This is a genomic window from Pseudomonas sp. W15Feb9B, assembly GCF_000828175.1.
Taxonomy (GTDB): domain Bacteria; phylum Pseudomonadota; class Gammaproteobacteria; order Pseudomonadales; family Pseudomonadaceae; genus Aquipseudomonas; species Aquipseudomonas parakoreensis.
This window is the reverse complement of the sequence record NZ_JTKF01000052.1, coordinates 1-54999: the sequence shown is the minus strand read 5'-3', so window position 1 is coordinate 54999 and position 54999 is coordinate 1. Positions and strand designations below refer to the sequence as shown.

The following is a 54999-nucleotide window of genomic DNA, read 5'->3' as shown; positions in this document are numbered from 1 at the left end:
CGAGAGGAGGTGCAGCGAAGCAAACCGGAGGCGATGCCCCCGGATGAACCCCGCAACGAAGGAACCCGAGCCTAAGCGAGGGCCGTACGCCGGGGCCCAGCGTTTTGGTTACTTTTGGGCGTCTGCAAAAGTGACTCGCCGTAAGGGCGAAACCGCCAGCCGCAACACCCGAACCAACGGATAAACACCCAAAACCCCAGGAGCATGGTCGGCCCAGAGGCCGCCAAGACAAGCCAAACCCCACAAAGAAATGTTAGCGTGCTTGGTAATAAAGACAGCCGAGCCCAAGCCCAATGAAAAAAACAGTCCTGGCCTTCAGCCGCATCACCCCGCCCATGATCGAACGCCTCCAGCAAGAGTTCGACGTCATCGTCCCCAACCCGAAGAACGGTGACATCAACGCCCAATTCAACGAAGCCCTGCCCCACGCCCACGGCCTGATCGGCGTCGGCCGCAAACTCGGCAAAGCCCAACTCGAAACCGCCACAAAACTCGAAGTGGTCTCCAGCGTCTCCGTCGGCTACGACAACTACGACCTCGATTACTTCAACCAACGCGGAATCATGCTCACCAATACCCCGGACGTGCTCACCGAAAGCACCGCCGACCTCGCCTTCGCCCTGATCATGAGCAGCGCCCGCCGCGTCGCCGAACTCGATGCCTGGACCAAGGCCGGGCAGTGGCAAGCCAGCGTCGGCGCACCATTGTTCGGCTGCGACGTCCACGGCAAGACCCTGGGCATCGTCGGCATGGGCAACATCGGCGCCGCCGTCGCCCGCCGTGGCCACTTCGGCTTCAACATGCCGATTATCTACAGCGGCAACAGCCGCAAGCCCGAACTGGAACAACAACTCGGCGCACACTTTCGCAGCCTCGACCAGTTGCTCGCCGAAGCCGATTTCGTCTGCCTGGTGGTGCCGCTCAGCGACAAGACCCGCCACCTGATCAGCCATCGCGAACTGGGCCTGATGAAGCCGGGCGCGATCCTGGTCAACATCTCCCGTGGCCCGGTGGTCGACGAGCCGGCGCTGATCGAAGCGCTGCAGAACAATCGCATCCGTGGCGCCGGTCTGGACGTCTACGAAAAAGAACCGCTGGCCGAGTCCCCGCTGTTCCAGTTGAAAAATGCTGTGACATTGCCGCACATCGGCTCGGCCACCGGAGAAACCCGCGAAGCCATGGCCAATCGCGCGCTGGCCAACCTGCGCAGCGCCTTGATGGGCGAGCGTCCACAGGATCTGGTAAACCCGCAGGTCTGGCGCGGTTAAACAAAATCGGGCAAGTGCCAAAAGACACTTGCCCGACACCTTATGCACGCACACATACTTTGCAATTCAACCCGACACCAAAACAATAGACCCCGCTATAAACTCTCCCGACATATCGAACCCTCGACAAATGTTATGGAGAACACACTTGAACGCTCTGACCATGGATAAAATTATCCGCTACAGCAAAGTCATACTGATGAGTTACTTCAGTTTTTTTGGCTTGCTGATGATGTTCAGCAATTTCACCGACTACGGTTCAAACTACGAATATGTCGCGCACGTCCTGAGCATGGACACGACCGAACACAACGCCAACCTGCGCTACCGCGCCATCACCTCGCCAATGCTGCACCACCGTATCTATTGGCTGATCATTACCCTGGAAGTCACTTTCAGCGCATTTTGCATGTTGGGTGTCTATCAATTACTCAAGAACATCAACAGCTCCAGCGAGGAATTCCATGAAGCCAAGAAGTTTTCGATCATTGGTCTTTTAATCGCTGTTTTCATCTACTACGTATGTTTTCAAGTTGTCGGTGTCGAATGGTTCGACATGGACACTTCAAACATCTGGAACGCCAAGGATTGGGCCCGACATATTGTCGACTTTATCTTGCCGCTGCTGATTTACATCGTGATAAAAGTCGAGCGCTGAACATCAGCGCCCGCACAGTGACAGGCTCAAGCCAACTTGCTCTGACGGGGCAATGCCACGGCACGGGGTTTGCGAAACACCAAGACGTTGCCAAGCATGACCAACACCAGGCCGACCAGCGCCGGAGCAGTCCACTGGTAGCCTTCGGCAAACGCCGAAACGTTCAGCGCCACCACCGGGAACAGCACCGTGCAATAGGCCGCGCGCTCCGGGCCCATGCGCCCGACCAGCGTCAGGTAGGCAGTGAAGCCAATCACTGAACCCGGGATCACCAGATACAACAGCGCGCCGACGTAGCGTGGCGACCAGTCCATGTCGAACGCAATACCTTTGACCAGGCACCACACCGACAACATCGCCGCCCCGTAGGCCATGCCCCAGGCATTGGTGGTCAACGGTTTCAGACCGGCCTTCTGCTGCAGACTCGACAGCATGTTGCCCGCCGAGAAACACAGCGTGCCGCACAGGGCCAACGCCAGACCGAGCAAGGTCTGCGGACTGGCTTGATGGCCGGACAGTTCCGGCCAGAACAACATCCCCAGACCGAACAAACCGAGCGCGCCCCCCATCAGCACATTGCGCGCAATGCGCTGGCCGAAGAACACCCGCGCATTGAGCGCGTTCCACAAGGTGGCGGTGGAAAACACCACCGCCACCAGACCGCTGGGAATCCACTGGCTGGCCGTCAGAAAGCACATGAAGTTGACGCAGAACAGACACAAGCCCTGCGCCACGCAGATCAAATGACCGCGGCGACTCATCGGTTGCAGACGCCGACTGAGCAGCAACAGCACGAACAGCACCAGCGCGGCGAGGCCGAAGCGATAGACGATCGACACCGGAATCGCCACCACCCCCAATTGCCATTTCAGGGCAATCCAGGTGGTGCCCCAGATCAGCACAGTCAGCAGATACAGCGAAAGGTTCATGACGAGACTCCTGAGGACACCGGACACTCTGTGGCGAGCGAGCTTTCTCGCGCTTGAGTGCATAGCACTCACTGATGGGGCCGCTGTGCAGCCCGGCGGGAGCAAGCTCCCTCGCCACAGGGTTGTGTTGTATGGAGATTCAGGATGCGGCAGCAACGATCGGGGCGCTTGCAGATTCTTGCGCTTTTGTCGCCCGACAGGCTGGCAGCGCGAAGGCTACGGAGTAGGATGCAAGGCGTTGGAGAGAACCGCACATGGCCGCTATTGATACCCTGCAAGTCTTTCAAGCCCTCAACCGCTCGCCGAACGCACGCCTTGTGCACAGCGCCGAGCTCGGTGACGGCTTGTCTGCGGCTTTGTGGACCAACCATCATGATGCCCAGGAATACGAAGCGCCGAGCCACCACACGCTGTCCTGCTACATCGCCGGTGGCACCGGCACCTTTCGGCGCGGGCAGCCGGGGCACAAGGGCGGGCCGGACAAGTTGTGCATCCTGCCCGCCGATCACCAATCCGGCTGGGTGATCAACGGTGACATTCGCCTCGCTCACCTGTATTTCAGTGCTGAGCAATTTGCGTTGGGCTGCGTCACCTTGCTCGATCGCGAGCCGCGAGAAATGCAGTTGCGCGAGCAGACTTTTCTCGAAGATCCGCTACAGGCACAGCGCTTTCGGCAATTGCTCACGCTGAACTGGGACGAGCCGGCCGAACGTTTGCTGACCAGCAGCCTCGCTCACGAATTGATCAGCCACACCCTGCTCAGCCAGGTCGGCGCGCGCCAGGGTTTGCGCCTCAAGGGCGGACTGGCGCCCCACCAGCGCCGGCAGTTGGTGGAGTTCATCGACAGTCAATTGGCCGAACCGATCAGCCTAGGGCAACTCGCCGGTCTGTGTGCGTTGTCGGAATACCACTTTGCGCGGATGTTTCGCGTGAGCTTCGGCTTGCCGCCGCATCAGTACGTGCTGGCGCGACGCATGAGCCGGGCGCGGGAGTTGTTACGCTGCACCGCGTTGCCGCTGGGAGAGATTGCGCTGGCATGCGGGTTTGCCAGCGCCAGTCATTTCACCAACCGTTTTCGCCAAGTGTTGGGTGGGACGCCTGGGGATTATCGGCAGGCGTTTTTGCGTTAGAGGCGAATGTTTCCGCTATCTGTCAGGGCCTTATCGCTGGCAAGCCAGCTCCCACAATGTCTCCGCCCGTTCAAGACATTTGTGCCCGACCGAGAACCTGTGGGAGCTGGCTTGCCAGCGATGAACGATGACGCGGTCCTGGATCAGAACTCCAGCGTGCTGGAGAGCGAAATCTGCCGCGAATCGCCCATCGATACAAAGAACCGGCTCGCCGCCGAGGTGTAGTAGGTGCGGTCGAACAGGTTCTTCACGTTGAGCTGGAACTTGACCTTCTGCCCTTCGAGTCGGGTGTCGTAAGTGGCGAACGCATCGGCCACGGTGTAGCTCGGCAGGTCGAAATCATTCACCGCGTTGCCCGCGCGCTCACCAACATACCGCGCCCCGGCACCGACCCGCAGCTGATCGCCACCGATCACGCTGCCGAAGTCATACACCGCTGACAATGAGCCGCTGTTTTTCGCCACGTTCTGCAGGCGATTGCCTTTGTAGTCCGGGTCTTCGGTGACCTCGGCATCGGTGTAGGCATAGGCGCCGATCAGGCTCCAGCGATCGGTCAACTGCCCGGTCAGGTCCAGTTCCAGACCTCGGGAACGCACTTCGCCAGCCGCGCTGTAAATGGTGGTCGGGCCTTCAGAATTGGAGACCAGCACGTTGCGTTTCTTGATGTCGAACAGTGCGATGTTGCCGGTGATTCGTCCTGGTATATCCAGCCGCGCCCCCAGCTCCCACGACTTGGCTTCTTCCGGCGCAATACTGCCGTCGAGCACGGTGCTGCTGCCGCTGAGCGGGGCGATGGTCGAGTTGGGTTTGAACGATTCGGTGTAGCTGCCGTAGAACGACAACTCGTCGGTGTAACGATACACCAGACCGGCGCGCGGCACGAACTTCTGCCCGTTGCTGTCGGTGTTGGCCTTGAACGGCACCCCCTTGCCGGCGTACTGGTCGTACTCCTGAAAGCGTCCACCGGCGACTAGAATCCATTGGTCATTGAGGTGAATGGAGTCCTGCAGAAACACCGAATCGCTGCGCAGCAGATCGGTCTGCGCGCTGTCCGCCGGGCTGACCGTGGTGCCTTCGACTTCACGGCCATACACCGGATTGACGTAGCTGAAGGTGCTCAGGCTTTTCTGGCGGATCAGGTCGGCGCGGTAAATCTTGCGGTACTCGTCGTCGACGCCGAACACCAGATCATGTTGCATGCCCAGCAGGTTGACCTTGCCCTCAAGGCTGGCGGTGGTGAAGCGGTCGGTGCTGATCGCGCCTCGCGTGCCATCCATGCTGCGGGTCAGCGTGCCTTTTTTGGTGTCGATGGCGGTCACGCGGACCTGGCTGGCGTCGTAGGTTTCGCGGTTCCAGCTGTAACCGAAGTGGGCTTTCCAGTCGTCGTTGAGTTCGTGGTCGGCCTCGAAATGGTAGAGGTCCGAGCGGCCTTCCATGTCGTTGAACGGCTCGTCCAGACGCTCGTTTCGCGAGATGTCCAGCGGGTGGTTGGTGCGCGGATCGATCACCGTACCCCGGTCGAACGGCGTGAGGAACTCGCGATGCTCGTAGCCGAACGACAGCTGGGTGCGCTCGCCAAACCAGGCCAGCGAAGGCGCGATCAGCGTCTCGCGATGGGTGCCGTAGTTGCGCCAGTAATCCTCGTCTTCATGGTCCAGCACCAGCCGGTAGGCCAGCCCGGATTCACCCAGTGCCCCGGTGCTGTCGAAGGTGCCACCGCTGCCGTTCTTGCCGTCGCCGTAGCTCGAACCGCGCAGGGTCAGGGCGTTGTACTGGGTCAGTTCGGGTTTCTTGCTGACCAGGTTGACCACCCCGCCCGGGTCCTGAATGCCGTAGAGCAACGAGGCCGGGCCCTTGAGCACTTCGACCCGATCGACCGTCGCGTTCATGCCACGGCCCTGCACGATCGGCATGCCGTCGCGCATGATCGAGCCATTGCGGTTGTCGCCGAAGCCGCGGGTCATCACCGAGTCCTGAGTGCTGCCCAAGGTGTTGCCCTGGGTGATGCCGCTGACGTTGGCCAACGCATCGTCGAGATTGCGCGGTGTCTGATCGCGAATGACCTGGGCCGGAATTACGTTGACGGTCTGCGGAATCTCCTGCAGCGAAGCCGAGGAGCGCATCACCGAACTGGTCTGCGGCGGCTGGTAGCTCATCGACTCGTCGCGGGTCGAGGTGATGGTGGTGGCGCCGAGGTTAAGCGCACCAGCGGTGGGCTGCGGTTCCAGCGCCAGGGTGTGGCTGTCGGTGCGGCGGAAGGTCATGCCCGAACCACTGAGCAGGCGTTGCAGCGCTTGTTCGGCGCTCATCTGGCCGCTGACGGCCGGGGCGTTGATGCCGTACGGCGCCTCATCGGTGTAGACCACGCTCTGCCCGGTGACGCGGCTGAAGTCGCTCAGAGCCTGGGGCAGTGGTTTGGCGCTCAGGGAGAAACTGAACTGTTTCTGTGTCGGGCTGCTGACGGTTTCAGCGGCCAGCGCCACACTCAGCGGCAACAGCGCCAATGCGGAAAAACTCAATGCCGAAACGCCCAACCACTGTTTGACCGAACCCGATTTTGCCCTGGACTTCATTGCTCAATGACCTGTGTAGAACCGCAACGGATGCGAATGACTCGCAGTTTCAGTCACTACACGGATGGGGCTGTGGTTTACCTCACCACAAATTTGAAAATATTTTTCGGGACGTGCGTTTTCGGTGCCGACGCCTTCGCGAGCAGGCTCGTTCCCACAGGGAATGCATTCCAAAGGTGGGAGCGAGCCTGCTCGCGAAAGGGCCGCCCCCCTCAGCGCAAAAGAATCAGATGCCCCAACACCTGACGCTGCTCAAACCCCATCACCCCTTGCAGCGAACTCAATACAGCCAGCGGATCCTTGCTTGGAAAACTGCCGCTGACCTTGCGCGCAGCCAACTCATCGTTGAGCACAACAATCCGCCCTGGGTAATAGCGCCGCAAATCCTGCACCACATCGGCCAGCGACGCCTTGTAGTACGTCAGCCAGCCCTGCCGCCAGCCCAGTTGTGCTTCGCTGTCCACGGCGTGCAGTTTTTCTGCGCGGCCTTGTCCGTAAGCCACTTGCTGGCCAGCCGTCAGAATCTGCTGTTGCGCATTGCGATCCGCCGTCACGCCAACGCGCCCGGACAACACCGTGACCTGCGCGCCCTGCGGTTGCAGACGCACTTCGAACTGCGTACCGAGGACCCGCGCGTGGCCTTTCTCGGCCTCGACCACAAAGGGATCACCGGTGTGCGTCACATTGAAAAAACCCGCGCCACGCCGCAACTGCACATGCCGCTCACCTCGACTGAAATCCACGGCAATAGCGCTGTCAGCGTCCAGCGTGACTTGCGAATTATCGGCCAGGGTCACCGTGCGGATTTCCCCCGGTGCCGAAACGTAATCGGCACCCAGATCATCGATCCAGCGCTGCGGCTGCCAGCCCGTGCCGAGGCTGAGCATCAGCAACAGACACGCGGCCATTGCCAGCGCGCCTGACCAGCGCAACAGCGGCGAGCGACGTGGACGCTCCATTGCATTGAGGTAGCCCTGCAACGCAAACGCGTCCTCATCGGCCAGGGTGCGCGCCGGACTTTCGCTCAACTCCCACACGACTTGCGCCTGGGCGTAGGCCTCGGCGTGGGCCGGGTCGGCGCGCAGCCACTGGCTGAAGGTCAGTTGATCGCCGGTGCTCGGGCGGTCGTGCAGCAGACTCAGCCAAGCGAGTGCGGCCTGTTCCTGAGCGGGCGTGGGGATGACGCGGTCGGTGGCTTTCACGGTGCTTTCCCTGGCAGGCGTGGCGCGGGTTCGCGCAGGCTGGCCTTGCAGGCCTCGAGGGCGCGCATCATATGTTTTTCCACGGCACTTTGAGACAGGCCCATCGCCTTGGCGATGTCTGCGTACTTGCGACCGTGAATGCGATTGAGCAAAAAAATCTGCCGGGTGCGCTCGGGCAAGGCGCGCAACGCTGCCTCGACATGGCGCAGATCATTGCCCGCTTCGAGCGCGGCCTGCGGTTCGCTGCCGTGGCTGTCCGGCGCATCCGGTTGCCAGCCCTCGTTGATCCGCACCCGTGTGCCTTCGCTGCGCAAATGATCGATGGCGATGTTGCCGGCGCAACGCAACAGGTAGGTGCTGAGTTCTTCGACCTGCACCAGCGGCCTGCGCCAGAACCGCAGGAACAGATCCTGCACCAGATCCGCCGCCGTGGCCCGGCAACCAACGCGTCGGTTGACCAGCGCTTCCATTTGCGAGCGCTGCGATAGGAACACCTGGAGAAAATGCGCACGCGCGCCGTGCGGCTCGTCGTCGCGGGATTCCGGAGGATGACCGATCAGCATCTCAGCACCGCGCCCAAGCAGCGACCGGACTGGCCAGCAGGCTCAACCCGGCCAGTGCGAGTGCCAGACGTGGGCGATACGGCAGCAACAACACCAACGCCAAGGCGCTGAGCATGAGGACCGCAAACCAGTCGACCAGACCGAAACTCCAGCCGTTCGCCCCGACAGCTGCCCAAAGCGACAGCCCGAGCAACAGCCACCCGGCGAGTTTCAGAACCCGTGCACGTCGGGCCGAGGGTTTGTTGCCGAGCAGCTCATCGTGGTGCCGTGGCACCGACAGACACAACGCGCTGAACCCGGCATAGCACAGCAACAACGCCAGCAACATCAGCTCACCTCCTGCTCAAGCGTGATCGGCCGCGGCTTTTCGCGGGGAGTTTTTTTCACGCTGACGGCGCTGCCGGCACGCTGCATTTTCCAGGCGGCCCAACCGAGGAACAGGCCTGCGCCCAGGCACGTCAGATCGAAACCCGCCAGCGTCCAGTCGCCTTGCGCCAGCGTTACGCCGAGACTCCATGGCGTGGCCAGATTGATCAGTGGCACCGCGATAAACAGCACGCCAGCCAGCCCCAGCTGTTCGACCCAGGCCGTTCGCCCCTTGCGCAGCAGCGCATGCACCACGCTCAAGGCCCAGGCGATAAAAAACCCATTCACTTCTTGATCGGCGCGCCCGGCCAGGTCCGCCGGCAACAGGCGATTGGCCAAAAAGAACACCGCCACCGCCGCTGTCAGCCCGGCCATGCTGGCGATGTTCAGCACCTCCACCACGCGCAATTCGAACGGCATCACGCCGCTTTTGGCATGTTTGAGCTGGCGCTTGCCGAGCCAGATCACCAGCCCGGTGCCGATCATCGCGGTACTCGCCAGACCGCAGATGAAGTACAGCCAACGCAGGATCGGACCGGCGAAATGACCGATGTGCAAACCGTAGAAACCACTGGCGATCGTCATCGGCAGCGGCTTGTCGGGCGTGGCGCCGAGCATCTGCCCGGTGACGCCGTTGAAGGTCAGGTTGCTGGCGTACTCATAGGCGATCCGGTCGGAACTCGCGCGCGACAGCTGCACCGTGGCATTGGCGTCGCCGGGGTTGATGACGTTGACCCGCGCCGTATGCCCCCCCGCCCACTGCTCGCTTGCCCGTACCAAAAAGGGTGCCAGCGGTGGCAGCAAACTCGCTTGAGCGGCACGTTGCGGGGTTGGCGTTTCGGGAAACAACTCTTGGTAAAACGCCTCGCGATCAGTGCCGTAGGACGCCAGAATGCTGGCCGGCATGACCATCGCCATGAAAATCACCAGGCTGCTGTAAGTGATCATCAGATGAAACGGCAGTACCAGCACGCCGACCGCGTTATGCCCGTCGAGCCATGAACGCTGGCCTTTGCGCGGGCGAAAGGTGAAGAAGTCCTTGAAGATTTTCTTGTGGGTGATGATGCCGGTGATCAGCGCAATGAACATTACCATCGCGGCCGTCGTCGCCAGCCAGCGGCCCCACGGATAAGGCATTTGCAGCTGGAAATGGAAGCGGTAGAAGAACTCGCCGCCCCGGCTGTCCCGGGCGTGTATTTCTGCACCGGTCTGCGCATCGAGTGTTTTTTGCGTGAAGCTTCCACGCTTGCCGGCTTCGGCCGGTGTGTCTTGCCAACGCACAGTCAACGCAGGATCACGGGCATTCGGCAAATCAATCAACCAACGCGAAGCAGCCGGCGCGTGCTGCTGCAGATAGCCTTGCGCCAGGCTCAAGCTGTTCGCTGAATCGATGGCGTGCACGGGAATTTCCGGCTGCATCCAGTGGCTGATTTCAGCCTTGAAATAGGCCAGCGTTCCGGTCAGGAAAATCGCAAACAGCAGCCAGCCAAACACCAGCCCCGTCCAGGTGTGCAGCCAGGCCATCGACTGACGAAAGCCCTCCTTCATGCGTAGCCCAAGCCCCGCGCGGCGCCGGACACTGTCGCCAGAATCACGCTGGGCACCAGCAGACCGACCCACGCCGACCACGCCGTGCGACAGGCGAAACACCAGAGCACCGCGACCAGATAAACCAGAAAGGAAATGGTCATGCCGGTCACCACCGCTTCGGCACGACTTAACGGTAGCCACAGCGTCAGGGCGACACTGGCCAGCGCCGCAACCAGATAGCCGCCGAACACCGCCGCCAGCACCCGCGAGGTGATGGCCAGACGATAGGACATGGGAAGTGAGGCGAGTTTGCCTTTCATGTTTCGACCCTGAAACGAAAAAACGTCCAGCCGATAAAGCCGAACCAACAGGCAAGCAATATTAATGATAAATATTCTCATACGCAAAAGCATCTGATTGCCGGGCAGCGCTGCACACCCCTACAATGCGAACAGTTCTTGTTCTCTAACGCATCGATCATGCGCCCGGAGTAATACCCTTGTCGTCCGCCCATCCCGTCGAATCGCTCTACCACGACCACCACAGCTGGCTCACCGGCTGGTTGCGGCGCAGACTCGGCTGCCCGGACAGCGCCGCGGATCTGGCCCAGGACACCTTCATTCGCGTGCTCAGCGCCCGCGAACCTGCAGCGATCATCGAACCGCGCGCCTTTCTCACTACCCTCGCCAAACGCGTGCTGTTCAATCATTACCGTCGCCAGGACCTGGAACGCGCCTATCTCGACACCCTGGCGCAGATGCCGGAAATGGTTGCGCCATCGGAAGAAGACAAAGCGATCATCCTGCAAACCCTGATCGAGCTGGACCAGTTGCTCGATGGCTTGCCGCGCTTGGTCAAACGCGCCTTTTTGCTGGCGCAGGTCGATGAACTGACTTATCCGCAAATCGCCGCCGAGCTGGGCATCTCCGTAGCTACGGTCAAGCGTCATTTGCAAAAAGCCGCCCTGCGCTGCTATTTCGCCCTATGAACCGCGCTCCGGATTTCTCTGCGCAAGTGGCCGAACAGGCCGTGCACTGGCTGATGGAAATGCAGCAAGGGTCGCTCTCCCCGCGCCAGCAACAAGCCTGGCAGCAATGGCTCGACGCTCACAGCGAACACCGTCGCGCGTGGGAGCACATGCAGCGGGTCAACCAACGATTGCGCGGCGTGGCTTCGCCATTGGCCCATGCCGCGTTGGCCGGGCCGAAGTCTTCCAGCCGTCGTCAGGCGCTCAAATTGCTGCTGCTTCTCGGTGCCGGTTCCGCCGTCACCTGGGGCATGCGCGAGCACAATCCGCTGCCGACGCTGCTCGCCGATTACCGCAGCCCGTTGGGTCAGCGTCGCAAGGTGGCGCTGGGCACGGGCAGCCAGTTGCAGCTCAATACCGCCAGTGCAGCGGACGTGGACAGCACGCAACGACTGATTCGTCTGCTGGAGGGCGAGATCCTCCTGAGCACCACGCAAGCGTTCGAAGTGCGTACGGCACAAGGCACTCTGCACACCCGGGCGGCACGCCTCAACGTGCGGCAGTTCGCCGATCGCACGCAGGTGGCGCTGTTCGAAGGCCAGGTCGAATTGACCCGCCCCGGGCGCGAGCCGATGTGGCTACCCATCGCCCGTCAGCTGAGCTTCAGCGCCACCTCGATCAGCGAAGCCAGGCCACTGGATGCCAACAGTGGCGCCTGGGCCGACGGCATGCTGATCGCCGCGCACATGCGCCTGGGCGACTTCCTTGAAGAGCTCGCACGCTACCGGCGCGGCCAGTTGCATTGCGATGCAAAAGTGGCCGATCTGCTGATCTCCGGGACTTATCCACTGGACGACAGCGAGCGGATTCTGGATCTGCTGCAAGTCAGTCTGCCGGTGAACGTGCGGCGGTTTACCCGCTATTGGGTGAGCGTCGAAGCGCGGGTTTAAAACAAAACTGTGGCGAGGGAGCTTGCTCCCGCTGGCCTGCGCAGCAAGGCCTCAATACAGGGGCCGCTTCGCGCCCCAACGGGAGCAAGCTCCCTCGCCACAAAAATCAGTCATTCAAAAAATATTCGTAAACCATGAGCCGTTTTTCAGATCTGGCGTGACAGAGAAGGAAAGCCCCCTTGATTCAACCTTCTCAGGATCAACCTTCATGCACCCCACCCGCCTCACGCCACTGGCCCGCAGCCTGCGCAATCTCGTACTGGGCGCCAGCCTGAGCTTCAGCGCTCTGCCAGCCATGGCCGCCGAAACCAAGGTTTACCACATCGCCCCGGCGTCGCTGGAAAACGCCCTCAACCAGTTTGGTCGTGAGGCCGGCGTGCTGATTTCCTTCGGCTCGCAAGTCACCAGCGGTGTGCAAAGCCGTGGCCTGGAGGGCAGCTACACCGCCGAGCAAGGTCTCGATGCGCTGCTTGAAGGCACCGGCCTGCAAGCCCGCGCCGAAGGTAACAACGCGTTCAGCCTGCAACCGGTCGGCGACACCGCGCTGGAGCTGGACGCCTCGAAAGTCGTCGGTGACTGGCTCGGTGACGCGGCACAGGTCAACGTGTTCGAGCATCCGGGCGCCCGCGACGTGATCCGCCGTGAAGACTTCGAACGCCAAGGCGCGACCCAGGCGCGCGATGTGCTCAACCGTATCCCCGGCGTCAACGCGCCGGAAAACAACGGCACCGGCAGCCACGACATGGCGCTGAACTTTGGCATTCGCGGTCTTAACCCGCGCCTGGCTGCACGTTCGACAGTGCTGATGGACGGCATTCCCGTGCCGTTCGCCCCTTATGGCCAGCCACAGTTGTCGTTTGCGCCGATCAGCATGGGCAACATGGACGCGGTGGATGTGGTGCGTGGCGGCGGCGCGGTACGTTACGGCCCGCAAAACGTCGGCGGTGTGGTCAACTTCGTCACCCGTGCCATCCCCGATGAGCCGACGGTCAAGGGTGGGTTCCAGACAGAAACCAGTCCGTCGTCGAGCCATGACGGCTTCAAGACCAGCGCCAACCTGTTGGCCGGCGGCACCAACGAAAATGGTCTGGGCGGCGCGCTGCTGTACTCCGGCACTCGCGGTGGCGACTGGCGTGAACACAGCGACAGCGAGATCGACGACCTGATTCTCAAGGGCAAATACCAGCTCGATGAGGCCAACAGCTTCAACGCCATGGCCCAGTATTACGAAGGCAAGGCCGACATGCCCGGCGGCCTGAGCGTCGCCGATTACGATGCCGATCCGTACCAGTCGACGCGTCCGAAAGACCAGTTCTGGGGTCGCCGCACAATGTTCAACTTCGGCTATCGCTATCAGGAAGATCGCCGCGAATTCACCGCCAACACGTTCTTCACCAAGACTTTGCGCAGCGGCTATCTGGATCAGGGCAGCTTCCTTTCGCTGTCGCCACGCGAGTATTGGGTACGCGGTTTCGAAACGCGCTTCGCCCAAGGTTTTGATCTCGGCCCGACCAGCCATGAAGTCGGCGTCGGCTACCGCTACATCAACGAGGCCGGCCACGAGTTGCGCTATCGCACGCCGATCAGCAGCAACCAATACCCGACCACCAACAGCCGCAACGACCGCGACACCCGAGGTGGCACTGAAGCCAATGCGTTCTTCGTCGACGATCGCATCGACATCGGCAAATGGACCATCACCCCGGGCGTACGCTACGAGATGATCGAGTCGCAGCAGACCAACAACCTGACCAACGTCAAATATCAAGGCGACTACAACACCGCGCTGCCGGCACTGAACGTGCTGTATCACCTGACCGACAGCTGGAATCTGTACGCCAACACCGAAGGCTCGTTCGGCAGCGTGCAGTACAGCCAGATGCCTAACCGCGTGAGCAGCGGCGAAGTGAAACCGGAGAAGGCTCGCACCTGGGAACTCGGTACCCGTTACGACAACGGTGCATTGCGCGCGGAGATCGGTGCATTTCTGATCAACTTCGACAACCAATACGAAAGCAACCAGACCAATGATTCAGTGATCGCCCGTGGCGAGACCCGTCATCAGGGCATCGAGACCAGCGTCAATTACGCACTGGATGACTTGAGCCCGGCACTGGCCGGTTTCGATGTATACGCCACTTATGCCTATGTCGACGCGACCATCCGCGAAGACGGGCCGAACAAGGGCAACCGCGTGCCGTTCTCCTCGAAACACAAAGGCACGATTGGCGTCGGTTACACCGAAGGGCCGTGGAAGCTCAACTTTGACAGCAGCTTCCAGAGCGACCAGTTCGCCGACAACGCCAACACCTCCAAGGAAAGTGCTGACGGCAGCACCGGCAAAATCCCCGGCTACATGCTGTTCAGCAGCCGCGCCGGTTACGACTTCGGCCCGCAACTGGCGGATCTGAACGTGGCAGTGGGGGTGAAGAACATCTTTAACACGGAGTACTTCACCCGCTCGTTTGACGACAACAACAAGGGCAAGTACGTCGGTGAGCCGCGCACGGTGTATGTACAAACGTCTGTAGCTTTCTAAAAAAACTGTGGCGAAGGAGCTTGCTCCCGCTCGGCTGCGAAGCAGCCGTAAATCCTGCTAATGCAGTCTGGCTGTTGAACGCCTTTGCAGGTTTTGGGGCCGCTTCGCAGCCCAGCGGGAGCAAGCTCCCTCGCCACACTGCTCAGCAACACAAACAAAAACGGGCCTGCTTGCGCAGGCCCGTTCTCATGGGGTGGCTTGAAAAATCAGCGCATCAACTGTTGATCGCTGCCTGTTCGTTCTCGAGAAACTCTTCTTCCAGCAGTGCGTCATTCGCCTTGCTGAATGGCACGATGGCAGCGCGCGGTTTACCCCGCAGTTTGCCAAACAGGTGCTCCAGCGCATGTTCCAGTTTTTCGGCTGCACCGTCGATCGCCTGTTCCAGCGAATCGGCTTTATGGGTGACGGAAATCGGTTGATGGCCTTTTGGCCGCGCTTCCAGTTGGCAGCGCAAGTCATGGGGACCTGGTTTGTCGCCGTTCTCGTCGCTCAGGTGGACTTCGACACGGGTCAGGTCTTCTTCATAACGGTCGAGCGTGCTCTCAATGGTTGTACGTACCCACTCCTCCAGTCGTTTACTGCTTTGAATATGGTTATCGCTGTTGACTTGGATTTGCATAGTTCATCCCTTATTTCAGCTAGCTCGCGAGAGGCCTTGAATTGAATTTCCTGACCTCTTGGTTACAACAATCGGCCCGACTGACGAACATTTCAACCCCTGAAAAAAGATAAATATTCATTCGCAAAAAAAGCCGGACAACCGAGCAAGTCACTGGTAAGGTCGGGAGTTGGGTCGCCTCGCAACCCTGCAAAATCTGCTCACAATTACCCGTCATTCAGCGGGTGCAAACTGCGGAAAATCCCCGCCTCCTCCACCAGCCAGTCATGCACCGCGCGCACGCCCGGATGGCTCAACGCCCCCGGCGCATAGAGCAATACATAGCGCTTGTGGTTAGGCACCGACAGCCCGAACGGCACGATCAACGTCCCGCGCTCCAACTCATCGTTGAGCAACGTGCGCCGTGCAATCGCCACGCCCATACCGGCGATCGCCGCTTCGATGGTCAGGTGATTGCGATTGAACGTGTGCCCACGCCGTACGTCGGCGCCTTCAAAGCCAATCGCGTTCAGATAAAACTCCCATTCCGCGTATTCATAACTGCCGCGCCAGGCGGTGATGTCGTGCAACAACGGGAAATGCACCAGATCCGCCGGCCCATGCAGCGGCGGGCGCCCGCGCAGCAAACTCGGCGCGCACACCGGGAAAATCTGCTCGTCGAGCAAGGTTGTGGATAACAGTCCCGGATAACTGCCGTCGTTCAGGTCAATCGCCAGATCGAAATCGCCCTCGTGCAACGGCACGCTGCTGTCCTCGGCCACCAGCCGTAACTGGATGTCCGGATAGCGCTGTTGCAGGCGCGGCAAACGCGGGGTCAGCCATTTGCTCAGGAACGACGGAATCGAACGCACCCGCAAAATTCCGCTGATCATCCCCGCATCCAGACGACGCAATTCAGCATCGATGCTGCCGTAGGCCTCATTGACGGTGATGGCCAGCCGCTGGCCTTCCGCACTCAACTCGACCCCCCGCGCCCGGCGATGGAACAGGCGAAAACCAAGACGCTCTTCCAACTGACGAATCTGCTGGCTGACCGCCCCCGGAGTGATGTGCAGCTCTTCCGCGCAACGGGTGAACGACAGGTGCCGCGCGGCACAGGAAAACACCTGCAGCCAGACATAGGTCTGGGCGTGCAATTGACGACTCATCGTTTAGTCCTGCTAAAGGCTTTCTTAGGAAGTTTCGTTGGTCACGTAGGACCGAGGTGGGCAGTATCGCCGACATTGCGCTTGTCCTACAAAAAATGGCAGCGATTCCTACTCCATTGCTTGTAAGGGTTTAGCATGGCTATCAGTGTTTTCGATCTATTCAAAGTCGGCATCGGTCCGTCCAGTTCCCACACCGTCGGCCCGATGCGCGCCGCCGCGACCTTCGCTCAGGCGTTGATCGAGCAACGCCTGCTCAAGGATGTGCGTCGGGTGGAAATCCGTTTGTACGGCTCGCTGTCGGCCACCGGCGTCGGCCACGCCACCGACCGCGCCACGGTCATGGGCCTGATGGGCGAATGGCCGGACAGCATTGATCCTTCGACCATCGACCTACGCATCCAGCAACTGCGCGAAAGCGGCCTATTGCTTCTGGCCGGCCAGAGAGAAATTTCCTTCAACTGGCAGCGCGATCTCCTGCTGCTGGACGAAAGCCTGCCCTACCACCCCAACGCCATGTCGCTGACAGCCTTCGGCGAAAGCGCCGAGCTGTTCACGCAGACGTACTACTCGATTGGCGGCGGATTCATCGTCGAAGCGGCGCAAGCCGAATCCGGTGTGGCGCCGGCCGGTGACGTGGTGCTGCCGTACGATTTTTCCAGCGCCGCCGAACTGCTCAGCCTGTGCAAGCAGCACAACTTGCGCGTGTCGGAACTGATGATGGCCAACGAACGGGCCTGGCGCAGCGACGCTGAAATCCGTAACGGTTTGCTGCACATCTGGTCAGTGATGCGCGAGTGTGTCGAGCAAGGCCTGCGCCACGAAGGCATCCTGCCCGGTGGTCTGAACGTGCCGCGCCGCGCGGCGAAATTGCACCGTAGCCTGCAGGAAATCGGCAAGCCGAACGTGATCAGTTCGACGCTGTCGGCGATGGAGTGGGTCAACCTGTTCGCCCTCGCCGTCAACGAAGAGAACGCGGCCGGCGGGCGCATGGTGACCGCGCCGACCAATGGCGCGGCCGGGATCATTCCGGCCGTTCTGCACTACTACATGAAATTCAATCCGGACGCGTCTGACGATGACGTGGTCGCTTTCTTCATGGGCGCCGCCGCCGTCGGCATTCTGTGTAAGAAAAATGCCTCGATCTCCGGCGCTGAAGTCGGCTGCCAGGGCGAGGTCGGTTCGGCCTGCGCGATGGCCGCGGCGGGCCTCGCTGAAGTGCTGGGTGCGACTCCGGAACAACTGGAAAACGCCGCCGAAATCGGCCTGGAACACAACCTCGGCCTGACCTGCGACCCGGTCGGCGGCCTGGTGCAGGTGCCGTGCATCGAGCGCAATGCCATCGCCGCGGTGAAAGCGATCAATGCCACACAAATGGCCCTGCGCGGCGACGGCAAACACTTCATTTCCCTCGACCGGGTGATCCGCACCATGCGCGACACCGGCGCCGACATGCACGACAAATACAAAGAGACTTCACGGGGCGGCCTGGCCGTGAGCTGGGTGGAGTGTTGACGCGCATTCCCTGACCGCCCCGGCAGGCCGCAACTTGCGGCCTGCCAACCGTGAGCCCGAGCAAAAATAATAACGAGGCAAAAACGATGACCGATGTACGTACACCTGCTGCCGAAAATCCCGCTGTAGATCGCACACGCAACACCGAAACTGCTCACAAGGGCTGGAGCAAATCCGACACCACCTGGATGCTAGGTCTGTATGGCACCGCCATCGGTGCCGGCACTTTGTTTCTGCCGATCAACGCCGGTGTCGGCGGTTTCTGGCCGTTGCTGATTCTGGCGCTGCTGGCCTTCCCGATGACCTTCTTCGCCCACCGAGGCCTGACCCGCTTCGTGCTGTCCGGGCGTTCCGGCGACATCACCGAAGTCGTCGAAGAACACTTCGGTATCGGCGCCGGCAAGCTGATTACACTGCTGTATTTCTTTGCGATTTTTCCGATCCTGCTGGTGTACAGCGTGGCGCTGACCAACACCCTGAGCAGTTTTCTCGAACACCAGTTGCACATCGCCCCGCCACCACGGGCAATCCTGTCGCTGGTGCTGATCCTCGGCCTGATGGCGATCGTGCGCTGCGGGCAGAACGTGATCGTCAAAGCCATGAGCGTGCTGGTCTATCCGTTCGTCGCCGCGCTGCTGTTGCTCGGCCTGAGCCTGATCCCCAACTGGAACGGCGCGTTCTTCGCCAGCGCCAAGGAAGCGATGCCGCTGTCGACGTTCCTCAAGACCCTGTGGCTGGCGATCCCGGTGATGGTGTTCTCGTTCAACCACTCGCCGATCATCTCCGCCTTCGCGGTTGACCAGAAGCAGCGCTACGGCGCCGAGGCCGAACGCAAGAGCAGCGGCATCCTCGCCATGGCCCACGGCATGATGGTGGTGACGGTGATGTTCTTCTGCTTCAGCTGCGTACTGGCGCTGTCGCCGGCCGATCTGGCAGCAGCGAAGGCGCAGAACATTTCGATCCTGTCGTACCTCGCCAACCACTTCCAGACCCCGGTCATCGCTTACGCCGCGCCGCTGATTGCGTTGGTGGCGATCACCAAATCCTTCCTCGGCCACTACATCGGCGCCAGCGAAGGCTTTCAGGGCATGATCGTCAAGAGTTTGCGGGGCCGTGGCAAGGTGATGTCGGCGAGCTGGCTGAACCGTGCGACCGCGCTGTTCATGATCCTCAGTTGCTGGGCCGTGGCCACCTTCAACCCGAGCATTCTGGGCATGATCGAAACCCTCGGCGGGCCGGTGATTGCCTGCCTGTTGTTCCTGATGCCGATGTACGCCATCCGCCGAGTGCCAGCCTTGCGCCAGTACTCGGGACAGGCCTCCAACGTGTTCGTGGTGCTGATCGGCCTGATTGCACTGTCGGCGATCATCTACTCGGTTCTGCCCTGAAACGGGCCATAAATGACGAAGGCGAGCCAGGGGCTCGCCTTTTTTACGCCGTATCCATTGTCCAACAATTTTCCCGGCACAGCCCTTGCAATTCCTATGTAGGAGCTGCCGCAGGCTGCGATCTTTTGATCTTTGTGACCGAAATCAAAACACTGAAGATCAAAAGATCGCAGCCTGCGGCAGCTTCTACATAAAGCAACAACACAGGCCACGGAATGGCCGATGGTCCGGTATGGCGAACCAACCCGATCACGGCCGGTCAACAACTGCACGTTCAATCAGGCGGTGACGCATCATGGACAACCCTTTTCAGATCATTACCGATGCCTTCGCGCCGGACTATCAGATCAACCTGAGCATTCAGGGGCTGGACGGCAGCATCATGCTGACCCTGTCCAACAGCGGCCGGATCGTGGCCAAACGGATGATCAGCGCCGAACAGCGCAACGACCCGGCACGGCTTAAGCGGCTGGTGCAAAGCATTCAATTCGGCATTGCCATCGAACAGGGCCACAGTGCCATGGCGATCCTCGAAGCGATGACCAGCGGCGACGGGCTGCCCCCGCCACCGCAGCAGAACAACGGCCAGCCTCGGCCGTCGATGGGACTTTAAAGCTCGCCCTTCTCGATCTCGGGGTGTTCACCGGAACCGGCGCCGAGTTTGCGTTGCGGTTTTTCGATCTTCACCGACGGGAATTGCGACGAGGCGTAGCGCACCACCAGAATCGAGAACGCCAGCAGCAGAATGCCGCCGCACAGGTAGATGATGCCCATGTCCGGCGGGTTGTGGTGCGAGACGTTGGAGATCAGCAGGCGGGTCAGCGCAGTGATCGCCACGTAGATCAGGAAGCGCACTGGCATGTGGTTGGTCTTGAAGTAAATCCCGACCATTGCGCCCAGTTCCAGATAGATGAACAGCAACAGAATGTCATCGATCTTGATGTGGCCTTCTTCGAGCATGCCGAGAAATTCCATCACCGCGGCCCACGCGGTCACCGCACCGATGGCGAACAGCGCCAGGTAGTGGAAGGTTTCGACAAACAGGTTGCCCAGAGACTCGGCCAGTTGATGCACGTTTTGCCGCAATTTCTCGGCCCAGTTGATTTTCACGATGATGTTCCTTAGCCCGATGCGAGCGGATGATGCCGGTTGGACGTGACGGTTTTCCGTATGCGCTGTGCGCCATGCAGAAACGAGGCCACGCATCATGGCGAGACGGCATGAAACCTGCGCCGTGGCGTTTGGTCGCACCGTTGAACAGACACCGTCGACAGGAATGATTGTGACGATCCAACTAAAGTTTCTTGATAAGTTCGTTACGCTGAAAAGGCATTAGCTTATAAATGAAATATTATTAACCGGGTCATTCTGTGAACTCGCGCACACTCCCCCGGTAATTCACCAGTTAGTTATCGAATAAATGACTCGTGTAATTATTTCCAGAGCAAGCCCATCAGCGAAGCTTTAACGGCCGCGGCGATTTTGTTTTGGCAACCGAGTTTCTTCAGGCAATGGTTTATATGGAAGTTTACGGTCCTTTTGCTGATGCCGAGGATCACCGAAACATCGTCCGATGACTTTCCGTCAGCGGTCCATTGCAGAATTTCCTTTTCCCTTTGCGACAGTTCTATCGGTACCGGGATTACCGAATCGGCGCCGCGCATTTGCAGGCGCGTCAGGCCCAGATGGGTGATCTGGGCCAGCCATGAAAGCTCTGCCTGCTTGGTTTCGAGTTCCAGTGCAGTGATCGCTTCGCTGCCCCGGGCAAACGTCACCAGCCCTTGAGTTTCGCTGTTCAGCAGCGTCTGCCCCCAACCTTCGCAGATTCCATGAGCATGCGCTTCCTGCCAGAATTCGGGCGCCTGAGCCTTGAGTTCAGAGTCCCACAGCACCGGTTTCACGCTGCGCATTGCGCGCATCACGTAAGGGTCGATGTCCAGGTAACGATTGGCGGAATAGGCAGCTTGCCAGGCCGGCGAATAGTTATTGGCGAGAAACAGGCAAGGTTTGGTGATGGGGAAAAGCCTGCGTGAACCATAGGCCACATAATCAAACTCCAACTGCCTGGCAACGGTCTTGATATTGTCGAACAACAACTCGACATCCGTTGCAGACATGGCGTTTTCCAACAGTTCAGCCTGCCAATACGACATAGAGAGTCCTTTCCCACAGTTATTGCTGTCGGCCTCTTGCCAACATGCCTAGCATATTTCCAAATGTTTCCGCTAGCTGTCAAGGGTGACAGGTAGTCTGCGAGCGCAGTGTGCACTTTAATCGCCACCCAACCAATCACTAAACGGAATCTGTGATGGATTACTTGTCAGGACGTTATGACCAGTTGACGACAGTAAAGCGTCAACGCTTGGCTCAATATCGCTATCAGGTCTTTGTCGAACGCCTCGGCTGGCAATTATCAACACCGGACGATTTCGAGTTTGATCAGTTCGACCACAGCGGCACCCATTACATCGTTGCGCAAGAAGAAGACGGCAACATCAAAGGTTGCGCACGCCTGTTGCCGACCACCCAGCCGTATTTGCTGAGTGAGGTGTTCACCGCGTTGCTCGGTGACCAGCCTGCACCGTGCGGCGATGACATCTGGGAGCTGTCGCGCTTCACCTCACTGGACCTCGATGCCGAGGGCGGCAAAAACGAACAAGTGATGTCCGACGAAAATACCGTCGGCCTGTTCATGGCCACGCTCGAGTACGCCCGAACCTGCGGCGTTTCACATCTGGTGTCGGTGTCCCCGATTGCCATCGGCCGCCTGCTCAAACGCGGCGGCATTGACTACAAATGGCTGGCGCCGCCACAGGTCCTGGACAACCGAACCCTCGGCGCCTGCTACATCACGGTGCAGTAAAACTGCCCGACACGCGATAACAAAAAACACATCAACTGAAGCTGCCGACACGCGTCGAGCAGCACCTTTCGGTGTGGGTCGATTTCACGCCATGGATAGCAACTGCCTTACAACCAACGTTCAACACTGAGGGATGATCATGATCGACATGCACAGGAAAGTTGCCAAAGACATCGTCCACAAGGGCCACGACGACGATGTGCTGATTTACGACGCTCACCACTTGCTGCCGGCCTGGTTGCCTGCCGCCATCGTGCAACGGGCGAACCTTGATCCGATGGATCTGGAGGTTATCAATCAGGCCTATCGGCTGGACAGCGAGCGTCTGGTGCTGCGTTCACTGCCAACCATCATCGACCTGCAGGCGCTCGAACAGGCGGGCCTGTCGGACTGTCTGCCGGAGCTGCTGACGAATTACGAAAAGACCACCGACCACCTGATCCTCAGCGGCGTCTGGGTGCTGGAAAGCACCGAAGCCAAACTGGCTCGACTGCCCGGTTGCGACAACGGCCTGAGCCTCGATCAGCGCCGGCAGGTGCATGATGTCCTGAAAAACCTGGACGGCTGCCCGCAGCAGGGTCTGCTGTATTTCACCCTGTTCAACGACACCGCCAATTACTTTTTCTACCGCAAGCACCACGAGCACGTGCCGGGCCTGATGCTGATCGAAGCGGCACGCCAAGCGATGTATGCACAGTTCTACGAGCACAGCGGTTACGCCCGCGGCGAGGTGTCGATTTCCATCGTTGATCTGCTGTCGAGTTTTCCCCGGTACACCGAGTCTTCGTTTCAGGTGGATGTGCTGGTCGGCGACTACGAGGGCATGGCGCAGCCACGGGCGCGCAAGGTCGACAAGCGTGCGCGATTCTTCCAGCGCGGCGAACTGGTGGCCGACATTCGCCTGCATGGCGAAGTGATCAAGATGCCGGTGTTCAAGCGCATGCGGAATATCAACATCGACCCGGCCTGCTGGTTCCGCCCGCTCAAGGGCATACGCCATGAAGTGCTGGTGCGCCTGGATTCCGGGCGTCACCTCTCCGCCCGTCTGGAGCTGCTGTCGATGGCCGGGCTGCAAGTGCAATGCGACAGCCCGCTTGACGCCCCCGAGCGCGGACACGTCTACCTGTACCTGGAAAACGAAGGGATGATCAGCCTGCCGCTGCAATCGCTGCACGCCAGCGACGCGACAAAGGCCGGCACGCTCAAACTGCACCTGGCAGAGCTGGATTCGCCGTTGCGCTTCAAGTGGCGCGAGGTGCTCAAACAATTCGCTTACTTCTCCCACGAAGAAACCGCCCCGGCCCCGGCGCCCGCTCTCGGACAACCGGTGTGGATGACCTTCGATCAGACCACCGCAATGCCCGAACACAGGAAGGAAGCATGATGACGCGCTATCCCCACGTGCTGGAGCCGCTGCGGCTGGCCGGCGGGCTGGAGTTGCGCAATCGGCTGTTCTTCGCGTCGATGGGCGTGGACCTGGCTGACCACAGCGGGTGCGTGACGCCAGCCATGATCGAGTTTTATCAGGGCATCATGGAGGGCGGCTGCTCCATGGCGTTTCTGTGCAACGCCACGGTCTCGCCGCAGTCGCGTCTACAGAGCACCGGGCTCGGCCTGTTCGAAGCGCATCACGGCGAATCGCTCAGGGCGATGTTCGCCATGGCCGAGCAGGTCAACACGCCAGTGGGTGTGCAACTGCAGCATTACGGCGGCCAGGGCACCACCACGCACACCGGGGTTGCCGTGCTGACCCCAAGCGGCGTGCCCTGCCCGCGCGTGTCGAAACTTGATCCGGATTATCGCGTGCGGATCATGGACGAAACCGACATCGCCCTGGTGATCGAGCAGTTCGCCCACTCCGCCTGGCTGGCTTGGACCAACGGCGCACGCCTGGTGCAGTTGCAGGCGTCCAACGGCTACCTGCTGAGCAGCTTTCTTTCACCGCACACCAACAAGCGCACCGACCGCTATGGCGGCAGCGAAGAGAACCGCGCGCGGCTGTTGCTTGACGTGGTCAGGGCCATTCGCGAGCGTACCCAGGGCCAATTGATCGTCACCATTCGTCTGGGCATCGACGATCGTCTGGGCGCTGAAGGGCTGCAATATCCGGACATCAAGGAAACCGTTCAAGCGCTCTGTCAGGCCGGCGTTGCCGCGCTGGAATGTTCGATGTGCATGGGCGCGACTTTCGGCCAGTTGATCGTGCACTCCGAGACCATGGACGCATACCTGCAAGCCGGCGTGCGGGCGATCAAGTCGGTGTCGACAGTGCCGGTGGGTTACGCCGGTTTCATCGACGGTCTGGACAAGGCCGAGCAGTTACTGGCCGACGGCGTATGCGATTGGGTGGGCATGTCGCGGGCGCTGTTTGCCGACAACGACCTGATCAATAAAACCCTGCAGGGCCGCTCCGCCGACATCCACAAATGTCGATGGGACAGCCAGTGCTTCAGCGACAAGAGCAATCCGCGACTGGATCGGGTGTATTGCTGCGTGAACCCGAAATATTTACGCCCCGCGTTGGCATAAGGAGATGCGACATATGTACGATTTTCTGGGAAAAGTATGCCTGGTCACCGGCGGCACCAGCGGCATTGGCGAGACCGTCAGCGAACGCCTGATCAAGGCCGGCGCCGATGTGATCGTGTTCGGCCGAGACGAAGAAAAAGGCGCAGCGCTGGCCGATCGGCTGGGTGAACACTGCCGCTTCATCGCCTGCGATGTCGGTGACCCGGCGCAGGTCGAGCAGGCGTTCGCGAGCATTCGTTCGGCCTACGGCCGCCTCGACTGCGCGTTCAACAATGCCGGCGTGACCGCCAAGTACGCAGCGCTCGCGCAATCGTGCCCGGATGACTGGATGAAGGTGATGAACATCAACGTCAACGGCACTTACCACTGCATGCGTCATGAACTGCAACTGATGCTCGACCGCGGCACCGGGGCCATCGTCAATACCTCGTCCTGCGCCGGCGTGGTACCGATTGGCGGCCAGGTGGCCTATGTCGCCAGCAAGCAGGCGATCAATGGCATGACCCAGGTGGCGTCGATCGAGAATGCGCGGCTGGAAGACGGCGGCTGCATTCGCGTCAATGCCGTCGCCCCCGGGCCGATCCTTGGCGGCATGAACAGCGAGGCACGCCTGAAAGCCGCACCGGAAAATACCCAGCGCAAAATCAACGTGACGTCGATGAAGCGCTTCGGCACGGCGGACGAAGTGGCCAACGCGGTGCTCTGGCTGCTCAGCGATCAGTCTGCTTACGTCACGGGTGTGATCATGCCCATCGATGGGGGTTACGCCAGCGGCAAGTTCTGAAATCAAATAAACCAACGACCCGCCGTGTGCGGGTCGTTTTGTTTGAGGGGCGTAAATCAGGAAAATCGCCGAATCCGGTCTACATTGAAAAGCCACTACCCAAAGCGCAGGGATTCGCTTATCCTTTCGCTGTATATAAATACAGTAGTCGCTAAGACAACTAAATGTGAAGGCATGTGAGGTGGTGAATGGCCGTCGAAGTGGTATACCGCAGCAGCCGAGATCTGGAGCGCTTGTTCATGGATAAAGCCGAAGCTGACCGTCATGACAAAATGCTCGAACTGGCCGAGATGCTGTCCGAAGTGTTGCAAAAAGCCGTGCCGTCGCTGAACGAGCAACAGGTTGAAGAAGTCGGGATCTACATGGCGAAGAACCGCGATGTGTTCGCCAAGGCGTTCAAGAGCCAGCCTGATGCGCTGTCGGAGCTGATCAATGCACCGGCAGACGTCGTTGAAAAAGCCGAAACGGCCGAGCCGGAAGAGGCTCCCGTGAAGCCGGTCAAAGCGGCGAAAGCTGCCAAATAACAACGTTTGAATCGAAAAGATCGCAGCCTGCGGCAGCTCCTAAAGGAAACATATTCCACTGTAGGAGCTGCCGCAGGCTGCGATCTTTTGCTTTTCAGCGATACAGGACTTTCTCCGCCAACTCATCCGCCACCCGCGCCGGCGAGCGTTTCTCGGCCTGCGCATGGGCAAACACTTCGGTCAGTCGCGAGGAAATCTTCGACAGATGCGCAGTGATCGTCCCCAGCTCTTCACCGCGATGCTTGAGCGAAACATAAATCAACCCGCCCGCGTTGATCACGTAATCCGGCGCATACAGAATCCCCCGACGCTCCAGTTGATCGGCCACGTCCAGATGCGTCAGTTGATTGTTCGCCGAACCCGCCACCGCCGAGCAACGCAGTTGCGTCACTGTGTGACTGTTGAGTACCCCGCCGAGGCCACACGGCGCAAGGATGTCGCACGGTGTGCTGAGCAACGCATCGTTGGCGATCGGATGCGCGTTGAGTTGCTCCATCGCCAGTTGCACCTTGCCGTGATCGATGTCGCTGACCAGCAATTCGGCGCCCGCCGCATGCAGTTGTTCCGCCAGTGCATAACCCACATTCCCCAGCCCCTGAATCGCTATGCGCAATCCTTCGAGATTGTCGCTGCCCAGCCGCGCCATGGCGGTGGCGCGAATTCCGGTGAACACCCCCATCGCCGCGTGCGGTGCCGGGTCACCGGCCGAGGTGGTGCTGGTGACATGCCGGGTCTGCTGGGCGATGCAATCCATGTCCGCCACCGACGTGCCGCTGTCGATGGCGGTGATGTAGCGACCGTCGAGCTGCTCGATGCAGCGCCCGAAAGCCTCGAACAGCGCACCGCGGTTTTCCACATGCGCCGGGCGTACGATCACTGCCACCCCGCCGCCCTGGGCCAGTCCGGCCAGCGCCGCTTTGTAGCTCATGCCCTGCGCGAGGCGAATGGCGTCCTCGACTGCGGATTCGTCGTTGGGATAGGCAAGATAACGGCAACCGCCCAGGGCAGGCCCGAGGCGACTGTTATGAATGGCAATGACCGCCTTCAACCCGGTGACCGAGTCAACGCTGAGGTGCAGCGATTCCAGGCGAGTGCTTTGCATGAGAGCGAACATCGGCAGGCTCCCGAATCACTTCTGGTAGTCGCCAGTATAGGCTTGCGCCCAAAAATTGCTGAAGCGCACCGGAATAAGCGTCGGCGCCGACGGCGACTTTGCGGCATAACCCGGCCGGTACTGGACGAATGGCACGGACGGGGCTAAAACGAGGCATGCCCCGGAGATTTCGATGAGTCCGCGCCAACGTTTTTTCGAGTGTCTGCACCGTTCACCGCCCGCACTGTTCGAAGCGGCGCTGTGGATGGCTGCCGAGCACGAAAAAGGCCTGGATGTCGAAGCACTGCAACAGGACTTCAAGGAGCTGCAACAGCGCGTCAGCTACGGCTTGCCGATGCTGCCAGTCAGCGAACTGGCGCAACCGTTGCTGCGGCGGATGAATGATCTGGGCTTTTCTCAGGACGATTTTCTGCCGCTGCGCCCACAGGTCGCGTTGTTGCACAAAGTGTTGCAGACCCGTCGCGGCCAGCCACTGAGCCTGTCCCTGATAGCCCTGGAACTGGCGCGCAGCCTGGAAATTCCGCTGGTCGGCGTGAACTTTCCCGGGCATTTCCTGCTGCGGGTGCCCGGCGCTGATCACTTGCTGGATCCCTGCGGCGGCCGGCGGCTCTACCCGAATGATTGTCGCGAGTTGTTGCAGCGTCAGTACGGCGCGCACATGAAACTCAACGCCGAGCATCTATTGGTCGCCACCCCGATCCAAATGCTGCAGCGCCTGTCACGCAACCTGCGCCAGTTGCATCTGGCGCACGAGGATTACATCGCTGCGTTGATCGATGCCGAACGCGTGCTGGAACTGGGCGGTGCCAGCGCTGCCGATTATCTGGCCCGCGCCAGCCTGTATCAGCGCCTCGACTGCCCGAACGCCGAGCGTTTCGACCTGGAGCATGCGTTGCTGCTCAGCGACGATCCGATCCAGCGCCTGCGCCTGACCGAACGGCTCGGGCACCTGCCTCCGAATTCCGTGGTCCACTAATCCCTGTGTGGGAGCGAGCCTGCTCGCGAAGCAGGCGCCTCGGTTTATCCTTTAGACCGCGTTATCGTTCTTCGCGAGCAAGCTCGCCCCTACATTGGATTGCGGGATATCTGAGGGCGAACGCACCTGGATGATCAGCATTGCCGCAATAACCGCCGGAATCGCGCAGAAGAAGAAAATCTGCGCCACCGGAATGTGCATCGCCAGCAGCAGGCTGCCAAACAGCGGCCCGAGGATCGAACCGAAGCGCCCTACGCCCAGCGCCCAGCCAGTGCCCGTGGCGCGCACCTGCGCCGGATAGAAGTTACTGGCGAAGGCGTTCAACGTCAGTTGCCCACCAATGATGCAAAACCCGGCAGCAAACACGCAGGCCACCAGATAGCGCGGATTGTCGTGATTCAGGCCCAGCAGAACCGTGCACACAGCCGCCCCAGCCAACACCGCGCAGAGCAGCCGCACCTTGCGCTTGAGCCGGTCGGCAAACCACGCCATGCACACCGCGCCCAAGGTGCCGGCGAACAGGAACATCGAGGTCACCAGGTTGGCTTCATTGAGTTGCAGACCGCTTTCGAGCAACAGCGTCGGCAGCCAGCTGATCATGAAATACAGCAGAATCAGGCTGACAAAAAACGTCGCCCAGATCAGCAGGGTCGGTCGTGCATAACCGTTGCGGAACAGCTCGACCACGGTCAGTTTGCTGCCCTGCTCGCGCTCGTTCTGCTCGATCGAGGCGGCCGGTGGCTGCCAGTCCGGCAGCATTCGCGCGGTGACTTGGCGCAAACGCGCATAAGGCGGTGCGTCACGCAGCAGACGCGGCAGCGATTCCGGGAGCATCCACCACAGGAACGGGAACAGCAGCAACGGCGTGACACCACCAGCGAGGAACACCGCTTGCCAGCCAAAGCGATCAATAAAGCCCGCCGCAACGAAACCACCCGCCGCACCGCCAAACGAAAACCCACAAGCGGCCAGCGTGACCATCAAGGTGCGCAGACGCGGCGGTGAATATTCCGACATCAACGCCATCGCACTGGGCATCGCTCCGCCCATGCCGATGCCGCAGATAAAGCGCGCGATCATCAGGGTATTCAGGGAATCGGCGAACACCATCAACACCGTGAGGGTGGCGTAGATCAGCACGCACGCCAGCAGAATTCGCCGCACGCCGAAGCGGTCGGCCAGCGGCGTCACCGCGAGCGAACCAAGGGTCAGGCCCAACAGGTTGGCACTGAAAACCGGCCCGAAGGCGGCTTTCTCCAGGCCCCAGTCCTGCGCCAGGGCCGGCACCACATAACCGAGCACCTGGGCGTCATAGCCGTCGGTGACCAGCAACAAGGCGAGCAGGATCAAGAGCAACCACTGATAGCGGGACACAGGACGGGCGTCGAGTGCCGCCCGGAAGCTGGCAATCTGGTTGTGCATCGCAAGGTACCTGTTTTGTTTTTATGATTTTTTAGGGGCAACACGGACCTCCTGTGGGAGCGAGCCTGCTCGCGAAAGCGGTGTGCCAGCTAAAAGAATGTCTGCTGATACGACCTCTTCGCGAGCAGGCTCGCTCCCACAGGGTCTTACGGTGTATCGGGCTGGTTGGCCGGATGCGCCTTGATGAACGCCGGATGCTCAGCCGCCAACGCGGCTACGCGACAAATCCGTGGATAAGCCTGCAGCGAAACACCGAAGCGCTCCGCCGCGTACAACTGTGGAATCAGATAAACGTCCGCCACACACGGCCACTCGCCGAAACAGAAACCGCTGTCGCCGATCAACTGCTCGACGGTCGCCAGCCCTTGACTGATCCAGTGCGCAATCCATTCCACCACCTGCGGCTCTTCGTGGCCCAGCTGGCGCAGACGATTGAGCACGCTGACGTTGTGCAGCGGATGCACGTCGCAGCCAATCACCGCCGCGACGCCACGCACATGGGCGCGGGCGGCGAGATCTTCCGGCAGCAGCGGCTGCTGTGGATAACGCTCTTCCAGGTACTCGATGATCGCCGGCGACTGAATCAGCAACTCGCCGTCATCAGTACGCAAAGCCGGCACCCGGCCCTGCGGATTGATCGCCAGATACGCCGCCTGCCGATGCTCGCCCCCGGACGGCGCAATCAGATTGACCGGTAGCGCGTTGTAGTCGAGCCCCTTCAGCGCCAGAGCGATACGCACCCGGTACGACGAGGTGGAACGGTAATAGGTGTAGAGATCCATGAGCCGCTCCTGTCAGCGCGCCGCCAGCACTGTGCCGCGGCATTCGCCGAAGCCGATCGAGGCAAAACCCTCTCGGGCGCAACGCGCGCGCAGGATGATTTCGTCACCGTCTTCGAGGAATTTTCGCACTTCGCCGGACGCCAGTTCGATCGGCTTTTTACCGCCCTCGGTGATTTCCAGCAGGCTGCCGAACTGACCGTTTTCCGGACCGGACAAAGTGCCCGAACCGAACAGGTCACCGGCCTGCAACTGGCAACCGTTGACGCTGTGATGCGCGACCATTTGTGCGACGGTCCAGTACATGTAGCGCGTGTTGCTCAGGGTCAGGCGATGGGCCGGCAGATTCTGCTCGCGCATGGCTTCGGTGAGCAGCAGCACTTCCAGTTCGATGTCAAAGGCACCGGCCTCCTGATCGCGCTTGTCGAACAGGTAAGGCAGCGGCTGCGGATCACCTTCAGGGCGCGCAGGTTGTGCCATACGGAACGGCTCCAGCGCTTCGGCCGTCACCACCCATGGTGAGACGCTGGTGATAAAACTCTTGGACAGGAACGGGCCCAGCGGCTGGTATTCCCAGGCCTGGATATCGCGGGCCGACCAGTCGTTGAGCAGGCAGAAACCGGCGATGTGCTCGGCGGCGTCACCAATCGCAATCGGCTCGCCCATGTCGTTGCCCTGACCGATCCAGATGCCCAGCTCCAGCTCGTAGTCCAGTCGGGCGCAAGGGCCGAAGGTCGGCTCGCTGGCACCGGCCGGCAGGGTCTGGCCTTTCGGGCGGCGCACGTCGGTGCCGGAGGCGCGCACGGTGGAGGCGCGACCGTGATAACCGATCGGCACATGCTTGTAGTTCGGCAACAACGGGTTGTCCGGGCGGAACAGTTTGCCGACGTTTTGCGCGTGTTCGATGCCGACGTAGAAGTCGGTGTAATCGCTGATGCGTGCCGGCAGGTGCATTTGGCAATCGGCAGCCAAGGGCAGCAGTTTTGCGCCTTGGGCTTCGATGGCGCCGCGATGGCTGCTGCCCTCGCTGAACAGTTCCAGCAAGCGCGTACGCAAGGCGACACGGGCTTCGCGACCGAGGTCGAAGAAGGCGTTCAACAGGCCGCCGTGCATGGCCTCGACCGCACTGCGCGCGGCGCCGTCAAACAGACCGGCTTCAAGCGCCACTTGCAGATCGAAAATGTGTTCGCCAATCGCCACGCCCGCGCGCGGCGCCGAGCCGTTGATGCTGAATACGCCCAGCGGCAGGTTCTGCAACGGGAAATCCGCGTGGCCGTTGGCCGAAGCGACCCAGCTGCGGGTGATCGAATTCTGCGTCATGGGTTATCTCCGGGTCGGGTCGAACGTGGCGGGCAGCGTGGCCCAGCAGGCGTCGTAATTGGATTGCAGTTGCGGGCAGTCGAGGGCGAAGCGGCTTGGACGCAGCACCTGACTGGTCTCGAACATAAAGGCCATGGTGTTGTCGATCTTCGTCGGCTTGAGCTCGGCGTTGATTGCTTTGGTGCAGGTTTCGCCGTCCGGGCCGTGGGCGCTCATGCAGCTGTGCAGGGATGCACCGCCGGGCACGAAGCCTTCAGCCTTGGCGTCGTATTCGCCGTGGATCAGGCCCATGAATTCGTTCATCAGGTTGCGATGGAACCATGGTGGACGGAAGGTGTTCTCGGCGACCATCCAGCGTGGCGGGAAGATCACGAAGTCGAGGTTGGCCATGCCATGCACGCTGGTCGGCGAGGTCAGCACAGTGAAAATCGACGGATCAGGATGATCGAAACTCACGGTGCCAATGGTGTTGAAACGGCGCAGATCGTATTTGTACGGCACGTTGTTGCCGTGCCAGGCGACCACGTTCAGCGGCGAATGATCGAGTTGGGTGCCCCACAACTGGCCGAGGAATTTCTGCACCAGCGTCGTCGGCTGCTGCAGGTTTTCGTAGGCAGCGACCGGCGCGAGGAAGTCCCGTGGATTGGCCAGACCGTTGCTGCCGATCGGCCCCAGATCCGGCAGGCGCAGCGGCGCGCCGTGGTTCTCGGCAACGTAACCGCGCGCCTGCGGATCAAGCAGTTCGACGCGGAATTTCAGACCGCGTGGCAACACGGCGATTTCCAGCGGCGCGACGTCGAGCACACCGAGCTCGGTGGCAATGCGCAGTCGCCCGAGTTGCGGCACCAGCAGCAGCTCGCCGTCGGCGTTGTAGAACACCCGCTCCATCGAGCGGTTGGCGCAATAGTTATAGATGCTGATGCCGGCAGGCTTCTCCGCCGCCGAGTTGGCGACCATGCCAATCAGGCCGTCGATGAAGTCGGTTGGCTCGGCGGGCATCTGCAGGGGATTCCAGCGCAGACGATTCGGGGTTACGTCACCCAGCGGGCCGCCGGCCAGTTGCCGCTCCAGTTTGACGAACGCCGGGTGATTGGCCGACGGTTGAATCCGGTACAGCCACGTACGCCGGGCTTCACTGCGGGTCATGGTGAACGCCGTGCCGGAGAGCAATTCGGTGTAGAGGCCGTAGGGCGCTTTTTGCGGGGAGTTCTGGCCGATGGGCAAGGCGCCGGGCAACGCTTCACTGCTGAATTCGTTGCCGAAACCGGACTGGTACGCCAGCGCCGACGCGTTTGAATCGAGGTTCATGGAGCCTCCTGAACAGGGAGTCGGCAGTGGCCCATCGCTCTGGCTCAGAGGTTTGCGCACGCCGGGGTTGTTATTATCGTAATTCGATTACGCATAACGTAATTTGCTCGCTATCCAGCGTCAAGCTATAAAGACGCCCATTCGTTTTCGGATCCCGGCCGCACCATGGAAAAAACCAGCGACAGCAACGGCAAACAGAAAGTCCGCTCCGCCGAGGTCGGCACCGACATCCTCAAGGCGTTGGCCGAGTTATCGCCCTCCACCTCACTGTCGCGTCTGGCCGAACATGTGCAGATGCCGGCCAGCAAGGTGCACCGTTATCTTCAGGCTCTGATCGCCAGTGGTTTCGCCGAGCAGAACGCCGCCACCAACCATTACGGACTCGGCCGTGAAGCGTTGCGCGTGGGCCTGGCAGCCCTGAACAGTATGGACGTGCTGAAAGTCGCCGCCCTGCCGCTGTCCGAGTTGCGCGATGAACTGAATGAAACCTGCTTTCTGGCGGTGTGGGGCAATCAGGGCGCGACCGTGGTGCACATCGAGCCGGCAGTGCGCGCGGTGACGGTGGTCACGCAATTGGGTTCGGTATTGCCGCTGCTCAGTTCATCCACTGGCCTGGTGTTCAGTGCCTATCTGCCGCATCGCGAAACCGATGAACTGCGCGTACTGGAAACCGCCATCGCCGACCATCCGCTGGCCGATGAAAAAAACTACGCCAGCCTGTGTGAACAGATCCGCGAACGCGGCTTGCATCATGTGCACGGTTTGTTGATGCCGGGCGTGGATGCGTTGTCGGCGCCAGTGTTCAACGCCGTCGGGCAGATCGCAGCGGTACTGACGATTGTCGGCCCGACTTCATTGTTCCACGCGGATGAAAACGGCCCGGCCGCCCGGCGATTGCTGGCGGCGGCACGCGCCGTCAGTTGGCGCATGGGCTATCAGGCCGACGACCTGCGCCCTTGAAACAACAGCCACAATCCCTTCAGTGAACCAATAGCGTAGCCGGACACGACTGTTGCATGCCCCGTAACAGTGCATGTCCGGAATCGCTCTGTTTCCTTCGATCTCAAGTGCTTATTCTGAGCGGGCTTTCACGGCACACGCCGCAAAGCAACCAGCCTTGGCTGCCGAGCAACTCGCGCCAGCGCTGACCGATTTCAGATGAATCGATGCTTCGATTGATCGCCCCGGTGTTCACTGACGTTGATTTGTAGCTCCTTGATCCAACGTCTTACCTTGGCCGCTGCGTTTGCAGCGGCCTTTTTTATGGGCGAGATTCATGCCGGTGGGACAGGTCGCTTGACGGTCATGGCAGATGTCAAAGCGAATACTTCTGCAGATTCGCCATCATTTCCTTCAGCGCTTCAATGTTGTCCTTGGGATGCGCCGCCCCTTCGAAATCGCAGATCTGCTGCCAATGCGCCGCGACGTCTTGCGGGGAGAAACCGCTGCGTGGATCGAATCCGGCGCCGAGGCTGCGCTCCCAGCGCACTTTGCCCATCCAGCCACCACCGACTTCAAACAGACCGGACGTTTCCTGGCACTGCTCACCGGCCAGGTACACCACCAGCGGACTGACCAGTTCCGGTTTCAGCTGTTCGAACACTTGTGGCGGGATCAGCCCCTCGGTCATGCGCGTACCGCCAGTGGGCGCGATGGCGTTGACCAGAATGTTGTTCTTGCGCCCTTCGATGGCCAGGGTACGGGTCAATCCGTAGAGGCCGAGTTTGGCCATACCGTAGTTGGACTGACCGAAGTTGCCGTAGATGCCCGAAGTGGATGCGGTAAAGATCACCCGGCCGTAGTTTTGCTCGCGCAGGTGCGGCCAGGCGGCGCGGGTGACTTTGTAGGCGCCTTCGACGTGAACGCGATAGACCAGATCCCAGTCGGCGTCGTCCATTTTGTGAAAGGTCTTGTCGCGCAGGATCCCGGCGTTGTTCACCACCACGTCGACACGGCCAAAGGCGTCGAGGGCGTTCTGCACCAGTTTGTCGCCGTCGGTGACCGAGTCGTGGTTGGCCTCGGCAATGCCGCCGGCTTCGCGAATTTCCGCCACCACACGGTCGGCGGCGGAGGCATTGGCGCCCTCGCCCTGGGTCGAGCCGCCGAGGTCGTTGACCAGCACTCTGGCGCCGTGCCGGGCGAACAGCAAAGCATGCGCCCGGCCCAGGCCACCACCGGCTCCGGTGACGATCACGACTTTATCTTCGAAACGTACGGACTCATTCATCGCAGGAACTCCAGCAGGCCAGTATTGAGTCCGAGTGTCAGGCACAGGGCTTTGGGTCACAACAAATACGGTTGAGGCTGAATGGTGCGCGATAACGGTGGGGGATGATGAGGGCGTCAAAAGATCAAAAGATCGCAGCCTGCGGCAGCTCCTGCATTAATTTGTGCAGGAGCTGCCGCAGGCTGCGATCTTTTGATCTCTCAGGAGCACGCGACCTTGCGCGGCGGCAACTCCAGGCGGTCACGAAACGCCAGATAATGTTTGAGCACCTGCACCGGCGCCTCGATCTGTGGATAGTGGCCGATGCCCGGCAACAACACTGTGTCGGCGCCCGCGATCAACTGGCGGTAACGCTCGACCATGTGCGCACCCGAGACCGGATCGACTTCGCCATCGATCACCCGCAACGGGATGTCATCACGCTGCATGGCCGCTACCCAGCGGTCGCGTTGCGCTCGGCGCTCGGGGATGTAGCCAATCAGTTTGTGCAGGATGCGCGGACCGCGGTGGGTCTCGATCAGGCTCCAGAAATCATCCAGTTCGCTTTCGCTGGGGCCGGTTTGCGGGCCGAAAATCTGCCGAAAGCTTTTCACCAATGCATCACGGCTGAAGGCCCGGCCAATCATCCAGCCCAAAGGGCTGAGCAGCAACTTTTGCATCAGCACCGGGCGATGGGTTTCCGGGAACAGCCCGCCGTTGAGGAACACGCAACTGGCGACGGCGAGCTGGTTTTCGTAATGCCGCGCGAGCAATTCCTGGGCGACGCTGTCGCCGTAATCGTGAGCCAGAATATGCAGAGGTTGCTCGACCTGCAGATGGGCCAGCAGCGCCTGTTGCAAATCGGCCTGTTCCAGCAGGCTGTAGCTGTGATGCAACGGTTTGGCCGAATCACCGAAACCGAGCATGTCACAGGCGATCACCCGATAGCGCTGGGCCAGCGGCTGCCACAGGTAATGCCAGTCCCAACTGGCCGTCGGAAAGCCATGGATCAGCAACAGCGGCTCACCCTGCCCCGCCGTCCAGTAACGGATCGACTGGCCGCGAAAGACAAATGTCCGGCTACGTTTGCGCCAGACACACAGAGGAATCTCGGCAAGAGGCATCAGAGTTTATATCCGGGGTCTTGTTTATCGAGTTTGCGCAGCAATGCCGGCCAAGCCAGCGCGCCGCCCATGCCTTGAGCACTCTTGGTGACGCCGGCGATCATCGCCTTGGCGCCCGCGAGGATCTGCGGTTCGATGGCGATCAGTTCAGCAGCGCCGGTCTGCGCCATGACCTGAATGTCGCAGGCACGCTGGAAAGTGAACATCATCAGAAAGGTGTCGGCGATGGTAGCGCCGCAGGTCAGCAACCCGTGGTTGTGCAGCATCAGGAAATTGTTCTCGCCCAGGTCGGCCTGCAAGCGCGCTTTCTCTTCGTGATTCAGCGCCACGCCTTCGTAGCCGTGATAGGCCAGGCTCGACAACACGAACAGCGACTGCTGGCTGATCGGCAACACGCCCTGCTTCTGCGCTGAAACGGCCACGCCGGACGCAGTGTGCGTGTGCAGTACACACACCACGTCGTGCCGCACTTCGTGCACGGCGCTGTGGATGGTGTAACCGGCGGGATTGATTTCGTAGGGACTGTCCATGAGCTTGTTGCCGGCCTGGTCGACTTTGATCAGGCTGGACGCGGTGATCTCATGAAACATCAACCCGAACGGATTGATCAGGAAGTCTTCGGTGCCCGGGACCTTGGCGGAAATGTGGGTGAAGATCAGGTCGTCCCAGCCATGCAGGGCGACCAGTCGATAACAGGCGGCGAGATCGACCCGGGTCTGCCACTCCGCAGCACTGACCTGGTCTTTGACATTAACGGGCGACTGGACGGGGGCTACGCTCACTGTATGCACCTCTGCGTTCTTATTGTTTTGCACGTGTCAGCAGTCTAGTCAGCTCCCGGGACTCACGTAGTTGCATTGCCAGCCAGCTTGATGACTGAGCGGGTCAGCCATGCAAACAGCTTGGATCCATGTCAAAGCAACGACGCCAACAAAGGCGCAGCGAACAGATTGAGCAGTCCCGTCAGCACCATCACCAGCCCGGCCACCGAGCCTTCTTCACCGCCCACTTCATGCGCCCGACTGACGCCGGCACCGTGCGCGCCAACCCCAAACAACGCACCGCGCGCCAAGGCACTGCGCAGCGGCAGCCACTTGAGCAGCACGCCGCCGAGCATCGCACCGAACACGCCGGTGAACATCACGAACACGGCCGTCAGTTCCGGTACGCCACCCAGATTCTGCGCCAGCGGCATGGCGAACGGCGTGGTGATCGAACGCGGCACCAGCGACATCGTGACCGAGGTATCCAGCGCCAGCGCCCTGGCCAGGCCAAACGAGGTGGCGATCGATGCCGCGCTGCCGGCGAGCATGCCCAGCAACAGCGCTGACCAGTGCCGCACCAGCAGACGTCGCTGCTGCCAGATCGGCACCGCGAAAGCGACCGTCACCGGCCCGAGCACCAGCATCAACCAGTGGGTGTTGCTGGCGTATTCGGCATAGGCCGTGTGCAACGGTATGGCGAGCGCCAGCAACAGCGCCGGCACCAGAATCAGCGGCGACAGCAGATAGCGCCCGGTACGCCGGTAAATCCAGCGACTGAACAGGTACGCCAACAGAGTGAAAGCGAGCCAGAACATCGGCATCCATTCAAGCTTCATGGGACCGCCTCAGACGCACAGCCAACTCCACGGTAAAGGCCGTCACCAGCATCACCATCAGAGTGCTGGCGCCAATCACCAGCAGAATCCGCCAACCGTCATCGCGCAGCAGTGCGCCGTAGTCGAGCAGACTCATCAGTGCCGGAATAAAGAACAGCAGCATCTCGGCCATCAGCAATCCGGCACCCAATTGCAGCGCCGCCGGTTTGACCCAGCCAAACGCGAACGCCAGCAGCAACAGGGCCATGCCGATGACGCCGCCGGGAATTGGCCATGCCAGCCACGCGGCGATCTGGCAGCCGAGCAAATAGAGACCGAGCAACACGGCCAGTTCTGCTATCAGACGGGAAACATAGGTGAGGGATGCAGCGTTCATGATGGGCTCCTTACAGGGGCTTATTTTACGAAGCGGCCTGCCATCCCAGAAGCGAATTGTTAGACTCATGGCTATTCCAAAACGGAATCGGACAATGGAATTCAAACAGCTGCGCAGTTTTGTCGAAGTCATGCGTCAAGGCGGCTTTACCCAAGCGGCGAAATCCCTGCACGTCAGTCAGTCGGCGGTGAGCAAACAAGTCGCGCAACTGGAGCAGAGTCTCGGCACGCCGTTGCTCGAACGGCTCGGCTCCCAGTTGCACCTGACCGCTGCGGGCAGCGTGGTGCTGTCACACGCCGAGGGCATGCTGCGCTTGCGTCAGGAGTTGCTCAGCGAACTGGATGATCTGAGCCAACTGGCGCGCGGCGAATTGCGCCTCGGTCTGCCGCTGCTGGGCAGCGATGCGTTGTTCGCCGGTTTGTTCGCCGAATATCGACGGCGCTATCCGAACATCAGCATTCAATTGCTTGAGGGCGGCAGCCGTAACGTCGAGCAGGCGGTGCTCAGCGGTGAACTGGAGTTGGGTGGCAGCTTGCTGCCCAAGGATCCGCAGTTCGATTTTCAACCGTTCTGCGATGAGAAGCTCGACGCGTTGCTGCCGGTGGATCATCCGCTGGCGGCGCGCGGTGAAATTGCTCTGGAGGAGTTGGCCGAGACACCGTTCCTGCTGTATCAGCGCAGCTTCGTGCTCAATGACCGGTTATTGCAGGCGTGCCAGCAACTGGGCTTTACCCCGAAAGAAGGCGGGCGCAGTGGCCAGGCGGATTTTCTCGTGGCGCTGGTGGCGGCCGGGCAAGGCGTGGTGCTGTTGCCGAGCGTGGTCGCCCGGGCACTGGAGCGTCCGGGCGTGGTGCGCCTGACCTTGCGCGCGCCAGATTATCTGCGTTGGGATATCGCGTTCATCTGGCGTCGCGGCGCCTACCTGTCGAAAGCCGCGCAGGCCTGGCTGGCCCTGCTGCGCGAGCGCGCGATCAGCCCTTGAGCGTGGCGATCAACTGCGCCAGCCAAGGCTCGGCATCGGTTTCCGGGGTCACGCTTTCGCTGGCGTCCAGACGCAGCATCTCCTGCACTTCGCGCAGGCCCAGCTCGGCGAACAACTCACGCATCAGCTCGCCGCCACCGCAGAACGTATCGCCGTAACTGGCATCGCCCAAACCGATCACCGCACCGGGCAAGCCGCGCCAGGCCATTGGCAATTGATCGCGAAGGCTGAAATACAGCGGCTGCAGGTTATCCGGCAATTCGCCCATGCCGGTGGTCGAGGTCACCGCGAGAATCGCTTCAGGGCCGAACGCCTGTATATCCGCCAGGCTGGCGCGCGAGTTGTAGAAGGTTTCAAAACCGGCGTCTTTCAGCAGGTTCTGCGCGTGACGGGCGACTTCTTCGGCCGCGCCGTAAACCGAGCCGGAGAGGATGGCGACTTTCATCAATCTGATCCTGAAGCTGAAAAAAAGAGCGGCGATAGTAGCAGTCCGACGTAAAAGCCGCGATCCAGGCCCGAATAGCCGTGATGGCCAGTAGACAGACTGGCTGGAACTTCTAGAATGCCAGCCAATATCGACACTGAAAGGATTCATTGATGATCAACGCCAATCTGCTGCAAATGGTGATCAACGCTTCGAACGACGGGATCGTGGTTGCAGAAAAGGAAGGCGAACAGGACAACATCCTGATTTACGTAAACCCGGCCTTCGAGCGCCTGACCGGTTACAGCAGCGAAGAAATTCTCTACCAGGATTGCCGTTTTCTGCAGTCCGGCGACCGCGATCAGGCCAATCTGACGCGGATTCGTGACACCTTGCGCAATGGCGGGGCGTGCCGGGAAATCCTGCGTAACTACCGCAAGGACGGCACGCCATTCTGGAACGAACTGTCGCTGTCGACAGTGAAAAACGACAAGGACGGCCAGACTTATTTCGTCGGCGTGCAGAAGGACGTCACGGTGCAGGTCAAGGCGCAGCAACGTGTCGCGCAACTGGAAGCACAGGTTGCCGCCTTGCAAGCCGAACTCTCTGCCCTGAAAGCGACGAACGGCGCAAACAAAACTGCGAACTAAGTGTCAGTAACTACAATCACCAATGACTTTGTAACTAATTCTTTCGAGCCAGGCCATGCAACGCGACGCCCTCCTGACCCAGGATGAGCTGGATTTCATCCAGACCATGCAGCACAACCCGCAACTCAATGTGCGGGATGCGACGTCGAGCCTGTTGGTCAATGGTGGTTCGCAGATCCGTGACCTGCTCACGCGCCTGGCGGCTCATGAGCAAGTGACCATCCAGGCCAACTTCGAAAATCAGCAGATGACCTTCCCGTTGCACCTGGTGGAAGACGAATTTCACGCGTTGCACCTGCGTCTGGGCGTACCAAGCATTTACGAAGACGGGCCGATGGTTCGCCCTTGGCGTCTGACCCTCGAAGAGCCGGTCGCGCTGGAAAATGCCAAGGGCCAACCGGGGATGATGTGGGTGCACGAGGTGTCGCACAAAGGCGTGCTGCTGGAAATGCGCAACAAGACCAAACCGCCCAAGCATTTCGCGCTGTGGTTCAGCCCTTCAGGGTATGAGCGGATTTCCCTGCGCGGCAATTTCGAGCGCGAAACCGAGCATGGCTTCTACGCCTACGAGCTGAGCCAGACCGATGCCGATGAAACCGAACGCCTGCGCCAGTTCATCCTGCAACAACACCGTCTGACCCACCCCGCCCTGCACACCTGATATTCAGGTATCCAGCGTCCCCGCGAGAAACTGCGTCATGCGCTGACGCATCGTCGCCCCTTCATTGCCCAGACAGCCGATCGACGATCCCGCCAGGCTGTCCTGTGCCAGATCGGCGGTATCGCCGGCCAGCAGCACCTGACAATCCAGACTTAACGCCAGACGGTTCAACCGTCGCGGCAAATCGGCTGTCGGGGCGTGATTGGAAAACAGCACCAGCGCCTGCGGCTTGATCCGCTCGCACACCAGCGCCAACTCATCGAATGGCTGACCGGTGGTGAGCACCCGCACCCCGGCGTCATTGCCACTCAGAAACAACGCGGCAACCAGTAATTCGAGTTCACGACACTGACCGGCGAGCGCACTGACAATCACTTTGCGCGGTTGCGCGCCGCGCAGCGCGACAATCCGCTGCAGGACTCGCGCCCGCAGGAACCCGTCGAAAAACAACCATTCGCTGGTCTGGCCGAAGGCATCCTGACGCTGCAACATCTGCAGCCACAACGGCATGAGAATGTCCTGGAACACCACTGACAGCGAATATGAAGAGAAAATCTGGTTGTAGACCTGATCCAGCGCGCGGTCATCGAATGCGCTGACTGCAACCTGCACCTGTTGTTGCCACTGCGCGTAATCAGCCTGCACCAGATCATCAGGAATGATATGCGCCAGCACTTTCAGCGGCTCGGTTTTGGCGAGGATCTTGCCGACCTTGCTCACCGCCACGCCGCGGTCGATCCAGTCGACGATGCTGCGCACGCGCTCGATTTCGGTCATCGAATACAGCCGATGCCCGCTTTCGGTGCGCGTCGGCTGAATCAAACCGTAGCGACGCTCCCATGCACGCAGCGTTACGGGGTTGACGCCGGTCAGGCGCGACACCTCACGAATAGGGAACAACTCTTCGCGCTCAAGTGCGACAGAGGCCTGCGAAGCAGGGTCAGCGTCCGTGATAACAGCCATTGTGCAGGTGCATCCACTCGGTAGATTTGGATCCCATTCTACCTCCGATGCCCTCTATCGGTTCAACCCATGAATAGAGACGAAAGTCTCTGAAACTGTCATTAAAATCAGGAATAATCCTTGCTTGTCAAAAAGCGCAGGCTCCTACCCCCGCCTGCGTATTGCGAAACTCCTACCCGGAGCGACGCACTCGGAATACGGAGATACATAATGTCTACTTCCCCCGTCACGCTGATGGTTGCGCGTCGCGTCGCCGACGGCCGCTATCAGGACCTGATTGCCTGGCTGCGCGAAGGCGAACAACTGGCCACTGACTTTCCCGGTTACCTGGGCTCCGGCGTGCTCGCTCCGCCACCCGGTGACAACGAATTCCAGATCATTTTCCGCTTTGTCAACGAACAGACCCTGCATGCCTGGGAGCACTCGGTCTCGCGTACCGCGTGGCTCGCGCGAGGCAGCGATCTGTTCGCGCATCCCAAAGAACATCGGGTCAGTGGTATCGAAGGCTGGTTCGGCGCGGCCGGTCAGCGGCCACCGCGCTGGAAACAGGCCGTGGCCATCTGGCTGGCGTTCTTTCCGGTGTCGCTGCTGTTCAACTTTGTTCTCGGGCCGTTGCTCGGCGACATGAGCCTGCTGCCGCGGGTGTTGATCAGCACGGCGTGCCTGACGCCATTGATGGTGTATTTCTTTATTCCGCTGTCGACGCGGTTGCTGGCCAACTGGTTGAACGCTGTGCCGGCGCGACCTTTGCCTGCAACACCCTCTACGCAGAATCGCTAAAGATCGCAGCCTCGTTGCACTCGTCAGCTCCTACAGATGAAGGCGCCCATGTAGGAGCTGCCGAAGGCTGCGATCTTTTCGACAGCGTCGCTGTTATAGTTTTTGCTCCAGCCGCGACGCGAGCCGTACATGACCATTTCCTCCGCCCCGATTCTCATCACCGGTGCCGGCCAGCGTGTCGGTCTGCACTGCGCGCAGCGTTTGCTTGAAGACGGCCATCAGGTCATTTTCACCTACCGCAGCCAACGTCCAGGCGTGCAAGCGCTGCGGGATCTGGGCGCGATCGGAGTGTTCGCCGACTTCTCCAGCGAAGCGGCCATTCTCGCCTTCATCGATGAACTGAAAACCCATACCGACCGCCTGCGCGCCATCGTCCACAACGCCTCCGAATGGCTGGCGGAAACCCCGGGCAACGAAGCCGAAGCCTTCGTACGCATGCTCAACGTGCACCTGCTCGCGCCGTACCTGATCAACTTGCACTGCGCCGACCTGCTCAAGCGCTCGACACCGGCCGACATCATCCACATCAGTGACGACGTCACGCGCAAGGGCAGCAGCAAACACATCGGCTATTGCGCCAGCAAGGCCGGGCTCGACAGCCTGACCCTGTCCTTCGCCGCGCGCTATGCGCCGGCAATCAAGGTCAACGGCATTGCGCCAGCCCTGCTATTGTTCAATCCCGACGACGACGCGGCGTACCGCGCCAAGGCGCTGGCCAAATCCGCGCTGGGCATCGAACCCGGCAGCGAAGTGATCTACCAGAGCCTGCGCTATCTGCTCGACAACCCCTATGTCACCGGCACGACCCTGACCGTCAACGGCGGACGGCACGTCAAATAAGCTGCTGCGCGAGGATCTCCCATGAGCCGTACCCTGCCCGAGAATTACCGCGAGATCCTCATCGGCCTCGGTGAAGACCCCGACCGCGAAGGCCTGCTCGACACTCCGCAGCGCGCGGCCAAGGCCATGCAATACCTGTGTCACGGCTACGAACAGCGTGTGGAGGAGATCGTCAACGGCGCGCTGTTTGCTTCCGACAGCGACGAGATGATTATCGTCGCCGACATCGAGCTCTACTCGTTGTGCGAACATCACCTGCTGCCCTTCATCGGCAAGGCCCATGTGGCATATATTCCGACCGGCAAGGTGCTGGGACTGTCGAAGATTGCGCGGCTGGTGGACATGTTCGCCCGGCGCCTGCAGATTCAGGAAAACCTTACCCGGCAGATTGCCGACGCAGTGCAACAGGTCACCGATGCCGCTGGCGTCGCGGTGGTCATCGAGGCCCGGCACATGTGCATGATGATGCGCGGTGTCGAGAAACAGAATTCGACCATGAACACCTCGGTCATGCTCGGCGCCTTTCGCGACTCGAGCAACACCCGCCAGGAGTTCCTGCAATTGATTGGACGGAGCAAGTAAATGTCACAACTTCAACCGGGAATGGCGCGCATCCGGGTCAAGGATCTGCGCTTGCGCACCTTTATCGGGATCAACGAGGACGAGATCCTCAACAAACAGGATGTGCTGATCAACCTGACCATCCAGTACGCCGCGCAGGAAGCGGTGCGCGACAACGACATCGATCACGCACTGAACTACCGCACCATCACCAAGGCGATCATCGCCCACGTCGAGGGCAATCGCTTTGCGCTGCTCGAACGCCTGACCCAGGAGCTGCTGGATCTGGTGATGAGCAATACCGCCGTGCTTTACGCCGAAGTCGAAGTCGACAAGCCGCATGCCCTGCGATTTGCCGAATCGGTGTCGATCACCCTCGCGGCCAGCCGCTGAGCGCGTCTGGCGCATTGCTCGCCAGACTTTTATCATCCGCGCCACGAATAGACTGCACAGAGCCCATCATGACCGAGCAACAACGCCTCGAACTCGAAGCCGCCGCTTTCCGCCGGCTGGTCGCCCATCTGGACAGCCGCAAGGACGTGCAGAACATCGACCTGATGAACCTCGCCGGGTTCTGCCGCAACTGCCTGTCCAAGTGGTACAAGGCCGCCGCCGATGACCGTCAGATCGAGGTCAGCCTCGATGACGCCCGCGAAGTGGTTTACGGCATGCCGTACGCCGAATGGAAAGCCCAATACCAGCAAGAAGCCAGCGCCGAACAACAGGCGGCGTTCGCCAAAGGAAAACCCAATGAGTGATCTGAACACCCTGCGCGCCAGCCTCAACAGCGGCGAACACGCTTTCGCCGATACCCTGGCGTTCATCGCTGCCGGTTATGACTACCAGCCGCAAGCGTTCAACAATGGTGGCGTGGAAAACGCTGCCGGGCAGAACGAAGGCTCGTGCAAGACCCTGGGTCTGGCACTGCTGGAAAGCTTGAGCAATGAAGAAGCGCTGCTGGCATTCGGCGAGCATTACCGCTCGGTGCTGGCGACGCCTGAAGGCAGTGACCACGGCAATATCCGTGCGCTGATCAAGCACGGTCTGGCCGGTGTGAAGTTCGAAGCACAGCCGCTGACCCGCCGCTGATTCAAGATCAAAAGATCGCAGCCTGCGGCAGCTCCTACACTGATCCCTGTAGGAGCTGCCGCAGGCTGCGATCTTTTGACTCTCATAAAAAAACCGGCCGAAGCCGGTTTTTTTGTACCTGCGGTCTTAGAACGAAGCGTTCTGCAGACCGTCCAGGTAACGCTCGGTGTCCAGTGCTGCCATGCAGCCGGCGCCGGCCGAAGTGATGGCCTGACGGTAAACGTGGTCAGCCACGTCGCCGGCAGCGAAGATACCTTCGACGCTGGTAGCAGTGGCGTTGCCGTCACGGCCGCCCTGCACCACCAGGTAACCGTCCTTGAGGGTCAACTGGCCTTCGAACAGCGAAGTGTTCGGAGTGTGGCCGATCGCGATAAACACGCCGTCGACCTTGATTTCGTCGAAGCTGCCGTCGTTGTTTTTCAGGCGCGCACCGGTCACACCCATGTTGTCGCCCAGCACTTCGTCGAGGTTGGCGTTCAACTTGAGGATGATCTTGCCTTCGGCCACACGGGCGTTGAGCTTGTCGATCAGGATCTTCTCGGCGCGGAAGGTTTCGCGACGGTGGATCAGGGTCACGGTGCTGGCGATGTTCGCCAGGTACAGTGCTTCTTCAACAGCGGTATTGCCGCCGCCGACCACAGCCACCGGCTTGTTGCGGTAGAAGAAACCGTCGCAGGTCGCGCAGGCCGACACGCCTTTGCCCATGAACGCCTCTTCCGACGGCAGGCCCAGGTAACGCGCGCTGGCACCGGTGGCGATGATCAGGGCGTCGCAGGTGTAGGTCGCGCTGTCACCGGTCAGGGTGTACGGCTTGGCGGCGAAGTCCACGGCGTTGATGTGATCGAAAACGATCTCGGTTTCAAACCGCTCGGCGTGCTCGCGCATGCGCTCCATCAGCGCCGGACCAGTCAAGCCGTGGACGTCGCCCGGCCAGTTATCGACTTCAGTGGTGGTGGTCAGCTGACCGCCAGCCTGCATGCCGGTGATCAGCAGTGGCTTGAGGTTGGCACGGGCGGCGTAGACCGCAGCGCTGTAACCGGCAGGGCCGGAACCGAGAATAATCACTCGCGAATGACGGACTTCAGACATGACCTGCTCCTGTTGACCGGGCCGAAACACTGGCGCGGAACGCCGGACTGCCGGCGGGAATAAAAAAGGACTGTGGATAACCTTGGGGAAGGCATGAGCTCGACAGTCCTGTAAAAAGTTGGGTGCAGCGTATCGAGGGGGGCAAGATTAAGGAAATACGGATTAACAATCCAGCTCATAGGTGGTCTCTATGCGCAGACTCCGACCGGATCGACGTCTTTGTTACAGTGAATGTCGATCGCTCTGCCGCGCTTTCGCACCCGTTGCAAAGTCGGTAAGGTCGGCGCGTTTTCCCTTGCTCGGAGCCCCTTATGCCCGCCCCCGTTCTGTCCGGCCCGCAATACCTGCGCGAAGGCCTCAAACTGGTTCTCAGCCCGGGCCTGCGCCTGTTCGTGCTGCTGCCGCTGGCGATCAATCTGGTGCTGTTCGTCGGATTGATCTATCTGGCCGGCCATCAGTTCAGCCTGTGGGTCGACAGCCTGATGCCGTCGCTGCCCGACTGGCTGAGTTTTCTCAGCTACATCCTGTGGCCGCTGTTCGTGGTGCTGGTGGCGTTGATGGTGTTCTTCACCTTTACCATGCTGGCCAACGTGATCGCGGCGCCGTTCAACGGCTTCCTCGCGGAAAAAGTCGAAGTGGTGGTGCGCGGCACCGATGATTTCCCGGCCTTCAGCTGGGGCGAACTGATCGCGATGATCCCGCGCACCCTCGCCCGGGAAATGCGCAAACTCGGCTACTTCCTGCCGCGAGCAATCGGCCTGTTCGTTCTCTCGTTCATCCCGGTGGTCAATATCGTCGCCGCACCGCTGTGGCTGCTGTTCGGCGTGTGGATGATGGCGATCCAGTACATCGACTACCCGGCGGACAACCACAAATTGGGCTGGAACGAGATGCTCGCCTGGCTGCGGCAGAAGCGCTGGCAGAGCATGAGTTTTGGCGGGATCGTCTACCTGGCGCTGCTGATTCCGGTGGTCAACATCCTGATGATGCCGGCCGCCGTTGCGGGCGCGACCTTGTTCTGGGTACGTGAGCGCGGCGCGGAGAACCTTGTCGCACAGCGCTGAGCCGCTCACAGACCGCCAGTCACAAATCCATCATCCGAACGTCACAGGCACGACATGGCCTCAGCCGACACTGAGGTCATGACGACAGCTCTGCATATCACTCTGATCAGCGAAACCTTCCCACCGGAAATCAACGGGGTGGCCAATACCCTTGGTCGCTTGTGCGATGGCTTGCGCGCGCGTGGGCATCAAGTGGAACTGGTGCGACCGCGCCAGGCGGGCGATCCACAGCGTGTCGAGGACGATGCCTTGCTGTTGTGCCGGGGCTGGCCATTGCCGGGTTATCCGGGATTGCAATGGGGTCAGTCGTCGATGCACAAGCTGCTGCGGCGCTGGCAGCGTCATCGCCCGGACGTGCTGTACATCGCCACAGAAGGTCCGCTCGGCTTGTCAGCCTTGCGGGCGGCGCGGCGCTTGGGGATCTCGGTGGTCAGCGGTTTTCATACCAATTTCCAGCAGTACACCCATCAGTACGGGCTGGGTTTGCTGACGCGCTTGCTGACGCATTATCTGCGCTGGTTCCACAATCGCTCGTCGATGACCCTGGTGCCGAGCGTCAGTCAGCGTCTGGAACTGGAGCGCCGGCATTTCGACCGCCTCGCCCTGCTCTCCAGAGGCGTGGACAGCCAGTTGTTTCACCCGGCCAGGCGCCTGAACGGGTTGCGTGAGCAATGGGGCCTGAGCGAGCAGGACATCGCGGTGATTCACGTAGGACGTCTGGCCACGGAGAAGAATCTGGGCCTGCTCAAGCGCTGCTTCGATAAACTCCGCAGCACTTATCCACAGCGCAACCTGAATCTGATTGTGGTCGGCGACGGACCACAACGGCTTGCGCTGGAAAAAGAGCTGCCTGAGGCGATTTTCTGTGGTTCACAGCGCGGCGAAGCGCTGGCGGCGCACTATGCCTCGGGGGATATTTTTCTGTTCCCGAGCATGACCGAAACCTTCGGCAATGTGGTGCTCGAAGCACTGGCTTCAGGTCTGGGGGTGGTGGCGTACGATCAGGCAGCGGCAGCGCAGCATATTCGCCACGGCTACAACGGTGTGCTGGCGATGCCGGGTGATGAAGAGGCGTTTTGCGATGCGGCGGCTTGGCTGCTGGAAGAAGATGAGCGGTTGCGCTGCGTGCGCCTGAATGCGCGTCAGCATGCCAGTCGCCAGGGGTGGGCGGCGATCATCGAGCAATTTGAAAAGCATTTGCGTGGGGCGTGTCTGCGGGAGCAGGTGTTGCCGAATGCGCAGACATTGCCTTAGATCTTTGCTGATTTTGAAGCCGCCATCGCTGGCAAGCCAGCGCCCACAAGGGGCTGCGGTGAACACAATTTTTGTGAACACCCGCAATACCTGTGGGAGCTGGCTTGCCAGCGATAGCATCAGTTTGAGCGCCGCTTAAACCAGCGTCATCAACGCCTCACGGCTGAACGGCAGAATGTCCTGCTCACGCCCTTCACGGACTTTCAGTGCCCAGTCCGGATCCACCAGCAGCGCACGGCCCACCGCCACCAAGTCGAACTCGTCGTTGTTCAGACGCTCCAGCAGTTTTTCCAGACTGGCCGGTTGCGCGACCTTGTCGGTGTTGACCATGAACTGCAGGAACTCGCCGTCCAGGCCGACGCTGCCAACGGTAATGGTCGGTTTGCCGGTCAGCTTGCGTGTCCAGCCCGCCAGATTCAGTTCGGAGCCTTCGAATTCAGGTTCCCAGAAACGCCGCGTCGAGCAGTGGAAAATGTCCACGCCAGCGTCTGCCAACGGCTTGAGGAACTCGCCCAGCGCCTCGGGCGTTTGTACCAGACGCGCGGTGTAATCCTGCTGCTTCCACTGCGAAAATCGGAAGATGATCGGGAAGCCTTCGCCGACGGCGGCGCGCACCGCTTGAATCAATTCGATGGCGAAACGCGAGCGGTTGGCGAGGCTGCCGCCGTATTCGTCGCTGCGCTGATTGCTGCCTTCCCAGAAGAACTGGTCGATCAGGTAACCGTGGGCACCGTGGATTTCCACGCCGTCCATGCCGATGCTTTTGGCATCTTTGGCGGCCTGGGCGAATGCGGCGATTACGTCTTGAATGTCCTGTTTGGTCATGCCGTGCACCACGACCTGACCGTCCTTGAGTTTTTCCGTCGGGCCGTAACCCGGCACGCTGGCGTCCGGCTCGGTGCCGATACGGCGCACGCTGCCGACATGCCACAGTTGCGGAACAATCTTGCCGCCCTCGGCGTGCACCGCGTCGACCACTTTTTTCCAGCCGGCCAGTGGCGCTTCACCGAAGAACTGCGGCACGTTCGGGTAACCGTTGGAGGCCTTGTGACCGACCGTGGTGCCTTCGGTGATGATCAGACCGACACCGGCCGCAGCGCGGCGACGGTAGTACTCGATCACTTTGGAATTGGGTACGCCACCCGGGGAAAATGAGCGGGTCATTGGTGCCATGACCACGCGGGTCGGCAGTTCGAGGGCACCGAGATGGAACGGTTTGAACAGGGCTTGCACCGGCATTGGAAGGCTCCACAGGGAATGACTTTATGACGGCGATAATATGGAGAGTTGCAAGCCTTGAACAGCATTATTGATTTGAGTGATCAAGGATCAAAAGGGCCAAAGCAAAGATCTCAGGCTGCGGCAGCGCCTACAGAGGTCGGTGCAGAAACGAAAAAATCGCAGCTTCGACGATCCCCTGTAGGAGCTGCCGAAGGCTGCGATCTTTTGCTCTGACTATTTCAGCCCAGCGCTTTTTCAATCGCGTGAACGATGGTCGGATCATCCGGCGCCGTGCGCGGCGAGAACCGCGCCAGCACCCGGCCGTCCTTGCCGAGCAGAAACTTCTCGAAGTTCCAGGTGATATCCCCGGGAAACTCCGCGCCCTCGCCCGCCAGCAAGCGGTACAGCTGGTGCCGCTCGTGACCGTTGACTTCAAGCTTGCTCGACAACGGGAACGTCACGCCATAGTTCAGGCTGCAGAATTCCTGGATTTCCTGCTCCGTGCCTGGTTCCTGGCCGGCAAACTGGTTGCACGGCAGGCCCAGCACACTGAAGCCTTTGCCCTTGAATTGCTGGTAGAGGTTTTCCAGTGCCGCGTACTGTGGGGTCAAGCCGCATTTGGAGGCGACGTTGACCACCAGCACGACTTGGCCCTTGAAAGGCGCCAACGGTAGCTCCTGACCATCCAGGGCTGTCAACTTAAGGTCGTGAAAAGCACTCATGACGGACTCCAGATTCCCGTGTTCTACTCGAAACAGCCACTTGGCGAGGCCACCAAGGACAGCCGCGGACTAAAAAGGCGCCCGCAGGCGCCTCTCCAGTACTCGAAGCTTAGCGCAGAAAATCAGTGGTGATGGCCACCTTCGCCATGGACGTGGCCATGAGCGACTTCTTCCTGGCTGGCGTCACGGATAGCAACGACCTTCACTTTGAAGTTCAGGCGCTGACCGGCCAGTGGGTGGTTACCGTCAACGGTGACGTCGTCGCCGTCCAGGTCACGGATGGTCACGATCTGCATCTGGCCGTCCGGCGCCGAAGCGTGGAACTGCATGCCGACTTCCAGCTCGTCAACGCCTTCGAACATGCTGCGGCTCAGGGTGCTGACCAGTTCGGCAGCGTATTCGCCGTAAGCGTCTTCCGGCTCAACGGAAACTTCCAGCTCGTCACCAACAGCCTTGCCTTCCAGCGCTTTTTCCAGGCCCGGGATGATGTTGCCTGCGCCTTGCAGGTAGACCAGCGGAGCGCCGCCGGCGGAGCTGTCGATGACCTCACCAGCGTCGTTGGTCAGGGTATAGTCGATGGAGACAGCCTTATTGGCGGCGATCAGCATGGGGCGAGACCTTTTGCATAAGAATATAGAAAGGCCAAGTTTAGCGAAGCAATCGCGCGAAAGCGAACACAACCCGGACAAACGGGTTTCGACGATCACCGGCTTCCATCAGGACGAGGACGGTCACTGGGTGGCCGAGCTTTCCTGTGGCCACACCCAGCACCTGCGTCATCAGCCGCCATGGCAATCGCGCGCCTGGGTCCTTGACCCGGCGCAACGTATTGAAAAAATAGGCCAAGCCTTTACCTGCGGTTGGTGCGCACAAGGCTCGGTTAGCGATAACCTTGGCGACTGAATTTCGGTAGGCGGTCACGTATAGATCGCCACCCTTGCCATGCACCCTTAGAGAATCCGCATGCAAACTTTTTTTATCGCGCCCACCGATTTTGGCGTGGGTCTGACCTCCATCAGCCTCGGGCTGGTGCGTACCCTGGAGCGGGCCGGACTGAAAGTCGGCTTCTTCAAACCGATAGCCCAGCCGCATCCGGGCGACACCGGCCCCGAGCGTTCCACCGAACTGGTGGCACGTACTCACGGCCTGAAACCGCCGCAACCACTGGGCCTGGCCCACGTCGAGCGAATGCTCGGCGACGGTCAGCTCGATGAGCTGCTCGAAGAAATCATCGCCCTGTATCAGCAAGCGGCTGTCGGCAAGGACGTGCTTGTGGTCGAAGGCATGGTGCCGACCCGCAGCGCCAGTTATGCGGCGCGGGTCAATTTGCACCTGGCCAAAAGCCTGGATGCCGAGGTAATTCTGGTGTCGGCCCCGGAAAACGAAGTGCTCGCCGAACTCTCCGGCCGCGTGGAATTGCAGGCGCAATTGTTTGGCGGTCCGAAAGACCCGAAAGTCCTCGGCGTGATCCTCAACAAGGTCAAGACCGACGAGAGCATGGAGGCCTTCGCCACGCGCCTGAAGGAGCATTCGCCGTTGCTGCGCAGCGGTGACTTCCGCCTGCTCGGCTGCATTCCGTTCCAGCCCGAGCTCAACGCACCGCGCACCCGCGACGTCGCTGACCTGATGGGCGCACAGGTGCTCAACGCCGGCGACTATGAAACCCGGCGCATGACCAAAATCATCATCTGCGCGCGCACCATGCGCAACACCGTGGAGCTGCTCAAGCCCGGCGTGCTGGTGGTAACCCCGGGCGATCGCGACGACATCATTCTTGCGGTCAGCCTTGCGGCGCTCAACGGCGTGCCATTGGCCGGGCTGTTGCTGACCAGTGACACCCTGCCCGATCCACGCATCATGGACTTGTGCCGTGGCGCGTTGCAGGCCGGTCTGCCGGTATTGTCGGTGAGCACCGGCTCCTACGACACCGCCAACCTGCTCAATGGCCTGAACAAGGAAATCCCCATTGATGACCGCGAGCGTGCGGAGATCATCACCGACTTCGTCGCCAGCCATCTCGATGCCAAGTGGCTGCACCAGCGCTGCGGCACCCCGCGGGAAATGCGCCTGTCACCTGCAGTATTCCGCTATCAACTGATTCAACGGGCGCAGTCGGCGAACAAGCGCATCGTCCTGCCCGAAGGCAGCGAGCCGCTCACCGTGCAAGCCGCGGCGATCTGTCAGGAGCGCGGCATCGCCCGTTGCGTGTTGCTGGCCAAACCGGCGGACGTTGAAGCCGTGGCCCGCGCGCAAGGCATCGAGCTGCCGCCGGGGCTGGAGATTCTCGATCCGGATCTGATCCGCGAGCGTTATATCGAACCGATGGTCGCCCTGCGCAAAAGCAAAAGCCTCAACGCGCCGATGGCCGAACAGCAACTGGAAGACACCGTGGTCATTGGCACCATGATGCTTGCGCTGGATGAAGTCGACGGTCTGGTGTCGGGCGTGATCAACACCACCGCCAACACCATCCGCCCGGCGCTGCAACTGATCAAGACCGCGCCGGGCTGCACGCTGGTGTCTTCGGTGTTCTTCATGCTGTTCCCCGAAGAAGTGCTGGTCTACGGCGACTGCGTGATGAATCCGCACCCAAGCGCAACTGAGCTGGCCGAGATCGCCCTGCAAAGCGCCGACTCGGCAGCGGCCTTCGGCATCACCCCGCGCGTGGCGATGATCAGTTACTCCAGCGGCGAGTCGGCCAGCGGCGAAGAAGTCGAGAAAGTCCGCGAAGCCACCCTGCTCGCCCACGAGCAACAGCACTCGCTGCTGATCGACGGGCCGCTGCAATACGACGCCGCTGCCAACGCCGATGTGGCCCGGCAACTGGCGCCCAACAGCCAGGTGGCTGGCCGCGCCACGGTGTTCGTGTTCCCCGACCTGAACACCGGCAACACCACCCACAAAGCCGTGCAGCGCAGTGCCGACTGCGTCAGCCTCGGCCCGATGCTGCAAGGTCTGCGCAAACCGGTGAACGACCTGCCGCGCGGCGCGCAGGTCGACGACATCGTCTACACCATCGCCCTGACCGCGATTCAAGCCGCCAACCGACCTATGGATGTGTAAATGCTGGACTTCCTGCCCGCCCCGATTCGCGGCGTGATCGCCGCGCTGCTGTTGGCGCTCAATACGATTCTGCTGTGCTCGTTCCTGTTCTGCGTGGCGTTGATCAAAGTGCTGCCCTTCGACCTCGCCCGCCGCGCCTCACGGTGGCTGATGAGCCACACCCACGAAGCCTGGATCAGTAACAACAAGGGCTGGATGAACCTGGTACGCCGCACCCGTTGGCACATCAGCGGCTTGCAAGGCCTGGATTACAAACACTCGTATTTGATCACCAGCAACCACCAGAGCTGGGTCGACATTCTGGTGCTGCAATACGTGCTCAATCGGCGCATCCAGCCGCTGAAATTCTTCCTCAAGCAGGAGCTGATCTGGGTCCCGGTGATTGGCCTGGCGTGGTGGGCGCTGGGCTTTCCGTTCATGAAACGCTACTCCAAGGCCTATCTGGAAAAACACCCGGAGAAGAAAGGCAAAGACCTGGAAACCACGCGCAAGACCTGCGCGAAGTTTCGCGACAACCCGGTGGGGATTTTCAACTTTGTCGAAGGCACACGCTTCACCGAAGGCAAGCACGCGCAGCAGCAATCACCGTTCAAATACCTGCTCAAGCCCAAGGCTGGCGGCATCGCCTTTGTGCTGGATGCGATGGGTGAGCAGCTTGAGTCGATCGTCAACGTGACCATTCACTACCCGGGCGGGCGTCCGGGGTTCTGGGACCTGCTGTGCGGCAACGTGCGCGACGTGGTCGTGCACTTTGAAGAACTGAAAATCCCGCCAGCCTTCATCGGTAAGAACTACGACCAGGACGGCGAATACCGTCTGCAGTTTCAGGGCTGGATCAACCAACTGTGGCAGGACAAGGATGCGCTGCTGGAGCAGATGCACCGAGAATTCCCGAACCGGCACTAACCTTGTGGGAGCTCGCCTGCTGGCGATGACCGAGATCAGCAAGCATCACTGGTGAATGACATAGCGCCATCGCTGGCAGGCCAGCTCCCACAGTTGGATTGGGTGCGTTCAGTTAGGGATTGGTCGACTGGCAGGCCGCCTTCGCTGGCAAGCCAGCTCCCACAATTGGGTTGGGTGTGTTCAGTTAGGTATTGGTCGGCTGGTAGGCCAGCTCCCACAAAATCAAGATCAAAAGATCGCAGCCTTCGGTAGCTCCTACACAAAACCCGCGGCGCAGCCGCCCCACTCCAGGATGAGCGCAAGCTCGGCTGCAGCTTTTGATCTTGATCCACGGGCGACGTCGGAAGGCTGAGCGGAAGGATTGATCCGGGGGTGGGAGCGCAGCGACCGTTTGGCGAAGCCAAACACAGCGAGAGGAGGTGCAGCGAAGCAAACCGTAGGCGCTGCCCCCGGATCAATCCCG

At 60.6% G+C, this 54999-nt stretch carries 56 protein-coding genes and 1 pseudogene; 30 read left to right on the top strand and 27 right to left on the bottom strand.

The annotated features are described in order from the left end of the window. Window positions 1–293: 293 nt before the first annotated feature. Together OC71_RS23780 and OC71_RS23775 are read left to right on the top strand one after the other, a co-directional pair. On the top strand, window positions 294–1268 hold the full coding sequence (locus OC71_RS23780) for a D-glycerate dehydrogenase (RefSeq protein ID WP_041073989.1): 975 nt from the start codon (window positions 294–296) through the stop codon (window positions 1266–1268). A gap of 148 nt (window positions 1269–1416) precedes the next feature. Further along, complete coding sequence (locus OC71_RS23775; RefSeq protein ID WP_041073988.1) at window positions 1417–1926, top strand: DUF2165 family protein; 510 nt, start codon at window positions 1417–1419, stop codon at window positions 1924–1926. A gap of 26 nt (window positions 1927–1952) precedes the next feature. Here OC71_RS23775 and OC71_RS23770 read toward each other — a convergent pair whose 3' ends face one another. Next, window positions 1953–2855, bottom strand: a complete 903-nt coding sequence (locus OC71_RS23770) for a DMT family transporter (protein WP_041073987.1) — start codon at window positions 2853–2855, stop codon at window positions 1953–1955. Between the two features lie 254 nt (window positions 2856–3109). Here OC71_RS23770 and OC71_RS23765 point away from each other — a divergent pair, with 254 nt between their 5' ends. Next, window positions 3110–3985: an AraC family transcriptional regulator gene (locus OC71_RS23765; RefSeq protein WP_041073986.1), complete on the top strand. Its 876-nt coding sequence runs from the start codon at window positions 3110–3112 to the stop codon at window positions 3983–3985. 143 nt (window positions 3986–4128) lie between these two features. Here the strand turns inward: OC71_RS23765 and OC71_RS23760 are convergent, their stop codons facing one another. The 6 genes from OC71_RS23760 to OC71_RS23735 form a co-directional block, all read right to left on the bottom strand. Then, entirely contained in the window at window positions 4129–6558 is a 2430-nt protein-coding gene (locus OC71_RS23760; RefSeq protein ID WP_041073985.1) for a TonB-dependent receptor, read from the bottom strand. Window positions 6559–6770: 212 nt separating this feature from the next. Then, window positions 6771–7760, bottom strand: a complete 990-nt coding sequence (locus OC71_RS23755) for a FecR family protein (protein WP_041073984.1) — start codon at window positions 7758–7760, stop codon at window positions 6771–6773. Next, a complete protein-coding gene (locus tag OC71_RS23750) occupies window positions 7757–8323 on the bottom strand; it encodes an RNA polymerase sigma factor (RefSeq protein WP_041073983.1) in 567 nt (188 codons plus the stop codon). Before OC71_RS23750 ends, OC71_RS23755 begins: the two co-directional genes overlap by 4 nt. A gap of 1 nt (window position 8324) precedes the next feature. Then, window positions 8325–8651, bottom strand: a complete 327-nt coding sequence (locus OC71_RS23745; protein WP_041073982.1) for a DUF3325 domain-containing protein — start codon at window positions 8649–8651, stop codon at window positions 8325–8327. Continuing rightward, entirely contained in the window at window positions 8651–10237 is a 1587-nt protein-coding gene (locus tag OC71_RS23740) for a PepSY domain-containing protein (protein WP_041073981.1), read from the bottom strand. The genes OC71_RS23745 and OC71_RS23740 overlap by 1 nt, the downstream gene beginning before the upstream one ends. Continuing rightward, window positions 10234–10539 (bottom strand): DUF3649 domain-containing protein, encoded by a 306-nt coding sequence (locus OC71_RS23735; RefSeq protein WP_041073980.1) that lies wholly within the window; start codon window positions 10537–10539, stop codon window positions 10234–10236. Before OC71_RS23735 ends, OC71_RS23740 begins: the two co-directional genes overlap by 4 nt. 179 nt (window positions 10540–10718) lie before the next feature. On the opposite strand from OC71_RS23735, the gene OC71_RS23730 reads away from it, so the two are divergent. The 3 genes from OC71_RS23730 (at window position 10719) to fecA (ending at window position 14675) form a co-directional block, all read left to right on the top strand. Further along, entirely contained in the window at window positions 10719–11207 is a 489-nt protein-coding gene (locus OC71_RS23730) for a sigma-70 family RNA polymerase sigma factor (protein ID WP_041073979.1), read from the top strand. Next, window positions 11204–12136: a FecR domain-containing protein gene (locus OC71_RS23725; RefSeq protein WP_041073978.1), complete on the top strand. Its 933-nt coding sequence runs from the start codon at window positions 11204–11206 to the stop codon at window positions 12134–12136. Before OC71_RS23730 ends, OC71_RS23725 begins: the two co-directional genes overlap by 4 nt. Window positions 12137–12344: 208 nt before the next feature. Then, window positions 12345–14675 carry a TonB-dependent Fe(3+) dicitrate receptor FecA gene (gene fecA / locus OC71_RS23720; RefSeq protein WP_041073977.1) on the top strand — a complete coding sequence of 777 codons (2331 nt, stop codon included), beginning with the start codon at window positions 12345–12347 and terminating at the stop codon, window positions 14673–14675. A gap of 214 nt (window positions 14676–14889) precedes the next feature. Here fecA and OC71_RS23715 read toward each other — a convergent pair whose 3' ends face one another. After that, a complete protein-coding gene (locus OC71_RS23715) occupies window positions 14890–15294 on the bottom strand; it encodes an HPF/RaiA family ribosome-associated protein (protein WP_007968091.1) in 405 nt (134 codons plus the stop codon). A 206-nt stretch (window positions 15295–15500) separates the two neighbouring features. Next, window positions 15501–16442: a LysR substrate-binding domain-containing protein gene (locus OC71_RS23710; RefSeq protein WP_041073976.1), complete on the bottom strand. Its 942-nt coding sequence runs from the start codon at window positions 16440–16442 to the stop codon at window positions 15501–15503. A gap of 135 nt (window positions 16443–16577) precedes the next feature. On the opposite strand from OC71_RS23710, the gene OC71_RS23705 reads away from it, so the two are divergent. The 3 genes from OC71_RS23705 to OC71_RS23695 all read left to right on the top strand — a co-directional run bounded on the left by OC71_RS23705 (window position 16578) and on the right by OC71_RS23695 (window position 19955). Next, a complete protein-coding gene (locus tag OC71_RS23705) occupies window positions 16578–17954 on the top strand; it encodes an L-serine ammonia-lyase (RefSeq protein ID WP_041073975.1) in 1377 nt (458 codons plus the stop codon). An 86-nt stretch (window positions 17955–18040) separates the two neighbouring features. Beyond that, window positions 18041–19342 (top strand): HAAAP family serine/threonine permease, encoded by a 1302-nt coding sequence (locus OC71_RS23700; protein WP_041073974.1) that lies wholly within the window; start codon window positions 18041–18043, stop codon window positions 19340–19342. Between the two features lie 295 nt (window positions 19343–19637). Next, a complete protein-coding gene (locus OC71_RS23695) occupies window positions 19638–19955 on the top strand; it encodes a DUF3509 domain-containing protein (protein ID WP_041073973.1) in 318 nt (105 codons plus the stop codon). On the opposite strand, the gene OC71_RS23690 is transcribed toward OC71_RS23695, so the two are convergent. Both OC71_RS23690 and OC71_RS23685 read right to left on the bottom strand, forming a co-directional pair. Further along, a complete protein-coding gene (locus OC71_RS23690) occupies window positions 19952–20452 on the bottom strand; it encodes a phosphate-starvation-inducible protein PsiE (protein WP_003221775.1) in 501 nt (166 codons plus the stop codon). The two genes, OC71_RS23695 and OC71_RS23690, sit on opposite strands and share 4 nt — an antisense overlap. 323 nt (window positions 20453–20775) lie before the next feature. Then, window positions 20776–21495, bottom strand: coding sequence for an autoinducer binding domain-containing protein (locus OC71_RS23685; protein WP_041073972.1), 720 nt, complete (start codon window positions 21493–21495; stop codon window positions 20776–20778). Window positions 21496–21650: 155 nt separating this feature from the next. Here OC71_RS23685 and OC71_RS23680 point away from each other — a divergent pair, with 155 nt between their 5' ends. From OC71_RS23680 to OC71_RS23660, 5 genes and pseudogenes are all read left to right on the top strand, one after another. Beyond that, on the top strand, window positions 21651–22205 hold the full coding sequence (locus OC71_RS23680) for an acyl-homoserine-lactone synthase (RefSeq protein ID WP_041073971.1): 555 nt from the start codon (window positions 21651–21653) through the stop codon (window positions 22203–22205). 148 nt (window positions 22206–22353) lie between these two features. Continuing rightward, complete coding sequence (locus OC71_RS23675) at window positions 22354–23589, top strand: AfsA-related hotdog domain-containing protein (RefSeq protein WP_254616383.1); 1236 nt, start codon at window positions 22354–22356, stop codon at window positions 23587–23589. Continuing rightward, a complete protein-coding gene (locus OC71_RS23670; protein WP_041073969.1) occupies window positions 23586–24734 on the top strand; it encodes an NADH:flavin oxidoreductase in 1149 nt (382 codons plus the stop codon). Before OC71_RS23675 ends, OC71_RS23670 begins: the two co-directional genes overlap by 4 nt. A 13-nt stretch (window positions 24735–24747) precedes the next feature. Then, window positions 24748–25518 carry an SDR family NAD(P)-dependent oxidoreductase gene (locus OC71_RS23665; RefSeq protein WP_041073968.1) on the top strand — a complete coding sequence of 257 codons (771 nt, stop codon included), beginning with the start codon at window positions 24748–24750 and terminating at the stop codon, window positions 25516–25518. Window positions 25519–25706: 188 nt separating this feature from the next. After that, window positions 25707–25961, top strand: a pseudogene (locus OC71_RS23660) (YebG family protein); the annotation flags it as partial. A gap of 175 nt (window positions 25962–26136) precedes the next feature. Here the strand turns inward: OC71_RS23660 and OC71_RS23655 are convergent. Then, complete coding sequence (locus tag OC71_RS23655) at window positions 26137–27156, bottom strand: Glu/Leu/Phe/Val dehydrogenase dimerization domain-containing protein (RefSeq protein ID WP_041073966.1); 1020 nt, start codon at window positions 27154–27156, stop codon at window positions 26137–26139. Window positions 27157–27328: 172 nt separating this feature from the next. Here OC71_RS23655 and OC71_RS23650 point away from each other — a divergent pair, with 172 nt between their 5' ends. Then, window positions 27329–28132 carry a SirB1 family protein gene (locus tag OC71_RS23650; RefSeq protein ID WP_041073965.1) on the top strand — a complete coding sequence of 268 codons (804 nt, stop codon included), beginning with the start codon at window positions 27329–27331 and terminating at the stop codon, window positions 28130–28132. Window positions 28133–28183: 51 nt separating this feature from the next. On the opposite strand, the gene OC71_RS23645 is transcribed toward OC71_RS23650, so the two are convergent. The 4 genes from OC71_RS23645 to hmgA form a co-directional block, all read right to left on the bottom strand. After that, window positions 28184–29554, bottom strand: coding sequence for an aromatic acid/H+ symport family MFS transporter (locus OC71_RS23645; protein ID WP_041073964.1), 1371 nt, complete (start codon window positions 29552–29554; stop codon window positions 28184–28186). Window positions 29555–29700: 146 nt separating this feature from the next. After that, window positions 29701–30336 (bottom strand): maleylacetoacetate isomerase, encoded by a 636-nt coding sequence (gene maiA / locus OC71_RS23640; RefSeq protein ID WP_041073963.1) that lies wholly within the window; start codon window positions 30334–30336, stop codon window positions 29701–29703. 12 nt (window positions 30337–30348) lie between these two features. Further along, window positions 30349–31653, bottom strand: coding sequence for a fumarylacetoacetase (gene fahA, locus OC71_RS23635; protein WP_041073962.1), 1305 nt, complete (start codon window positions 31651–31653; stop codon window positions 30349–30351). Window positions 31654–31656: 3 nt separating this feature from the next. Beyond that, window positions 31657–32961 carry a homogentisate 1,2-dioxygenase gene (gene hmgA, locus OC71_RS23630; RefSeq protein ID WP_041073961.1) on the bottom strand — a complete coding sequence of 435 codons (1305 nt, stop codon included), beginning with the start codon at window positions 32959–32961 and terminating at the stop codon, window positions 31657–31659. Between the two features lie 165 nt (window positions 32962–33126). Between hmgA and OC71_RS23625 the strand changes: the two genes are divergently transcribed. Further along, entirely contained in the window at window positions 33127–33921 is a 795-nt protein-coding gene (locus tag OC71_RS23625) for an IclR family transcriptional regulator (RefSeq protein WP_041073960.1), read from the top strand. 355 nt (window positions 33922–34276) lie between these two features. Here OC71_RS23625 and OC71_RS23620 read toward each other — a convergent pair whose 3' ends face one another. From OC71_RS23620 to OC71_RS23600, 5 genes are all read right to left on the bottom strand, one after another. Next, window positions 34277–35188, bottom strand: coding sequence for an SDR family oxidoreductase (locus OC71_RS23620; RefSeq protein ID WP_041073959.1), 912 nt, complete (start codon window positions 35186–35188; stop codon window positions 34277–34279). A 200-nt stretch (window positions 35189–35388) separates the two neighbouring features. Beyond that, window positions 35389–36291: an alpha/beta fold hydrolase gene (locus OC71_RS23615; protein WP_041073957.1), complete on the bottom strand. Its 903-nt coding sequence runs from the start codon at window positions 36289–36291 to the stop codon at window positions 35389–35391. After that, window positions 36291–37073, bottom strand: a complete 783-nt coding sequence (locus tag OC71_RS23610) for a class II aldolase/adducin family protein (RefSeq protein WP_041073956.1) — start codon at window positions 37071–37073, stop codon at window positions 36291–36293. The genes OC71_RS23615 and OC71_RS23610 overlap by 1 nt, the downstream gene beginning before the upstream one ends. A gap of 131 nt (window positions 37074–37204) precedes the next feature. Further along, window positions 37205–37891, bottom strand: coding sequence for an LrgB family protein (locus OC71_RS23605; RefSeq protein WP_041073954.1), 687 nt, complete (start codon window positions 37889–37891; stop codon window positions 37205–37207). After that, window positions 37881–38267 (bottom strand): CidA/LrgA family protein, encoded by a 387-nt coding sequence (locus OC71_RS23600; RefSeq protein ID WP_041073952.1) that lies wholly within the window; start codon window positions 38265–38267, stop codon window positions 37881–37883. The genes OC71_RS23605 and OC71_RS23600 overlap by 11 nt, the downstream gene beginning before the upstream one ends. 94 nt (window positions 38268–38361) lie before the next feature. Between OC71_RS23600 and OC71_RS23595 the strand changes: the two genes are divergently transcribed. Further along, window positions 38362–39249, top strand: a complete 888-nt coding sequence (locus tag OC71_RS23595) for a LysR family transcriptional regulator (RefSeq protein WP_041073949.1) — start codon at window positions 38362–38364, stop codon at window positions 39247–39249. On the opposite strand, the gene OC71_RS23590 is transcribed toward OC71_RS23595, so the two are convergent. Continuing rightward, window positions 39239–39694, bottom strand: coding sequence for a flavodoxin (locus OC71_RS23590; protein WP_041073948.1), 456 nt, complete (start codon window positions 39692–39694; stop codon window positions 39239–39241). The two genes, OC71_RS23595 and OC71_RS23590, sit on opposite strands and share 11 nt — an antisense overlap. Window positions 39695–39846: 152 nt before the next feature. Here OC71_RS23590 and OC71_RS23585 point away from each other — a divergent pair, with 152 nt between their 5' ends. Beyond that, window positions 39847–40323, top strand: coding sequence for a PAS domain-containing protein (locus tag OC71_RS23585; RefSeq protein WP_041073945.1), 477 nt, complete (start codon window positions 39847–39849; stop codon window positions 40321–40323). Window positions 40324–40378: 55 nt separating this feature from the next. After that, the gene (locus OC71_RS23580; RefSeq protein ID WP_025109427.1) at window positions 40379–40984 is read left to right on the top strand and encodes a hypothetical protein; all 606 of its coding nucleotides are present in this window, start codon (window positions 40379–40381) and stop codon (window positions 40982–40984) included. A gap of 3 nt (window positions 40985–40987) precedes the next feature. Here the strand turns inward: OC71_RS23580 and OC71_RS23575 are convergent, their stop codons facing one another. Next, window positions 40988–41947: a MerR family transcriptional regulator gene (locus OC71_RS23575; RefSeq protein ID WP_041073943.1), complete on the bottom strand. Its 960-nt coding sequence runs from the start codon at window positions 41945–41947 to the stop codon at window positions 40988–40990. 210 nt (window positions 41948–42157) lie between these two features. On the opposite strand from OC71_RS23575, the gene OC71_RS23570 reads away from it, so the two are divergent. The 6 genes from OC71_RS23570 to OC71_RS23545 all read left to right on the top strand — a co-directional run bounded on the left by OC71_RS23570 (window position 42158) and on the right by OC71_RS23545 (window position 45217). Beyond that, window positions 42158–42727 (top strand): antibiotic biosynthesis monooxygenase, encoded by a 570-nt coding sequence (locus tag OC71_RS23570; protein WP_041073941.1) that lies wholly within the window; start codon window positions 42158–42160, stop codon window positions 42725–42727. Window positions 42728–42856: 129 nt separating this feature from the next. Then, window positions 42857–43567, top strand: coding sequence for a dihydromonapterin reductase (folM, locus tag OC71_RS23565; protein ID WP_041073939.1), 711 nt, complete (start codon window positions 42857–42859; stop codon window positions 43565–43567). A gap of 21 nt (window positions 43568–43588) precedes the next feature. Then, entirely contained in the window at window positions 43589–44149 is a 561-nt protein-coding gene (gene folE, locus OC71_RS23560; protein WP_041073937.1) for a GTP cyclohydrolase I FolE, read from the top strand. Then, window positions 44150–44521 (top strand): dihydroneopterin triphosphate 2'-epimerase, encoded by a 372-nt coding sequence (gene folX / locus OC71_RS23555; RefSeq protein ID WP_041073935.1) that lies wholly within the window; start codon window positions 44150–44152, stop codon window positions 44519–44521. It abuts the gene before it with no gap. A gap of 68 nt (window positions 44522–44589) precedes the next feature. Continuing rightward, the gene (locus OC71_RS23550; protein ID WP_007968038.1) at window positions 44590–44886 is read left to right on the top strand and encodes a DUF1244 domain-containing protein; all 297 of its coding nucleotides are present in this window, start codon (window positions 44590–44592) and stop codon (window positions 44884–44886) included. Continuing rightward, entirely contained in the window at window positions 44879–45217 is a 339-nt protein-coding gene (locus tag OC71_RS23545; RefSeq protein WP_041073933.1) for a HopJ type III effector protein, read from the top strand. The genes OC71_RS23550 and OC71_RS23545 overlap by 8 nt, the downstream gene beginning before the upstream one ends. A gap of 126 nt (window positions 45218–45343) precedes the next feature. On the opposite strand, the gene trxB is transcribed toward OC71_RS23545, so the two are convergent. Then, entirely contained in the window at window positions 45344–46306 is a 963-nt protein-coding gene (gene trxB / locus OC71_RS23540) for a thioredoxin-disulfide reductase (protein ID WP_003221727.1), read from the bottom strand. Between the two features lie 311 nt (window positions 46307–46617). On the opposite strand from trxB, the gene cysZ reads away from it, so the two are divergent. Together cysZ and OC71_RS23530 are read left to right on the top strand one after the other, a co-directional pair. Further along, entirely contained in the window at window positions 46618–47370 is a 753-nt protein-coding gene (gene cysZ / locus OC71_RS23535) for a sulfate transporter CysZ (RefSeq protein ID WP_041073931.1), read from the top strand. A gap of 54 nt (window positions 47371–47424) precedes the next feature. Beyond that, the gene (locus OC71_RS23530; protein WP_041073929.1) at window positions 47425–48624 is read left to right on the top strand and encodes a glycosyltransferase family 1 protein; all 1200 of its coding nucleotides are present in this window, start codon (window positions 47425–47427) and stop codon (window positions 48622–48624) included. Window positions 48625–48759: 135 nt separating this feature from the next. On the opposite strand, the gene OC71_RS23525 is transcribed toward OC71_RS23530, so the two are convergent. The 3 genes from OC71_RS23525 to OC71_RS23515 all read right to left on the bottom strand — a co-directional run bounded on the left by OC71_RS23525 (window position 48760) and on the right by OC71_RS23515 (window position 51175). After that, window positions 48760–49863, bottom strand: a complete 1104-nt coding sequence (locus OC71_RS23525) for an NADH:flavin oxidoreductase (protein WP_041073927.1) — start codon at window positions 49861–49863, stop codon at window positions 48760–48762. 221 nt (window positions 49864–50084) lie between these two features. Continuing rightward, complete coding sequence (locus tag OC71_RS23520) at window positions 50085–50567, bottom strand: glutathione peroxidase (RefSeq protein WP_041073925.1); 483 nt, start codon at window positions 50565–50567, stop codon at window positions 50085–50087. Window positions 50568–50689: 122 nt separating this feature from the next. After that, the gene (locus OC71_RS23515) at window positions 50690–51175 is read right to left on the bottom strand and encodes a peptidylprolyl isomerase (RefSeq protein ID WP_007968032.1); all 486 of its coding nucleotides are present in this window, start codon (window positions 51173–51175) and stop codon (window positions 50690–50692) included. Between OC71_RS23515 and OC71_RS23510 the strand changes: the two genes are divergently transcribed. Genes OC71_RS23510 through OC71_RS23500 form a run of 3 tightly spaced genes read left to right on the top strand, consistent with a single transcriptional unit; the run spans window position 51144 to window position 54536 of the window. Next, window positions 51144–51470: a DUF3565 domain-containing protein gene (locus OC71_RS23510; protein WP_041073923.1), complete on the top strand. Its 327-nt coding sequence runs from the start codon at window positions 51144–51146 to the stop codon at window positions 51468–51470. The genes OC71_RS23515 and OC71_RS23510 overlap by 32 nt on opposite strands. A 60-nt stretch (window positions 51471–51530) precedes the next feature. Continuing rightward, window positions 51531–53630 (top strand): phosphate acetyltransferase, encoded by a 2100-nt coding sequence (gene pta, locus OC71_RS23505; protein ID WP_041073921.1) that lies wholly within the window; start codon window positions 51531–51533, stop codon window positions 53628–53630. After that, the gene (locus tag OC71_RS23500) at window positions 53631–54536 is read left to right on the top strand and encodes an acyltransferase (protein WP_041073919.1); all 906 of its coding nucleotides are present in this window, start codon (window positions 53631–53633) and stop codon (window positions 54534–54536) included. Window positions 54537–54999 lie beyond the last annotated feature (463 nt).

Excerpts from the sequence above, each read along its gene's own strand:
- OC71_RS23780 (WP_041073989.1), top strand. The coding sequence starts at position 294 with ATGAAAAAAACAGTCCTGGCCTTCAGCCGCATCACCCCGCCCATGATC.
- OC71_RS23770 (WP_041073987.1), bottom strand. The coding sequence starts at position 2,855 with ATGAACCTTTCGCTGTATCTGCTGACTGTGCTGATCTGGGGCACCACC.
- OC71_RS23765 (WP_041073986.1), top strand. The coding sequence starts at position 3,110 with ATGGCCGCTATTGATACCCTGCAAGTCTTTCAAGCCCTCAACCGCTCG.
- OC71_RS23760 (WP_041073985.1), bottom strand. The coding sequence starts at position 6,558 with ATGAAGTCCAGGGCAAAATCGGGTTCGGTCAAACAGTGGTTGGGCGTT.
- OC71_RS23750 (WP_041073983.1), bottom strand. The coding sequence starts at position 8,323 with ATGCTGATCGGTCATCCTCCGGAATCCCGCGACGACGAGCCGCACGGC.
- OC71_RS23745 (WP_041073982.1), bottom strand. The coding sequence starts at position 8,651 with ATGTTGCTGGCGTTGTTGCTGTGCTATGCCGGGTTCAGCGCGTTGTGT.
- OC71_RS23740 (WP_041073981.1), bottom strand. The coding sequence starts at position 10,237 with ATGAAGGAGGGCTTTCGTCAGTCGATGGCCTGGCTGCACACCTGGACG.
- OC71_RS23735 (WP_041073980.1), bottom strand. The coding sequence starts at position 10,539 with ATGAAAGGCAAACTCGCCTCACTTCCCATGTCCTATCGTCTGGCCATC.
- OC71_RS23725 (WP_041073978.1), top strand. The coding sequence starts at position 11,204 with ATGAACCGCGCTCCGGATTTCTCTGCGCAAGTGGCCGAACAGGCCGTG.
- fecA (WP_041073977.1), top strand. The coding sequence starts at position 12,345 with ATGCACCCCACCCGCCTCACGCCACTGGCCCGCAGCCTGCGCAATCTC.
- OC71_RS23715 (WP_007968091.1), bottom strand. The coding sequence starts at position 15,294 with ATGCAAATCCAAGTCAACAGCGATAACCATATTCAAAGCAGTAAACGA.
- OC71_RS23710 (WP_041073976.1), bottom strand. The coding sequence starts at position 16,442 with ATGAGTCGTCAATTGCACGCCCAGACCTATGTCTGGCTGCAGGTGTTT.
- OC71_RS23705 (WP_041073975.1), top strand. The coding sequence starts at position 16,578 with ATGGCTATCAGTGTTTTCGATCTATTCAAAGTCGGCATCGGTCCGTCC.
- OC71_RS23700 (WP_041073974.1), top strand. The coding sequence starts at position 18,041 with ATGACCGATGTACGTACACCTGCTGCCGAAAATCCCGCTGTAGATCGC.
- OC71_RS23695 (WP_041073973.1), top strand. The coding sequence starts at position 19,638 with ATGGACAACCCTTTTCAGATCATTACCGATGCCTTCGCGCCGGACTAT.
- OC71_RS23685 (WP_041073972.1), bottom strand. The coding sequence starts at position 21,495 with ATGTCGTATTGGCAGGCTGAACTGTTGGAAAACGCCATGTCTGCAACG.
- OC71_RS23680 (WP_041073971.1), top strand. The coding sequence starts at position 21,651 with ATGGATTACTTGTCAGGACGTTATGACCAGTTGACGACAGTAAAGCGT.
- OC71_RS23675 (WP_254616383.1), top strand. The coding sequence starts at position 22,354 with ATGCACAGGAAAGTTGCCAAAGACATCGTCCACAAGGGCCACGACGAC.
- OC71_RS23670 (WP_041073969.1), top strand. The coding sequence starts at position 23,586 with ATGATGACGCGCTATCCCCACGTGCTGGAGCCGCTGCGGCTGGCCGGC.
- OC71_RS23665 (WP_041073968.1), top strand. The coding sequence starts at position 24,748 with ATGTACGATTTTCTGGGAAAAGTATGCCTGGTCACCGGCGGCACCAGC.
- OC71_RS23655 (WP_041073966.1), bottom strand. The coding sequence starts at position 27,156 with ATGTTCGCTCTCATGCAAAGCACTCGCCTGGAATCGCTGCACCTCAGC.
- OC71_RS23650 (WP_041073965.1), top strand. The coding sequence starts at position 27,329 with ATGAGTCCGCGCCAACGTTTTTTCGAGTGTCTGCACCGTTCACCGCCC.
- OC71_RS23645 (WP_041073964.1), bottom strand. The coding sequence starts at position 29,554 with ATGCACAACCAGATTGCCAGCTTCCGGGCGGCACTCGACGCCCGTCCT.
- maiA (WP_041073963.1), bottom strand. The coding sequence starts at position 30,336 with ATGGATCTCTACACCTATTACCGTTCCACCTCGTCGTACCGGGTGCGT.
- fahA (WP_041073962.1), bottom strand. The coding sequence starts at position 31,653 with ATGACGCAGAATTCGATCACCCGCAGCTGGGTCGCTTCGGCCAACGGC.
- hmgA (WP_041073961.1), bottom strand. The coding sequence starts at position 32,961 with ATGAACCTCGATTCAAACGCGTCGGCGCTGGCGTACCAGTCCGGTTTC.
- OC71_RS23625 (WP_041073960.1), top strand. The coding sequence starts at position 33,127 with ATGGAAAAAACCAGCGACAGCAACGGCAAACAGAAAGTCCGCTCCGCC.
- OC71_RS23620 (WP_041073959.1), bottom strand. The coding sequence starts at position 35,188 with ATGAATGAGTCCGTACGTTTCGAAGATAAAGTCGTGATCGTCACCGGA.
- OC71_RS23615 (WP_041073957.1), bottom strand. The coding sequence starts at position 36,291 with ATGCCTCTTGCCGAGATTCCTCTGTGTGTCTGGCGCAAACGTAGCCGG.
- OC71_RS23605 (WP_041073954.1), bottom strand. The coding sequence starts at position 37,891 with ATGAAGCTTGAATGGATGCCGATGTTCTGGCTCGCTTTCACTCTGTTG.
- OC71_RS23600 (WP_041073952.1), bottom strand. The coding sequence starts at position 38,267 with ATGAACGCTGCATCCCTCACCTATGTTTCCCGTCTGATAGCAGAACTG.
- OC71_RS23595 (WP_041073949.1), top strand. The coding sequence starts at position 38,362 with ATGGAATTCAAACAGCTGCGCAGTTTTGTCGAAGTCATGCGTCAAGGC.
- OC71_RS23590 (WP_041073948.1), bottom strand. The coding sequence starts at position 39,694 with ATGAAAGTCGCCATCCTCTCCGGCTCGGTTTACGGCGCGGCCGAAGAA.
- OC71_RS23585 (WP_041073945.1), top strand. The coding sequence starts at position 39,847 with ATGATCAACGCCAATCTGCTGCAAATGGTGATCAACGCTTCGAACGAC.
- OC71_RS23580 (WP_025109427.1), top strand. The coding sequence starts at position 40,379 with ATGCAACGCGACGCCCTCCTGACCCAGGATGAGCTGGATTTCATCCAG.
- OC71_RS23575 (WP_041073943.1), bottom strand. The coding sequence starts at position 41,947 with ATGGCTGTTATCACGGACGCTGACCCTGCTTCGCAGGCCTCTGTCGCA.
- OC71_RS23570 (WP_041073941.1), top strand. The coding sequence starts at position 42,158 with ATGTCTACTTCCCCCGTCACGCTGATGGTTGCGCGTCGCGTCGCCGAC.
- folM (WP_041073939.1), top strand. The coding sequence starts at position 42,857 with ATGACCATTTCCTCCGCCCCGATTCTCATCACCGGTGCCGGCCAGCGT.
- folE (WP_041073937.1), top strand. The coding sequence starts at position 43,589 with ATGAGCCGTACCCTGCCCGAGAATTACCGCGAGATCCTCATCGGCCTC.
- folX (WP_041073935.1), top strand. The coding sequence starts at position 44,150 with ATGTCACAACTTCAACCGGGAATGGCGCGCATCCGGGTCAAGGATCTG.
- OC71_RS23550 (WP_007968038.1), top strand. The coding sequence starts at position 44,590 with ATGACCGAGCAACAACGCCTCGAACTCGAAGCCGCCGCTTTCCGCCGG.
- OC71_RS23545 (WP_041073933.1), top strand. The coding sequence starts at position 44,879 with ATGAGTGATCTGAACACCCTGCGCGCCAGCCTCAACAGCGGCGAACAC.
- trxB (WP_003221727.1), bottom strand. The coding sequence starts at position 46,306 with ATGTCTGAAGTCCGTCATTCGCGAGTGATTATTCTCGGTTCCGGCCCT.
- cysZ (WP_041073931.1), top strand. The coding sequence starts at position 46,618 with ATGCCCGCCCCCGTTCTGTCCGGCCCGCAATACCTGCGCGAAGGCCTC.
- OC71_RS23530 (WP_041073929.1), top strand. The coding sequence starts at position 47,425 with ATGGCCTCAGCCGACACTGAGGTCATGACGACAGCTCTGCATATCACT.
- OC71_RS23525 (WP_041073927.1), bottom strand. The coding sequence starts at position 49,863 with ATGCCGGTGCAAGCCCTGTTCAAACCGTTCCATCTCGGTGCCCTCGAA.
- OC71_RS23520 (WP_041073925.1), bottom strand. The coding sequence starts at position 50,567 with ATGAGTGCTTTTCACGACCTTAAGTTGACAGCCCTGGATGGTCAGGAG.
- OC71_RS23510 (WP_041073923.1), top strand. The coding sequence starts at position 51,144 with ATGGAGACAGCCTTATTGGCGGCGATCAGCATGGGGCGAGACCTTTTG.
- OC71_RS23515 (WP_007968032.1), bottom strand. The coding sequence starts at position 51,175 with ATGCTGATCGCCGCCAATAAGGCTGTCTCCATCGACTATACCCTGACC.
- pta (WP_041073921.1), top strand. The coding sequence starts at position 51,531 with ATGCAAACTTTTTTTATCGCGCCCACCGATTTTGGCGTGGGTCTGACC.
- OC71_RS23500 (WP_041073919.1), top strand. The coding sequence starts at position 53,631 with ATGCTGGACTTCCTGCCCGCCCCGATTCGCGGCGTGATCGCCGCGCTG.